The following is a 40,728-nucleotide window of genomic DNA, read 5'->3' as shown; positions in this document are numbered from 1 at the left end:
GAACTTAGAACTTAGAACTTAGAACTTAGAACTTAGAACTTAGAACTTAGAACTTAGAACTTAGAACTTAGAACTTAGAACTTAGAACTTAGAACTTAGAACTTAGAACTTAGAACTTAGAACCAGGAACTTATGGAACTCACCTTTCAACAAATACTTTTTTACGGTTTTTCAGCCTTGCTGATCACCAGTGCGTTAATGGTGATTTTAGTACGTAACAGCGTTAAAGCGGTGTTGTTCCTGGTGGTGTGTTTTGTTGCATCGGCTGGATTGTGGATGTTGCTAGAGGCCGAATTCTTGGCGGTGACATTGGTGTTGGTTTATGTCGGTGCGGTAATGGTGTTGTTTCTGTTTGTGGTGATGATGCTGGATATTAATTTCTCCGCTATGCGACAAGGGTTTACTCGCATTTTACCGTTGGCATTAATTGTTGCGGTTGGTTTTTTATGGATGTTGCACTGGATTGTGGGCGATCAACATTTTGGCTTAGCACAAATATCAGAGCCTGCCCGCCATAGTGCTGAATACAGTAATGTACGCGAGTTAGGTCTACTGCTGTATACCGATTATTTTTATCCGTTTGAATTAGCAGCGGTGTTACTGCTGGTCGCTATGATTGCTGCCATCAGTTTAACTTTCCGTGGCAAACGCAGCCGAAAAAGTCAGGACGTTGATAAGCAGGTTCAAGTAAGTAAATCCGATCGATTACGCATAATCAAAATGGATCCGGTTATCGATCATGTAAAAAGTGATGAGGAGACTGACGCATGATTGGCTTATCGGATTATTTACTGGTTGGTGCGGTGCTTTTCGCAATCAGTGTGGCCGGAATTATTATCAACCGGAAAAATGTGATCACTCTGATGATGTGCATCGAGTTAATGCTATTGGCGGTTAATATGAATTTTGTCGCATTCAGCCGATACCTTGATGACATTCAAGGACAAGTGTTTGTCTTTTTTATTCTTACTGTCGCCGCCGCAGAAGCGGCAATCGGTCTGGCCATTTTAGTCGCACTGTTTCGCAATCGCGCTACCATTGATGTTGAAGAATTGAATCAACTGAAAGGATAAGTTATGCAAAATACCTTGCTAACCATAGTACTGTTACCATTGCTGGGAGCGTTGGTTGCTGGGTTGTTGGGTTACAAAGTCGGCCGGCGTGGAGCGCATTGGGTGACTATTGTATGTGTTGGAGTTTCTTGCGTACTTTCTTTTCAATTGCTTTGGGGACTTGTACAAGGCAGCGTACCGGAAGTTAACCTAACCATTTACCAATGGGGGAAGTTAGGAGAGCTATCACTTGAGGTTGGCTTTCTGTTTGACTCATTATCGGCGGTGATGTTGTGCGTGGTGTCTTTTGTGTCGTTAATGGTTCACATCTATACCATTGGCTATATGAAAGACGATCCGGGTTATCAGCGTTTTTTCAGTTACATCAGTTTGTTTACGTTCTCTATGTTGATGCTGGTGTTATCGAATAACTTTTTGCAATTATTTTTCGGCTGGGAAGCGGTTGGACTCATGTCTTACTTGCTGATTGGTTTTTGGTTTAAAAGAGACTCCGCGGTTTTTGCAAACTTAAAGGCTTTTATCGTCAATCGTATTGGAGACTTTGGCTTTCTAATTGGTATAGCCGCAATTTTTTATTATTTTGGTTCGCTCGATTATCAAACCGTGTTTCAAAAGGCTCAGAGTGTCGCATTGTCGGAGCCAAAGTTAGACATAGGGTGGGGGGATTGGTCCGCACTTTCTTTTATATGCATTTGCTTGTTTATCGGCGCCATGGGTAAATCAGCACAAGTACCCTTACACGTATGGTTACCCGACTCGATGGAAGGCCCTACACCGATTTCCGCATTAATCCATGCCGCAACTATGGTGACCGCTGGTGTTTTTATGGTCGCGCGAATGTCTCCTTTGTTTGAACTCTCAACGACAGCATTGTCACTGGTCTTGGTGATTGGTGCCATTACTGCCTTTTTCATGGGCTTGCTTGGTATTGTGCAAAACGATATCAAACGCGTTGTTGCTTATTCGACTTTATCGCAACTGGGATACATGGTAGCTGCACTTGGCGCTTCAGCTTACGCAGCGGGTATTTTTCACTTAATGACGCACGCCTTTTTTAAAGCGTTACTGTTTCTTGCTGCAGGCTCAGTCATCATAGGTATGCATCATGTGCAAGATATTCGTCAAATGGGGAATATCAAAAAATACATGCCGATCACTTACCTTACTTCACTTGTGGGTACTTTAGCATTGATTGGTGTTCCATTTTTTTCCGGTTTTTATTCAAAAGACGCGATTATTGAAGCGGTTCACTTTTCACAGCTTCCCGGTAGTGATTTCGCCTATTACAGTTTGTTATTCGGTGTCTTTTTTACTGCGCTCTACAGTTTTCGAATGTTTTTTCTTGTGTTTCATGGCAAGGAGCGCATGAGCGACCATACACGGAAACATTTGCAAGAATCCCCTCGTGTTGTTTGGGTGCCGTTAGTTTTGTTGGCGATTCCTTCCGTTACAATTGCTTGGTGGACTACTGAGCCTATGTTATTCGGAGACTTTTTTGCGACCTCTATTGTTGTGATACCCGAGCACAATACACTGGCAATGTTGTCGCGTGAGTTTGTCGATGTGTGGTCGTTCGCCATTCACAGCTTTCAAACACTGCCATTTTGGTTAATGGTTGCAGGCGTTATTACCGCAATATATTGCTATTTAATCAATCCGTCGATGGCTAATCGATTGGCAACTCAATTTTCCGCAATTAAAAAAATACTCGATAACAAATATTATTTTGATGAGTTAAATCAGAAAATATTGGTGACTTTGGGCTTAGCCACCGGACGAGGGTTGTGGAAAGTTGGCGATCAAATCTTGATTGACGGTCTTGCGATCAACGGTAGTGCGAGTGCGGTGGGCGTGATTGCACAAATTATGCGAAAAATTCAAAGTGGTTATTTGTATCACTATGCATTGATGATGCTCGTCGGTCTGTTGGCGGTATTGATCTGGTTGTACTGGCCAAACCAATAAAAAGATACGCTAATTGAATGCGAATAATAAAGTTAATATTCAGGATTAAACCATGACGCAACAGGTACCCTGGCTCAGTTTATTAATATGGCTTCCAGTGATTGGTGGCTGTATTTTACTGTTAAATGTGGCAGAGCGTCGGGCCGAGTTGAATCGGTGGTTAGCACTTTTGGTGGCCGTGGCGACCTGCGCACTGACACTGCCTGTCTATTTAACCTTTGATATTCAAAACGCCGGTCTTCAGTTTATTGAAAAGGAAATCTGGTTCGAATCATTAGGGATTCACTATTATCTTGGTGTCGATGGATTTGCGTTACCATTGATCATGCTTACTTCGTTTATGACGTTAATTGTTGTGCTGGCCAGTTGGCGTTCTATAAAGTTTCGCAGCTCCATGTATCTGGCCGCTTTTCTTATTATGTGTGGGCTCATGAACGGTGTATTCGCTTCCGCTGATGCCATTTTGTTTTATGTATTTTGGGAAGCGATGCTGGTCCCGATGTTTTTAGTCATTGGAATTTGGGGTGGGCCAAATCGAGTCTATGCGACCATCAAATTTTTTCTGTATACCTTTGTCGGCTCCGTATTAATGCTGATTGGTCTAATTTATCTTGGCATTCAAGCAGACAGTTTCGACATCAGTGCGATGCACAAATTGCCTCTCGAACTTAATATACAAAACTATTTATTCTGGGCTTTTTTGTTGGCCTTTGCGGTAAAAATCCCTATGTGGCCAGTGCATACTTGGCTTCCTGATGCACATGTTGAAGCACCTACTGGCGGTTCAGTGATTTTAGCAGCAATTATGTTAAAAATGGGCGCTTACGGTTTTGTGCGCTTTTCTTTACCCATCACTCCCGATGCTTCATTACACTGGGCGGATTTATTAATTTTGTTATCTTTAATTGCTGTCGTATACATTGGATTTGTTGCTCTGGTTCAAAAAGACATGAAAAAGTTGATTGCTTATTCATCGATCGCGCACATGGGATTTGTGGTACTTGGCTTTTTTATTGTTTTCGCACTGGCTGCAAATTCGCGCACTGATGCGGCGGTAATGGGAATACAAGGTGGGTTGGTACAAATGATTTCGCATGGATTTATTTCCGGTGCGCTTTTCCTTTGTATCGGTGTGTTATACGACCGAGTACACAGTCGACAGATTATCGACTATGGCGGTGTGGCCAATCGTATGCCAAAGTTTGCAGCTCTCTTTATGGTTTTTGCCATGGCCAATGCTGGCTTACCGGGTACGTCTGGATTTGTTGGCGAATTTATGGTGATACTCTCTTCGTTTCAAGCCAATATTTGGTATGCGTTATTGGCCGCTACAACATTGGTATTAGGAGCAGCCTATACTTTATGGATGTATCGGCGCGTAATGTTTGGTGAAGTCGCTAATCCACAAGTGGAGTCGTTAGAAGATCTGGGTTTCCGCGAATTCGTTGTGCTCTTGTCATTGGCGTTACTGGTGTTGTTATTTGGTATTTGGCCAGCACCTCTGTTAGAGCTGATGAATGCTTCGGTAGAAAACTTGATCGATTGCGGAATACGATCGAAATTACTCGCGGAAGGAATGTGTCAATAATGACTTTGCTTGAATTAAAACCACTACTACCTGAAATTTTAACACTTATTTTAGGTTGCTTAATTTTACTGTTTGATTTGTACAGTAACGATCGTGAAAAGCAAAGTTGTTATCTACTGACACAAATGGGTTTAGCGGCTATTGTTGTTACCCTAATTGGTCAGCTCGGTATGACAAGGGAGCTTCATTACAACGCCACTTTTGTTACGGATAATTTGAGTCAACTGTTGAAAATTTCATTGGTGATCATCACTTCACTTGCTCTGGTGTACGCACGAGTTTTTATTCGTGGTCGGCGGTTTTTACGTGGTGAATATTACAGTCTTACTGTTTTTGCTTTACTCGGCATGATGGTGATGGTTTCGGCTTCTCATTTGTTAACTCTTTATCTGGGGCTCGAAACATTATCACTCACACTTTACGCCATGATCGCGATGGAGCGAGACAGTCGAACCGGTTCTGAAGCAGCCGTCAAATATTTTGTGACCGGTGCCATTGCTTCGGGATTTTTATTGTACGGTATGTCGTTGCTGTATGGTGTCACGGGACATCTGCAACTGGATGCCATAGCTGAAGCAATCGATGCTGAAACGTCTAGTTCAATGTTGTCGCGATTTGCAGTGGTTTTTGTGATTGCTGGGCTGGCTTTTAAACTAGGTTTGGTACCGTTTCATATGTGGTTACCGGATGTCTATCACGGAGCGCCAACATCCGTCACTGCTTTTATTGCTAGTGCACCCAAAATCGCGGCTTTCGGTTTTGCTATACGTTTATTACTGGATGGTCTTTACGGTTTGATAGCAGACTGGAGTTCTGTCTTGCTGGTCGCTGGGATGCTCTCGATCGCTTTAGGCAATTTGATTGCCATTGCACAAAGTAGTTTCAAACGATTGTTGGCCTATTCGGGTATTGCGCACATGGGCTATTTTATTCTTGGGTTTTATGCCGGGGAATTTGGTGGTTACGCAGCGGCGATGTTTTACATTGTTGTATACGCGGCCATGACACTGGGTGGATTTGGCATTCTTATTTTTATGAGCCGACTGGGCTTTGAATGTGAGTCGCTCGATGACTTTAAAGGGCTCGGTCGAAAAAATCCCTGGTATGCCCTAATGTTGACACTGGTGATGATTTCTATGGCAGGCATTCCGCCTTTAATTGGCTTTTGGCCCAAACTGGAAATTTTTCGAGCATTAGTTGCGGCCGGACACTGGAGTATTGCTGTCTACGCCGTCATCTTTTCTGTGATTGGACTTTACTATTATCTGCGAGTGATTAAGCTCGCTTATTTTGATGAGCCAGAACGCGACTTTGAATTCCTACCAAGTCGCAGTATCCGTTTTGCAATTACCTTTAATTGTGTTGGGTTATTAATTTTAGGATTAATGCCCGACAGTATTTATCAATATTGTCTGATGGCGTTTCGTTAATTATGGAATCACTGGAAACCGTTAATGGTTTGTTAAAAGCCTGGCTGCCAAACCCCTGGATACAGGCGACTTTATGGATTGTGATTGGTGCTGTCGCATCTTCATTTTCTGTATTTTTAATCGGTCGTCTGCATTGGTTTGGTTCCTCTCGAACAAAAAATAAATTCGACGATCTTTTGGTTACTAATTTAAAGTCGCCATTGCGTTGGAGTATTTTATTTATTGCGCTGTACTTTGCATTTCAGCAATTACCACTCACAAGCTCTTGGTTGGAAATTTTATTTTCGATTCAATTGTCTTTTATTGTTTTTTTGTGGGGGATATTTGCATATCGCATTATCCATTATGGGCTGAAGTTCAGTGCGCAGTCGGAAAAATCCAGTCGCTTTATTCAAAAACGAACCTTACCTTTATTTGAAAATCTGTTATTGATTGTATCCATTGCGACCGGTATCTATTTTATTTTGGTTGCTTGGGATATCAATGTCGGCCCCCTGATTGCTTCGGCTGGTATTCTTGGTTTGGCGATTTCATTGGCTGCTAAAGACACCATGGCAAACCTGTTTGCCGGTGTGTTTATCATGGCTGACGCGCCATATCAACTCGGTGATTACATTGTGCTTGACTCGGGCGAACGAGGTAAAGTGACTCACATAGGCATTCGTAGTACTCGAGTTCTGACGAGAGACGATGTAGAGATTACGGTACCCAATGCCATTATGGGGAATACCAAAATTATCAATGAATCTGCTGGACCGCATGAAAAGTTTCGAATTCGGATAAAAGTTGGGTTAGCTTATGGGTCGGATATCCCTCTGATCCGAAAAGTGTTAATGGGAGTGGCAGAGCAAAATACGGAAATTTGTAAGGATCCGGAACCCCGTGTTCGCTTTCGTAGTTTTGGCGATTCAGCATTGTTGTTTGAGTTGTTATGCTGGGTACCTAATCCTGAACTGCGTGGCAGAGTCAGCGACCAGTTAAACGAGGAGGTTTACAACGCATTAAATCAAAATAAATTGGTCATTCCCTTTCCTCAGCAAGATGTGCATTTACATTACCAAGGGATCCTCTTTCCTACCGGTGAGAAGTAAAGTATTTATAAAAAACACCAGCAACTCGTAATGAACGTACCTGTAAATATTCACATCGTTTTAGTGATAAAAATTACACTTAGTTCACACTTCTTATCCAAAACTCCGTAATTGTTAACAAATAAAATGGCATTATTTCACAACAAATAGGAGTTGATACAAAACGCTACATTGAGGCTACAAAAATACCAATGACGAGCCTTTTTTCACCTCTTATAGTGATACGTAACGGTAATTCAAAAGCGAGTGCGTATTAATGAGTAATGAGGTTAAAGTATTTGTACTGATACTATTTAAATTCATTTTTCTGGTTGTTGGTTGCAGTCAAAGCATTGCTGAAATCCATTACAGCAAATCCGATGTAAAACTCCAAAAATATTCATGGCAAGGAGACGTGCCGGAAAAGCACTTTGTTAAAGTGATTAATCACTTTGGAAATATTTCGACACGCACGACGAATCAAAACAATATTGAGTTGACTGGTGTGATTCAACAGGTGGGGAGTAATGCACCCAAACCGGAAGTTAAAGTGAGTAATCGAGAAGGTGTAACGGAAATCGAGGTTGTTTATCATGAAAATACTTATGACGAATTTAAAAATCGTATCGCTCGAATGGACATTGGTATTTATGTGCCATCAGGTATTACTTTGGAAATGGAAACTCAATTTGGCGACATTAAATCGAAAAAACACCAGTCTCATCTCATTGCGGCTTCTCAATCTGGAAATATTAAACTTGCAACCACTGGTACGTTTACGGCTAAAAGCGAAAGCGGAAAAATAACTGCATTCGTTTTGCCCTGGAAGCACACTCGATTTCAACCGGCTTCTAAACTCAGGCAATACCAGTTGTACTCAATTCATGGAGACATAGAGGTATATTTCGATATAGACAGCAAACTTGAGATCTCGGCAATAAGTGGTGAGCCATTGCGCTCACGAGATCCAGAGCTTCTTAAAAGCTTTCAATCGCAAAATGGAAAGGTATTTCAATATAAGACGGACCGAGGTGAAAGAAAGCTTTCGATTGAATCTAAATATGGAAACGTTCAAATCAGTCGGATCGGTCAGCCGATGGTAAATACCAGCAAGCCACAGTCCTTCGACGGTGATTTACGCGATATACCTTCCGTGGAAACTTGGAAGCCAGGTGATGCTGTTATTGAAATTGATGATGGTCGATCGAATTCGGATACGAAAATAAATCGCCAAAAAAATGGGACTTGATACGAGCAAGTCTTTAAACCTTACCCTTTAATCCATTAATCGTAAATACACAGGCTCGCAATGAGCGGGGTGGCACTCGTCTCTAAAAAGTCTGAATTGTTTAGGAGGCAAATATGCTGAAAGTGCAAAAAAACAAAATGTCGTTAACGGTATCCAAGCGGAAACATCCGCATCACATGTTACTAAAGTCAACAGTACTTGCGGTGACTTTAGGAATCAGTGGTCTGTCTTCAGTTAGTGCAGCAAAAGCAGAAAAAGGGCTACCTCAAAAGCAGAAGTCTATTTCTCTTGCAAAAGGTGAATTAGTAAAAGACAACAATGAAACGCACGTATTCAAAGGTGCACAACTTGTTGATGTCGCGTCACCAGCTAGCACTAACATTGATATTCGTGCATTACCAGCTGTTCGTGAATGGCAACCGGGTGATGCCGTCAAAGTCGCGAACCCTCGACGTATTGGAGATAAAGTGGACGGTAAGCGAGCCGTCAATCCGGTAACTAATACACAAATGGCATTGGTTCGAAAACAACAGTCGACCAAGCAAACACTAACCGATTTAGAAATTGGAACTAATTTTACCGGTTTTGAATTTAACGGTGTGAATCCTCCGGATCCTACCGGTGAAGTCGGAGAGAATTATTATATTCATGCCATTAATGCCAGTGGTGGTTCTTCGGTCAGCATATATAGAAAGGATACCGGTGAACAAGTCGGTAATACATTTACCATGAGTAGCTTGGCGAGTGCTGGAGATTGTCAGCAAGGGCTGGGAGATCCAATCATTGTTTATGACGAATACGCGAAACGTTGGTTACTTAGCGAATTTTCGCAAGAAGGTCCCAATAAGCTATGCGTGTACCTATCAAGAACATCGGATCCGATAAGTGGTGGTTGGTACGCTTATGAATTTGCTGCGCCCGAATTTCCAGATTACCCAAAATACAGTGTGTTTGGTGGAAATTATTTTGTTAGCGCAAATGAATCGGGCGGTGCTGTGTACGCGTTAGAGCGTGCAAAAATGTTAGCAGGTGAACCTGCTGCGATGGTTCGTAAAGCGGTTCCCTCTCTGGGTGGGTTTGGTTTTCAGTCGATTTCTCCAATAGATGCCGATGGCACCAATCCACCAGCCGATGGTACGCCAGGCCTTTTTATTCGTCATCGTGATGACGAGCTGCACAACTCTGGGAGCAACAACGGCGAAAAAGACTATTTGGAACTTTGGATGTTTACTCCTGATTTTGCCAATGCCGATAACAGTGTGTTGGAGGGCCCCTTTAATATCGAAATTAATGAGTTTGACTCGAACTTTACTTGCCCGGATGGGTTCGGTTGTTTAACACAAAAGCCCGAAGACGGTCAGACTGTTTCTACATTGGATCCATTAAAGGAAGTGGTGAACTACAAACCCCAATACCGCAACTTTAACAGTCATGAATCCATCGTCGGTAGCTTCGTCACGAAACAGGAAAATAATAATGCCGGACTGCGTTGGTTTGAATTGCGCAAAACCAATGGCACTTGGCAATTGCATCAAGAAGGTATTGTTCCAGCCTCGGACACGAACAGTCGTTATATGTCGGGGGCGGCAATAGATGGTGATGGTAATATGGCCTTGGCCTATATGATTACCGGAGCGGATCAGTTTCCAAGTTTACGAGTCACTGGACGACGCGTTAATGATGAAGCAGGAACCGTTTCTTCTGGCGAGCTAACAATCGTTGAAGCTGATGGATCCATTGCTACCGAGCGTGACGGTGACTACAGTCATATGTCGGTTGACCCCTTTGATCATTGCACATTTTGGTATACCGCTGAGCACGGTGGTCAGGGCGGTCAGTGGAAAACGCGAATTGCAAACTTTAAGTTTCCCGGGTGTACAGGTACCGGCTCTACCGAACCGGGTTTCAGCCTGAGTATCGATAACCGAAACCAATCCGTTTGTCGTGCAGGTGAACTGCAACCTATTGCCATTACTGTAAGCGGCTATAACCATTTTGATAAAAGCGTCACCTTAAGTTACGCCGAGTTGAGTCAAGGGTTAAGCGGTAGTTTTTCTGTCAATCCAGTCGCAACAGGTGCAACTTCTAATGCGAGTGTAATCGTAGCCAATGGCACAGCTGCTGGAGACTACACCATAAAAATTAATGGCGACAGTGAGGGTGTCGATCAGCGTTCGGTTGAAGCCAATGTTAAGGTGGTAGAAAGTGAAGCAACTTCAACACTGTTCTCTCCGGAAAATGGTGCAGATAAAATCGATTACAACACGACGCTGTCCTGGACGAACAGTGGTTATGTCAAAACGCATACCGTGGAAATTGCGACCGACGAACAATTTAGCAATATTATCGCTACGGGTACTGTATCGGGCGGTACCAACTACCGTCCTTCGCAAGCATTGCCTCAATCAACACAACTTTACTGGCGAGTTAAAGCCGCAAACGTTTGTGGAGAAACTACTTCCGAAGTATTCAGTTTCACAACGGGTTCAGACAAGGATAAAGCTGAACAATTGGAGCCGAACGTTGCTCGTAGTATTTCCGGAGCTGAAGGTGAATACGCAGACTATTACGTCGAGGTACCAGCAGGCGTTGAAACCTTAACCTTTAAAACTAATGGTGGAGAAGGGGATGTGGATATTTATATCGCATTCGATAAAATTCCAATGAGTGCTAGCGATTTGATTTGTCGCTCAGAAGAAGCGGGTAATGATGAAGTGTGTGAAATCAATGACGTTCAAGAAGGCGCCTACTTCGTAACGACTTCTGCTTATTCTGCTTTTAATGGAGCGGAGCTCATCGCCGAATTTGAAGTCCCTAACACAGCTCCCGTAACTCAAGCGGATAGTTTCACCGTACAACAGGACAGCAGAAGTAATTTGCTTGATGTACTTTCAAATGACTCCGATGCTGATGAAGGCGACAGCTTGACGATTGACAGTGTGAATTACACAGGTCAAGGAAACCTTGAAATTAATGGCGGTCAATTGAGTTATACGCCTGCTGCCGGATTTCATGGTGAAGAGAGCTTTACCTATGTGATAAAAGACAGTAAAGGTGCAACCGCAGAAGGTCGTGTCACCGTTACTGTTGAAAAAGCGCCTGAATCCAATTCTGGAGGCAGTGCTGGTTTTATCAGTGTGTTGCTCTTTGGCGTCATCGTTTTAAGAAGACGCTTCAATAAAGTTTAACGGCTTTCATACTCCTGAAGAAATAGCCTCTTTGCCAGTCACTTTGTGACTGGCTTTTTTTTAATGGGTGCTGAGTCGAAGTGATATTGATGGCGCAAAACATCTCAATTCAATCATTGACGACAATTTATTCAAAGCATAGTCTTTGGTCTGACCAGATAATAAAATCAAAAACACAGGACCCGTCTATGAAAACAAAACTGTTTTTACTTTCCTTTATCGTGTTTTTACTCAGCGCTTGCTACACCAAACACGAAGTGATCCGATTGCCAGAGGCGGAGAATTTGTATTTTACCGATAGCGGTCGTTTGTTTGTGTCTTCTGCTGATGGCTTTTTTGAGCTGAATAAACACGATGGTGAATTTCAATTAGAGCAACTAAACAAGGATATAACCTGTGCCTTTGGCGGGATCACACAAATTGGTCAAACGCTATACTCGGTGTGTAGCGAAGTAAAGCTGATTAACGCAGAAAAATATTTGTTCGCGCTGGATTTAAACGACAGCCGTAAAACGCTTTCGGCGATTGCGGATATCAGCCATTTACAGGTGCCAAACGGATTAACCAGTGATGGTGTTTCGACGCTTTATTTAGCGGATACGGCTTATCTAGGCGCAGGCTCTATTTTACGCATCCAGGTTGCCGGAAAAGAAATGCTCAATATAGAAGAAAACTGGTTGGCTGCAAATCAAAATGTGTATCATCCCAATGGCGTTAAGTTTCTCGATAATAGGTTATGGTTCAGTGACGGTGGTTCGATTAAGTCGATTGATCTTTCTGTAGCTGAAGATGCGTTAATGGCCCACTCGTTGATTGACCGTGTCACCATATACGATGACATTACGCCTTATTGCGGTGGTGTGTTAGCAAGCGATTATATCAACGGGCAGTTGTTGTATATTGATAAACACGGTGATATTAAATACAAAACCGGTTTTGCCAGTTTTCAAGGCGCTTCTTCGTTATTAGTCGGGCGCGCTCCTTTGTTTGCTAACAACCAATTGGTGGTGACAGAGAAGGGTATTATATTTGATAAAGAATCCACTATTGGTAATCGGGTAAGTACGGCGACTTTTCAGTTTAATTTGACCGAATGTCGTTAATTTGACTAGCCGATAGAGTCGATAATTTACTCCTGAAAAATTAAAAGGTTTTCCAGCCTGAGTATTCAGGAGTAAACTTTACGTGTTAAGAAAAAGAAAAATATTACCGCTATTCCATACATTAACAAACCACCAATCATTAATGCGTTGAGTCCGGTTTCTATAGCAATAAGCGCTGCAGTTAGTGCACCGAGCACGGAACAGAATCCATTGACTGCCCAGGCCCAGGCAACGCTTCCGCTGCCCAGTTTGCGAACGGCACTGAGCCCTTGTGGCAAAAACACACCCATTGGTATTGCCAATACAAACAACAATAGTGCTAAAAGAAAATGACGCAATTCGCTCGACCAGTTGAGTGACCAATAAAACAATTGTGTGAAAAGTTGCCGATAAAGCAGCAGTAATACCGCTACAAAACCTACGGCAAGACACACTTTTTTCCGATTGGCTTTGCCGGATCCCAACCAGATACTACCAACACCGGCGCCCAGTAACACAGCGAGTAATACTAGCGCGAATGATTGCGTTACTGAGTCGGTAAGTAATCGGATTTTGTCGATTAACGCAATTTCCACCCACATAAAGCCAAACCCGATTGCCGCAAAATAGCCGATGATTGAGTAACGAATTCGCGTTAGTTGTTGCTGTAATTGTTTTGCTTTTAATGGTGCAAAAATGAATACCAGTGCTGTGACAGACAGTGTGATCAAGGCAACCCAGTTTAACAAGTAACCCCAGCCCACATAGAGCAACCAGGGTTTACCCAAGCGTTCTTTCAGTTGTTGCCAATATTGCCAACGAAAAAAATGATAGAAATAAGGTCGGTCATCTGACGTTGTCGTTATCGAAAATGGATATTGCAAAATAAATTTCTCGGCGCTGGTCGATAGCAGTTGTTGCATTGTTGTGAAGTAGATGGCATCCGGTTTGTGATGGTATTGATTTGCTTCCTCGAAAGTGAGCTCTGGCATGACAACGCGATCAAACTGCCATTCGTTACACCATTTCGTTAATTGGTGCAGCGTTTCCTTTTTCCAGGGGCTGCGCTTTACCAGTACCAAAAGATTCTGCCAGTCACGCAGAATTACCAGGTGCTGTTCGGGATCCAGGTCCAGTTTTCGAAGCACTTGAATCAAAGTGTTCAACAACCGCAACGAGTCGCGAGGTAATGTCATGACTTCACCGCGTATCACCAACACTCCGTTCGCACTCAAGTGCTGAAACATCTGGCCTAGTGCTTCGTGAGTTAAAAGCAATTGCACGCGGTTAGCAGAAGAACCAATTGGACTGTTCTGCAAGTCGGTAACAATGAGATCAAACTGCTGATCAGTGAGTTGTAAAAATCGACGCGGATGAGTGCTTTGTACTCTGGCTTGCTCAGGCAAAAAACTTTTATTCAATGAGTGATGCTCAGTGAGCAGTTGGGCAAAGAATGGATCCGGCTCAATCAATGTTATTTGTCGAGCGCCATGCCAATAAGCGTTCCAGGCATTCCAACTGTGATCACCGGGCAAAAGTAAAACGGCTGGTTGTTCGGAGCTGCCAATAAATGCCGCATGATCAATCGATTGCTGAAACACCGGCTCGTTTGTTTTGTGTTCACCGTCGATTAATAAAGGCGACTCCTGGTCACCGTCGCGAAACAATAACCATTGTTCGGGAGCTAATGCATGACTGCTGATACTCAACCCGTGCGCAATGTGCTGTCCGCTGCTTTTAACCAGGCTGAGTCGTGCATGCGAAGAGTCGCGTTGCATAAGCAATTCGGCACTGCGTTCATTCAGTTGCATCGATAAGGATTTTGACGGCGATGGAGAAATGATTAATGATGAGTGAATAAAAAATAGGATGACGAATGCACAACTGGCAGTAACTAAAAACCGAAGCGATCGAAAGTGACCGACTAAAACCTGCGAGCATAAAGGTAACAGTGAACAAAAGAGAAAAGCAAAAAGTAAATGTGAGTTAAAGGGTATTTCCGTATCCAGAATGAACAGCACAATGAATACGCCCAAAGCACTGCCTGTTAAATCAGCGGCATAGCAGCGTCCAATTTCGGCTGACCATCGCATAAAGGTTAAGGTGATAAAGGTAGCGCCGAAAAAAAAAGGCATTAAAAAACACAATGCGTACAGCAGCAGATAAAATATTTGGTGCCCGTACCAGGGCAATGCAAGCATATTCAGCGGAACCTTTTGTGATAGCCAAAGGCTGATCGGCATACTCAGCGCAGTGAATAAGGCAGCGTAAGACATTAAAGCATTAAAATGTCGTTCAACAAATACACTGAAGGCTGAAGCAAAACTCGCAGCACAACCAAGCCCAAGCAAGGCTATTGCGATAACAACCGCGGTCAGGTGATGCCAATGTTGAATAGCGATTAAACGGGTAAGTAAAACCTCAAAGCCCAATAGCGATGCAGTAATCAATGCCAGTGCAATTAAGTGGGAATAACGGATCCTTTGCTCAGTTGCTTTCATACCCTGCACCGGTAAGCGGCACAAAACGAACCGGCAACAAAGAACGAGTACGCACTTTTCCGTCGAAATCTTTTAGCACCAACATCAGGGTTTGTGTTCCCCACTTAGGCCCGACCGGAATCACCATTCGGCCGCCAGGCTTTAATTGTTGCACGAGTGGTGGTGGAATATGTCGAGCCGCTGCCGTCACCACAATTCGATCAAAAGGCGCATGAGTGGCCCAACCAAAATAGCCATCGCCTTCGCGCGTATGAATTTTTGTCAGTCCTAATCGTTGAAAGTTTTTTTGCACGCGTTTCGCTAGTGGACTGATGATTTCCATCGTATAGACCTGCGGTGTTAACTCAAACAGAATGGCTGCCTGATAACCTGAGCCGGTCCCGATTTCTAGCACTTTCGTATCGGCTTCTACTTCGGCCAGTTGGGTCATTAACGCGACGATATAAGGCTGAGAGATGGTTTGGCCATAACCGATTTCTACGGGCGAATCGTGATAGGCGTATCTTTGCGCCGAGTTAGGTATAAATTGGTGTCGTGGGACATGCCTCATAGCAGCAAGTACTCGTTGATCCGATAAAGTTACACTGGCCCCCTGGTATTTTTGCAGGGTCATAACCATCTCGCTTCGCTCGTGCTGGCGATGCTGCAATTGAGGGTAATTGTGCTTTTGGATTGAAACGGGGTTTTCGCCCGACGCTGTTGGGAGTAGAAAATTGGCCAGTATAAAAACGAACCCGAACAATGCATAGGTTTGCATTTTCCAATCCTTAGTGGTGAACACCCTTCCTTAAAGTGTAGTGGATCTCAACGCGTTTGTTGCCAGACCAGCTTTCCTATTCGTCGCTATAACCATCTTTATAACTTGGATAGTGAAAACGATAGCCCAATGCTTTAATGCGGTCATTTCGACAACGCTTATTTTGGGAATCACCAGGCGACGTGACGCGTTTTGGTAATGGGTATCGGTATTTTTGGGCAAGCCAGCTGGCAACAACATCAATAGGTGCGGGATCATCATCGCTGCCGAGGTAAATATTGTCGAGCTGCTTTCCTAGCATTTTTTGTTGAGTTAAAAAGTGCAGTATTTCTACACAATCATCCTGATGAATTCGGTTGGTGAAATAGGGAGGTGAGGATTGAACTTCGATGCCATTGCGGATCCGACTTAGAAACTGGCGTCGATCGCGTCCGTAAATTCCCGAAAAACGGATCACCAGATTATTTGGGTGATGACGGTGAATCGACCGCTCAGTCGCCAACAATATATTTCCTTTGTTATCGGCAGGATAGGTTTCTGTGGTCTCATCGATCCATTCTCCGTGTGACTGACCATAAACTCGGGTAGACGACACGAAAAGAAATTCCGTTCTCGGACTGCAAGCTGAAAAGTGCTGCAGAAGATTGTCTACGCTTTGCTGATAAGTGTATTGATAATCTTCGTCGCTAAAGTTGTCGGGCGTTAAGGTCACTAACACATAATCCACCGAGGTGGGTAATTGCGCGGTTTGTGTGGTACTCCTTAAGTCGCAAGCCAAAATGTGTATTCCTTCCATACCATATGAACAACCACTCCGATTGAGCGCAGTTAATTGGTGACCCTCTGCAATGAGTTTCGGTGCGAGTTGTTTTGCCAGTTTGCCAAAACCGGCGAGAAGTATCTGTGCCATCAAGAGCCATGTGAAGGGTAAAGATTTCAATTATGCCATAGTAAAGCTTAACTCAGGACAAGTGAATTTAACCACTTATCAACCAGCGGAGGAATTATCCAGAATTAGGGTTTATCTTCAGAGTATAACCTGTGCACTAAAATGATGCTTTCACCATAGCCAAACAATCATTGCTGCACGCATTCGGTGCTGTATCCCAGATTTTGTGCATAACACCCGGCTACTTTCCGCATTTCTACTATTGGCATATTGCCTGCAATAAAGCCTGTCATTACAAATATCCAAACATTTAAAAGGGGACCTATATGAAACTGGTGACGGCGATCATCAAGCCATTCAAGCTCGATGATGTTCGCATTGCGCTAAACGATTCAGGCATTACCGGATTAACCGTTAGTGAGGTAAAAGGTTTTGGACGCCAACGCGGCCATACGGAATTATATCGCGGAGCTGAGTATACCGTGGACTTTTTGCCGAAAGTGAAAGTGGAAGTGGCTGTGCCGAATGAAAAGGTTGATGAAATAGTAGAGGCGATAATTGAGCATTCTCGAACCGGTAAAATTGGTGACGGTAAAGTCTTTGTTTACTCTTTAGAAAATGTTGTTCGAATAAGAACCGGTGAAATCGGCGAAGAAGCGATTTAAATTAGGGGAAAAAAATGAATGAAATAAAATACGCCTTGGATACGTTTTACTTTTTAGTTTCCGGTGCTCTGGTGATGTGGATGGCTGCCGGATTTGCTATGTTAGAAGCCGGATTAGTACGTGCAAAAAATACCACAGAAATATTGGCGAAAAACGTCGCTCTGTTTGCAGTGGCTTGTACCATGTATTTATTGTTTGGATACGCCATAATGTATGGCAGTACAGAAGGTGGCTGGTTACCCAGTTTTAACTTTTTGATTGGCTCCGAACACAGTGTTGAATCAGTGCAAGCAGGAAATGCGGATCATTCACTGTATTCCGATTTTTTCTTTCAAGTGGTGTTTGTCGCAACCGCTATGTCGATTGTTTCCGGTGCGGTAGCTGAACGAATGAAACTCACTTCGTTTTTAATTTTTGCCGTTGTGCTTACGGGTTTTATTTATCCAGTGGAAGGTTATTGGAAATGGGGTTCCGGCTGGCTGGATAGTTTTGGCTTTAACGATTTCGCCGGCTCCGGTATTGTGCATATGGCCGGTGCTTCCGCAGCGCTTGCTGGTGTCATATTGCTCGGCCCAAGAAAAGGTAAATACGATGGGCAGGGCAACGCGAAAGGTATTCCCGGTGCCAACTTACCGATGGCAACATTAGGGACATTCATTCTTTGGTTGGGATGGTTTGGTTTTAACGGCGGTTCGCAGCTCATGTTGTCCGATGTTGAAAACGCCAACGCCGTTGCGAAAATATTTGTGAACACCAACGCTGCAGCTACCGGTGGCGTGATTGCAGTATTTGTTTACACCAAACTGGTTTATAAAAAGGCTGACTTAACATTAATTTTAAACGGTGCATTGGCCGGCTTGGTAGCGATTACCGCAGAGCCGTTAACACCCAACCCGTTAAGCGCTACGTTGATTGGTGCCGCTGGTGGAATACTGGCCTCTTTATCCGTAGTGTTATTGGATAAGTTTCAACTGGATGACCCAGTAGGGGCTATTTCTGTGCATGGTACGGTGGGCATTTTTGGTGTGTTAGTTGTTCCCTTGACTAACACCAGCGTTTCGTTTCTACCACAAATTGTTGGTTTATTCAGTATATTCGCTTGGGTCTTTGTGACGTCCTTTGGTGTGTGGTTTTTACTGAAGAAAACTCTTGGCATTCGAGTCTCGGATGAAGAAGAGTATGTGGGATTGGACAAAGTCGACTGTGGTTTGGAGGCTTATCCTGAGTTTGCGACTGTAAACTCTTCGAATGGAAATAATTAAAGAATACTTGGGTGAGTTTCGCAGCCGTTTGGTACAGGCTTCTGTCAATTGCGTCCCTGACATCGAAACTCACTCAATGTATTTCTGAAGACAATGTTAATGATTCGTGTGCCTTTTCTGAAATGTCTTGGGTGTCATTCCCGTCCAGCGTTTAAACGCACGTGTAAATGAACTTTGTTCTGAGAAACCCAACAGTCCTGCAACGGAGGTCAAAGGTAATTGGTTGTCTGACAGTAACTCTTCAGCCAGCGCTTGCTTTGCTTGTTCCAACACTTGGCGAAAGGACAGGTTTTCGTCACTTAATCGTCGTTGTAGTGTTCGATTTGACATGCCCAGTTGAGCGGCAAGTTGGTGTAATTGGACATCGCCCTGAATCAGTTCGTTTTTAATTATGGATGTGAGCTTTTCGGAAAATTGAACCGGTTGGTGACTGATTTGTGCTACTGTTTTTTCGGCCTGTTGCAGAAGCGTTTTATATACCGATTGTTGAGATTGAGCCAAAGGTAAGTTAAACCACTTACGTTCAAATTCAATCGCATTTTTATTCGCATTAAATGAAAATTGGCATTGCCAAAGCTCTTCCAGTTGATGTTGTAATTGCGCAGAACTTGAGTGTTGCAAATGGATGCGATGAATGGGCACCTGCCAGCCGACAATTTTTCGACCATAACTGATCCAACCGGCAAAAACGGCATCAACAATATGATGACTGACGTTTTTACAGGATGGTACGGCTTGCCAAATAGCCAACGCGCGGTTGCCTTCAAACTCATATCGCGAGTGTCCCATATCGCTCACCAACGATTCATAGTGTTGCAGGGCTTCGGCGGCTTGTCCCAATGTTTCAGCCGCCATCGCTAGGTACCCGAGTAAATTAAAAGCCTGAGTACCTACCTGAGCACCAAAATGCCAGCCTAAAAGCGGATCATTGCAATGGTCAACGACCCATTGCACCATTTGCTGATAAATTGCTGCGTCGATTCGTTTGTCATTTTGATGTAAATCGTGCCGTTGGAGCCCGATATGGCTGAGTAATGCTTGCTCATTAATCGGGTACTGAGTTACCGCAAACTGTAAAAAGGACAGCGCATAACTGCAGGCTACGCTGGGTTGATGAGATGTCATTATGCGATATGGCGCCTTTTATCAATTAAGTTGTCGTTTTTTGACAAGCCAATAGGGGGGTTGCCGTTTAGGCTAAGCAGTATGGAAAAGTTTGCCAACGAATTCAATATGACGCACCGACACAGCATTCCTCCGACGATAGAAACTTATCGACAAGAGTATCGTAAAGAGCATCGCTCTCCCAACTACAATGGTTGGCTGCACATCAGCTTTACTTTAGGCAGTGCAAGTGCCATCGTGATTTATTGCGCCTTGCAATTGGAAAATGTATTGCCTTGGGAGTGGATAACGGTGTTGATTACGTTTATTTATGCCAACTTGGTAGAGTATGTGGCACATCGCCATCCGATGCATCGACCTTTTAAATGGATCAAAATTATTTACCGGCGACACGCATGCCAACATCACCGTTTTTTTACTCATGAAGCCATGCCGTTTGATGGCGCGAAAGATTTTTGTGTGGTGTTATTTCCACCCGCGTTAATACTTGGCTTTTTTGTGGTATTTGCTTTACCTGTGAATTTACTGCTGACATATCTGATCAGTCAAAACGTCGCATTTTTATTTATGATTACTGCATTTGCTTATTTCATCAATTATGAATTGCTGCATACGGCTTATCATATGCATGATGACGCTTGGATTTGGAAGTTGCCATTTATGAAGCGATTAAGACAGTTGCATTATTATCATCACGTGCCTGAGTTGATGCATCGCTATAATTTTAATATTACTTATCCCATTGGCGATTGGTTGTTTGGGACGTTCTATCGGCCAGAAAAAAAATCACAGGGATCAAGCGGGATGGCTAATGTCGTAGCTCGGGAAGAACGTAGCGTCTCCCGTGGTCAATAATTTAGGCTGTTGCGTTTAAAATGATTTAATCCTGGGAGGTGCTACGCTCTTCCCAGGTTAAGTTTCAAAACATCTAACCATTATCACTACGAAAAGAAAACACCCGAACTGGCGACACCGGACTTCCTGTGCAATACTCAGTGGGTCATTCACCAATCACAAGCCAACTTATGACTACTCCCATCCGAGCCAGCGATTCACCTTACGCATTCGAGGTGGAGAAAGATAAAATTTATTTCTGGTGTGCGTGTGGTCGCAGTAAAAATCAACCGTTTTGCGATGGTTCTCATGCAGGTACGGGTATTACACCCGTAAAATACGAAGCATCTCAAGACAAGAAGGTTTTCTTTTGCGGTTGTAAGGGAACAGGAAATGCGCCCCTATGCGATGGAACGCATAACAAACAATAGTTTTTAGAACTTAGAACTTAGAACTTAGAACTTAGAGCTTAGAACTTACACCCAATAAGTTGGCGTCGTCTCATTTTGCAATGTTCCTAATTGTTCTTTCAGGTTCAATAATTGATCTTCCCAATAGCGTCGAGTATTAAACCAGGGAAAGTTGTGCTTAAAGCTGGGGTCGTCCCAGCGTTTGGCCAGCCATGCCATATAATGCATCATGCGCATGGCGCGTAATGCTTCCACTAAAAACCACTCACGATCATCAAATTCACGAAACTCTTCGTAACCGTCGAGTAAGGCATTGCGTTGATTTATTTTGTCTTGCTCGTCGCCGGTGATCAGCATCCATAAATCTTGTACAGCGGGTCCGGTTCGGCTGTCATCGAGATCCACAAAATGAGGGCCATCGGGAGTCCACATGACGTTTGACGGATGGCAGTCGCCATGAATTCGAAAGGAGTCGATGTCTTTAAACCGGTTGAAGCGTTGATTGCAAAAATCAATAAGCGGTAAACACACGCTGTCCATCGATTCGCGCAACTCGGTTGGAATAAAATGATTATCGGTTAAAAAGCGATAACTCTGCTCAGCATAATCTTCTGAGGTTATGGTCAGTCGATGATGGTATTGAGTTACTACTCCTACAGAATGAATACGAGCGATAAAACGACCGAGCCAGGTTAGCGTATCTTTGTCATCCAAATTGGGGTGACGTCCACCGCGATTTTCAAATACAGCAAAGCGAAACTCTTTAAAGTAATGCAGTGTGGCGTCGTTAATGTTCAATGGAGCGACCACTGGAATTTCAGCGTTTTCCAGTTGTTGTGAAAATTGATGTTCTTCGAGAATTTGATCGTCACTCCATCGCGCCGGGCGATAAAACTTGGCGACAAATTTCACATTGTCTTCGTTGCGAAATTGGTAAACACGATTTTCATAACTGTTCAAAGGTAATAAGGCAGCTTCGGCAAAAATACCGATGCTTTCTAGCGCATCGAGAATGGTATCGGGGTCGAGCTGATAAAAACTGTTAGGATCGATTGTTGTCATAGATGTTTTTACATTAAACCTTAATAGTGGTCCAGTTACGATTATTCCATAGCCAGACATAAATGGCCGCTTGAATACCGCGATACACCAATTGCATTAACCAGATAGCGGTAAGCCCTAAACCCATTATAGGGCCCATCCAATAGGCGATGGGGAGAAACAGCAACCACTGCATCACCAAAGAGACTTTTAATGTTGATTGAGTGGCTCCTGCTCCTTGCAGCGAATTCATTAATACAATAGCGAGCGCATCAATCAATATAGCGCCACTGACCAGTCGTAACGGTGTGATCCCGACTTCCAGTGCTTGCGGATCACGTAAAAAGGCGCCAAGTAAAATATCTGGAACAAACAACATCGGCAGTCCAATAAAAAAGACAACCGCCAACGCAATGCGAACCGTTTCCCAGGCCCAGCGATGTGCGTCTTCCGGTTCACCGCGACCGAGTGCTTGGCCAACCAATGTTGCTGAGGAAATTCCAAATGCGATGCAAGGTAGTATGGCAACCAGGGTAATGTTGGTGAGTACATTCGCCGCGGCTAATTCGTAAGTGCCAACTTGACCGACGATCCAAAACAGTACGGTAAAACCGAGCGCGAAAAACAGTTGTTGAAGGGATGAAGGTACTGAAATTTTTACAACGGTGATCAGAGTTTCGCGTTTCGGAAGATGCAAACCAAAACCGAAATCGCGTGTGTGTTTAAGCGCCAAATAGGTATAAATAAGCGTTCCGCCAAACATGGATAGGGCAGTGCCTAATGCTGCGCCTTGCACACCCAACTCTGGAAAGCCCAGTTTGCCGAATATCAAAACGTAATTCAGAAAAATATTCAAGCTGTGCATAATTAACAAAGTACGCAAGTAGTAGCCGGTTTTTTTAATGGCACTCCAATAGCCACGGTAGCAAAAATTCATGCCCACAAACATTATCGCGGCTAATCGAACTTGCAAGTATTCGGTTCCGTACGCGACCACTTCGGGATCGTCATTGAGCCAGCGGAATATATTCTCTGCATGTAATACCAGAAATATGGCAACCGGAGTGGCGACACATAGAATGGTCAACAAAGCGCCGTTCAGAGGATTGGCCGCTTCGTTATCACGTCCTTCTCCCATGCGTCGCGCAACCATGGCCTGAACACCTGCAGACATGCCCATAAAAGCGGCCGCTGCAACAAAGTTGATAAAGCTGGCCAAACCTACAGCTGCGAGTTGTGCCGTACCTAAATAACCGACCATTGCGGCATCGACCAGATTGAGAATGTTTTGCGACATCATGCCGCCAATAATGGGCAGCGAAAGGGCGAGGATGTGTTTATAGCGTTCGGACTGCTGCACTCAGAGCTCTCACTTATCAAAAGTGCGTCTATGGTAACAGGGATTGGTAAGGGCGATCATCTTCGGGAATGTTTCTTGATGTTTTTCAGGATGACGGCGAATTAATCCAATGGTGCATGTGCCACAACCCAGCCTTCAACGCGTGCACAACCACTTTGCTTCAGTGTCTTGGCCAATTCGTTTAACGTACTGCCCGTAGTGAAAACGTCGTCTACCAGAGCGATATTTTGTGGCAGGTTGGAAATGACTTGAAAAGCACTGCGAATATTACGTTGCCGTTCTTTCAGAGTTAGGCCGGATTGCGCCTGAGTAATTTTAGTTCTTATTACTCGATCGGTTAGTAGAGGAATATTTAATCGATGAGACAAGTTGCGAGCAATCAGCATCGATTGATTGTAACCGCGCTGTCGCATACGTTTAGTGTGCAGAGGCACAGCGATGATGGCGTCTGGCCGATCGTCGGATTTCGTACGAATTTGGTTGGCTAATTGTTCCGCGAACCACTCTGCGAGTGCAAACTGTCCTCGAAATTTGAAGGCGGGTAGCCAATGATTGATGGGATATTGGTAATCAAATTGAGCGATCAAACGATCGATCGCTGGAGGATGTTGCAGGCATTGGCCACAGGTCGATAATCCTTGTGACGGTAGAGTTGTTGCGCAACGAACACAGCCAGGTGGCGTTTTCGGGAGTTGGGACTCGCAGTCTGAACAAATCCAGAGTCCGTTTTTATCAATGTCCAATTGGCATAATTGGCAATGTGAAGTCAGTCCGTTGCGTAGCATGCTAGCCAGTGACATAAACCATCCTTGTACACATAAAATAGCTATAGGTTATTTTGTGACCATCTGTTAACCCGATTTCGGCCAGTAAATTGACAGGACGTCATCTCTCGGTAAACTTTGCGATCATTAATCTATTAAACGGAAATCTTCACAATGAGTCAATTCTCGCATCTGGTAACCGGAGAGATTCGGCACGACTGGACTCAAGAACAGGTAAAACGTTTATTTAACTTGCCCTTTAATGACCTGCTGTTTTATGCGCAAAGCATTCATCGTCAACACTTCGATCCCAACCAGGTACAAACCTCCACCTTGCTCAGTATTAAAACCGGTGCTTGTCCAGAAGATTGTGCCTACTGCCCGCAAAGTGGTCACTACAATACCGGTTTGTCGAAAGAACAACTGATGGCGATTGAGGAAGTGTTAGACAATGCGCGAAAAGCACGTGAAACCGGTGCAACCCGTTTTTGTATGGGCGCTGCCTGGCGCTCTCCGCGAAGTAAAGACTTTCCGGTGGTCTTGGAAATGATCAAAGGCGTTAAGGCGCTCGGTTTGGAAACCTGTGTGACTCTTGGCATGCTCAACGATGATCAGGCGCAACAATTGAAAGACGCAGGCCTCGATTACTACAACCACAACTTGGATACATCCCAAGAATATTACGATCAAATCATTACTACGCGCACCTTCCAAGATCGACTCGATACCTTAAAACACGTACGAGATGCCGGTATTAACGTGTGCAGTGGCGGTATTATCGGTATGGGTGAAGAACAAAACGATCGCTATGGACTGTTGATGGAACTGGCCAACCTGCCGGAACATCCGCAAAGTGTGCCGATTAATATGCTGGTTGCCGTTGCCGGAACGCCATTGGAAAATGTTGAAAAACTGGATCCTATCGAGTTTGTGCGAACCATCGCGACAGCACGTATTATGATGCCGAAATCGTACGTACGCCTCTCTGCTGGCCGTGAAGATATGACCGAAGAAACACAGGCATTGTGTTTTTACGCGGGTGCTAACTCCATTTTTTATGGAGAGAAATTATTGACAACACCGAACCCGAAACAAAACAGTGACCAAGCATTGTTTGATAAGTTGGGAATAAAGCCAGAATCGCGAGAAGTGGAAAGTACGGAAGAGCCGGTGTTGCCGAGCAGCGAGCAAATTGGCGGTGTTCGATTTACCAATGCGGCTGTGTGAATTAACTTGTATTTTGCACTCTCTGTTTTGTTTACCGATGGGTTACGCTTTGCTCCACCACATCCTACGGGTTCGAATGATTCTTTGAGTTTGTGGGATGGGAGATAACCCATCGTTTAAGTTTACTGATGGGTTACGCTTTGCTTCACCACATCCTACGGGTTCGAATGATTGTTTGAGTTTGTGGGATGGGAGATAACCCATCGTTTAAGTTTACCGATGGGTTACGCTTTGCTCCACCACATCCTACGGGTTCGAATGTTTCTTTGAGTTTGTAGGAAGGGTGATAACCCATCTTTTTAGAGATCATCATGCACACATGCTACAACGACTGGCTTAATCAACGGTTACAGCAACAGCGCGAAAACAATCTTTGGCGCTCGGTAAAAACCATTGATGGCGCGCAAGGTGCGAATATCCTTTGCAACAGCGAGTCGCTGATTAATTTCAGTAGCAACGATTACCTTTCGTTGGCTAATCATCCCGAAGTAATCGAAGCTTTAAAGCAAGGAGCCGATCGATTTGGTTGTGGCAGCGGGGCGTCACACTTAATTTCTGGCCACAGTGAAGCTCATCAACAATTACAACACGCCCTGGCGGACTGGTTGGGGTACGAAGCGGTTACATTGTTTTCCAGTGGCTACATGGCGAACCTGGCCATGTTGCAGTGTTTATTTGATAAAAGTGATTTGATTGTGCAAGACAAACTCAATCACGCATCGTTAATCGATGCGGCACAATTCAGTCGTGCCACACATAAGCGATTTGTGCATACGAGTTCCGATTCACTTGCCAGGCAATTAACGGGTGACTATCGTTTTAAAGCAATTGTGACCGATGGTGTTTTCAGTATGGATGGCGACCTCGCACCGCTTAATGAGTATGCTGCCATGGTTGAACAAGAGCGTACGCACCTTCTGGTGGACGACGCGCATGGTATAGGTGTGATTGGCACAAACGGAGCCGGTAGTCGAGAACACTTCGGTTTAACAACCGAACAAGTGCCAGTGGTTATGGGAACGCTGGGTAAAGCACTGGGAACATCCGGTGCATTTATCGCAAGCAGTCAACCAATCGCTGAAAATTTAACGCAGTTTGCGCGTCCTTATATTTATACTACGGCCATGTCGCCTGCTATAGCATGGGCAACAATAAAGAGCGTTGAACTGGCACAACAAGCCGACAGCTTGCGTACACAATTGCAAAAAAATATTCGTGTTTTTAAAACATTGGCAAAAACGTATCAGCTACCTTTAATGCCATCCATTACCGCCATTCAACCACTGGTGCTTGGTGATGATAAAAAATGTATGGATTGTGCAAGTTATTTAAAAACACAAGGCTTTTGGGTGGGCGCTATTCGCCCACCCACGGTACCAAAAGGTACAGCACGATTGCGTATTACCCTGAATGCCAAACATCAACAGAAAGAGATTGAGCAACTGGTTGAGTGTTTGGTGAATTGGTTACAAAGAGTTGATTAAATGACATTAACACCGTTTTATGAACAAGTGGGTGAAGGTCCAGACCTGGTATTGTTACACGGCTGGGGAGTTCACGGTGGTATCTTTCAGAACTTGTACGAGTCGTTGACAAAAGAGTTTCGCATCACCAATATCGACTTGCCTGGCTTCGGTCGCAGCCCAATACCCAATGACGAGTACACGATTGAATTACTGGCAGAACAAGTGCTAAAAGTCGCACCTGCCAATGCGCATTATATTGGTTGGTCATTGGGCGGCTTGCTGGCGAGTTACATTGCGATTCATTATCCAGAACGGGTCAACAAGTTGGTTACGGTCGGCAGTAATCCGCATTTTTTAGTGCAAGATGATTGGCCCTACGCGATGCAAACCAAAGTGATGGAGTCTTTTGTCTCTTTATTGGAAGAAGATTACGAATCGACATTAATTCGCTTTTTGGTGATTCAAACCATGGGCAGTGAAACCCAAAAAGCCGATGTGCAACGCTTGAAAGATACGGTATTTTTGCATGGTCAGCCGGCACCCAAAGCACTGCGTGGCGGTTTGAATATTTTAAAGCAGGTTGATCTGCGTAATCTGTTGAAAGATCTGAAGCATGAAACGCTGCGTATTTATGGCCGGCTCGATTCTTTGGTTCCTGTGAAAGCTGTTGATAAAATTGCCGCGCTGTTGCCGAACAGTCAGCAGGTTATTTTTCAAAAGGCGAGTCATGCGCCCTTTTTGTCGCATCAACAAGCGTTTTGTGATGTGGTAACGAACTTTTTAATAACGGGCAAGGCGTGAGTATGTCATCTGTTGCTGTATTTAATAAAGCCGACGTTGCAGAAAGCTTTTCAAGAGCGTCTGTTCATTACGACGATTTTGCCTTTACTCAACGTGAAATCGGTGATCGGCTGTTTGAGCGGTTGCAATATATGAACCTTGCGCCCAAAAACATTTTGGATATTGGATGCGGTACCGGTGTTTATACACGTAAGTTGAAAAAACGATTTGGTAAAGCCAAAGTAACCGGCGTTGATTTGGCTTCCGGCATGATTGAGCAAGCAAAGAAGCAAAATCCTTTATTTAAAAAGTGCAACTACCTATGTGCCGATATGGATCAATTACCTTTCGATAATAATTCCATTGATCTTATTTTCTCTAATCTGGCGCTGCAGTGGAGTATCAACCCACCTAACACATTTAAAGAGCTGGCGAGAGTACTTAAGCCAGGAGGATTGCTAATTTACTCCAGTCTTGGACCCGATACTTTGTGTGAGCTCCGACAGGCATGGCAACAAGCCGATCAAAGTACACATGTTAATGAATTTGTCGACATGCATAATTTGGGCGATGATATGTTGAAAGCCGGAATTGCAGAGCCGGTGATGGATATGGAGAAAATTACATTTGGATACCAAACACTTAAAGGATTGTTTTCCGATTTAAAAGGCATCGGTGCGCATAATATGAATGCAGGTCGGCCGCATAGCTTAATGAGTAAAGGGCGATGGCAGGCAATGACACAAGCTTACGAATCAATGCGAAATGCTGAACGAAAATTACCGGTCACATACGAAGTGATTTATGGGCATGGATGGGGTCGTGACTTACCTAACGCAACGAACGTTGATGACAATAATGTGTACAAGGTGACATTATCGTGAAACATTATTTTGTTACCGGAACCGATACCGAAGTTGGAAAAACCTATGTCACTTGTTTGCTTGCAAACTACTTTGTTACGCAGGAAAAACAAGTTGCTTGTATTAAGCCAGTGGCAGCTGGTGCAGAGTCAGTCGACGGTGAAATGAAAAATGATGATGCCCTTAAACTCCAGCAAGCTGGCAACATAAAGTTGGAGTATTCCGATGTTAATCCTTTTTGTTTTAAAGAAGCGATTGCACCTCATATTGCAGCAGAGAAAAATAAAAGGCTTGTGACGCTTAGCGATTTAAAAGATCATTTCATGGCATTGAAACTTGATTGTGATATTTGTTTGACCGAGGGCGCCGGAGGATTTTTGGTTCCTTTAAATGCGAAAGAGTCTTTTGCGGACATTCCCGTCTCAATGAATTGTGAAGTCATATTGGTCGTGGGCATGAAGTTAGGATGTATCAATCACGCATTACTATCCGTTGCAGCCATTCGGTCGCGAGGGTTGAAGCTTGCTGGGTGGATAGCGAATCAAGTTCAACCCGATATGAGTGTTTATCAAGAAAATATACAGACTTTACAGCACTGTATTGATGCACCAATGATTACCGAAGTAAAGTGGAGTACTACGAAGTTACAAAATATAAAGTTCATTTAACCCTGTTTAAAAATGTTAGCCGTTTATTTCCTGTGAATGGCAGTCTGTGGGAGGGAATATGAAGTATCTTATTTCTATTGCTTTGATGCTTGTTTCATCAAGCGTTTGGTCGCATGTGGAGTACAAAGATCAAAGCGGATTTATAGTGAGTGGAACCGTATCTAAGGAAGGTACTGCCATTGAAACATGGAACAGCTTATTGGATATTGGCGCGTGGTGGGTTGCTAGTCATTCCTTTTCCGGCAGTTCTAAAAATTTGTATTTAGATTTGGACAGTGAAAAATGCTTTTGTGAACGATGGCCTGATGGTTGGGTTCGTCATTTATCTGTCATTCATTACCAGTTACAAAAAGAGCTCACACTTGAAGGTGGTTTGGGTCCCTTACAGTCTGCCGGAATTCAAGGTGTACTTTCAATCCAGCTGAAACAGGACATTATGTCAACTAAGTTTAAGTGGCGATATGCCGTTCACGGTATTTCTAAGGAAGGCGTTGATAAATGGTCTGAACCGGTAAACCGAGTGCTGGAACGTCAATTTGGTAACTTAAAAAAGCTCATTGCGAAATGAAAGGGTAGACGTACCTAACTGGTTAGAAGGGTTAATTTCGATATTTTTGATCCGAATCAAAAATTTCAACGTATAACTTCATCATACTAACTGTTCGCTCGTTTAACTCAGGTTAGCTCCTTTAGCTTGTATGAAAGCTCAGGCAATTCTTTCGCTTAAAAAGGAAGATACCCTATACTTGATTAAAAGAAGGTCTATTGCATCAGTGCACCGGGAATATTTATGTCGTGAACTGGTGTTCTATCGCCAAATCAAAAAGGAACAACGATGCGCCTAGCGATTTTTGTCGTATTGACGTTGATATCTCAAGTTTTTGCTCAACAAGTTCAAACAGTGAGTTTGACAACGAACTATATTTCTGATGGATTTAGTCAAACGGATAATGAACCAGCGGCTCAGTATAGTTGGTTTCGAGAAAGCTCTGAGGTTTACTATCAACTTTTTTTATCGAACTTAAGATCACCAAAGGATGCTGGTATGGAATTGGATTTAGGGTTGGGCACTTTTATTGATACAACTATCGGTAAAGTAGATTTAGGGTTGTTGAATAATTTCAATTTGGACTTATTAGAAACAGATACTTATTTTCTAGAGCTTTATGTTGGATTAATTTGGGGAGAAAATACAAATTTATATGTTACATTCAGTAATGATCACAAAACTTTTGACGGCGGTAAAAATGCTAAGATTTCTTTCGCGCAGTCTTGGCAAATCAGTCCTAAAATCAGCTGGGGATATACGTTTGGCTTTGCTGACATGTACCGAAGTCGAATTGCTGACAGTGAGTACTTGTGGGCACATACTCAATTCACCTTCGTCGAAGACACATGGGCATTTGAAATTGGCTATTCCAATACGGATGTTGAACGAGCGCGCGATCCTGATAAGTTAGCTCAAGCCCACCTTTATTTAACCGCATCCAAATCGTTTTAGGTTGCGTGTATAAACAATCTCACTATATTTAACACAGCGAGTAACTTAAGAGTTGGCCCTAGCGATAGATGGCTTCTCCTTCGTTGAATAATCTTTTGCAGAAGGAAAGTGACTCAACTTTCAACATTTTCGAAGCCGATGGGATACGCTTCACTTCACCCTTCCTACAAAATCTATTCAGTTTCTGCTTTAGCTTGGGTGACCATGGCGCGAACATCGGCCAATAGTTGTTGCGCATCAAATAAAACGCCGTCTTTGATCGTATAACGAATACCTTGAGTACGAATCGGAACATTGTTTTCATCCAATTTGAAATGCCCGGTGCCGTAAAGCACTTTAAAATTTTGCAGCGGATTTTCTTTGACGATCACCAAATCGGCCAATTTACCGACTTCAATGCTGCCAATTTTATCTTGCATGGCTAACACTTCGGCGCCATTTAACGTGGCTGACTTAATTACCTCTAACGGATGAAAGCCGGCTTCTTGTAACAGTTCCAGTTCGCGAATGTATCCGAAACCATAAATCTTATAGATATAACCCGAGTCGGACCCGGTAGTAACGCGGCCACCGTGATTTTTATAATCATTAACAAACGTCATCCAGCGTTGAAAGTTTTTCTTCCAGTTAATTTCATCTTGCGTGGTCCAATCAAACCAGTAAGAGCCATGCGCATAGCGACTGGGCTCAAAAAATTGCCACAACTTGGGCAAAGTGTAGTCTTGGTGCCAAACGGCTTGGCGTTCACGCATTAAATCGCGACTGGCTTCGTAGATGGTAAACGTAGGATCCAGCGTGAAATCGAGGCTGATCAACTCATCGCGTACCGCATTCCATTTTTCAGAGCCGGGCTCGGCCGTTTGTAGCCAAAGTTTTCCAGCTTCGCCAAAACGATGTTGTTCGTTTTGGTAGTTATAGTCGTGCCGATAATTCTGGATCATTTTGTCGGTAAACATGGCTTCCGGAAGGCCATACCAGTGCTCCATACTGGTGAGGCCCATACGCGCACTGATTAATGCGTTCATGCGTACCACATCGATTTGCGCGTGATGCATAGTGGTGCCCATTTTGTGTTTTTTTGCTTGAAAAATGGCTGCTTTTATAAATTCTGGTTTGGCACCAAAAAACTTGATACCGCGAGCACCTTTTTCAGCCACTTCATTCACCCAACGACGTACATCTTTTTCATTTACAAACGGCTTGCTGCGTCCCATACCAAAGCCGACATAGGGAACGATACGCGGTGATGTAATTTCATTTTGTTCGCTTAACTTTTGATGCCTAACGGTCCACTCTAGCCCGTTGAAACTTCCGGGCTCACGTACGGTGGTAATGCCATGAGCCAACCAAAGTTTGAGTACGTATTCGGTTGGAATGCCATCGGTACTGCCGCCCATGTGTCCGTGCATGTCCACAAAGCCGGGTAAAACATAATATCCTGTTAAGTCCAGCTCTCTACCACCGGATTTTATTTGTGGTCGCTGTTTTATAATCGGGACACCAGGGTTGCCTACAACGGCGACTTGTACAATTTTATTTTGTTCGATTACTAAATCGACCGGCCCTATGGGAGGTGCACCGTGGCCCGCAATAACGGTTACACCACGAAGGATCAATTGCTTAAACGGACCTTCACCGCGTTCGCGTTGCGGTGCATCTTGTGGTGTTGCATTAAGTAAGGCAGAAAAGAGAAGTGTAAATAAGAATGTGATGTTTTTCATTTCGGCGTTCCGAGTCACTGGAACGCTAAAGGTACGGTATAAATTAATTGAACTCAACCCGACATCACCGTACTTCTTACCAAGGTGCAGTGATGTCGGGTTGAATAAACGAAAGTTTATTCGAAATCCGGATGCTCGCGGGTGTGGCGTTTGCTATAACGCGCAAACTTTTTGTACAGCTTTTTCAACTTTGCTGCTTGCTCTGCATTAAGTTGCTCGGCCAACAGTTTTTGAGTATTAGCATGCAGAATCATAAGATCGGCTTTCTTTTCCGCTACTTGCGTTGAAAGCGAGCGAATCGATGTTTCATTGATGGGATCCGATTGCATGGCTTCGTGCATGGATTCCTTCAATTCATGAATGGACTCACGAATACCTTGCGATTGTTCATGCGCATTCATCACAATGGCTTTAACCGCTTCGGTTTGTGCCTCCGTTAAATTCAGCTCTTTTTGCATGATTTGTACTCGGTGTTCCGGATGATGCGGACCAGCAATGGTTACACTGGAGATCGACATCATGGTTATCGCAGCAGCAAGCAGCAAAGTGTTTTTGAATGGAGATTTCATTGTCTTATCCTCGTGGTTAGGTCATTTTCAAACGCCGAGTTCAGTGTATGCTGCGCAATGAAAAGTTGGGTATTGTCTGTGTAAAGGATTTGTAAAGACCCGCAAGCTTTCTTTACAAAAGAGACTTGAGATATGAGGTATACTTGGTTCAAGCACTAAGCACTAAGCACTAAGCACTAAGCACTAAGCACTAAGCACTAAGTTGAGAAGGTGTTGGTTAGAGACTTCTTTCTTAGAATTTAGAACTTCACAAAGGTACGAATATGCATCGAATATTAATCGTAGATGATGATATTGAATTATGTGAGTTGCTCACCGACTATTTGTCGCAGGAAGGCTTTGAGATTGATACGGTACACGATGGTGAAGCCGCTGCACAAACGGTCAAAAGTCAGCAGTACGACTTGATGGTACTGGATGTGATGCTGCCTAAGAAAAACGGTTTTGAAGTGTTAAGAGAAGTCAGCTATTCGCGCAAAACACCAGTGCTTATGCTTACCGCGAAGGGCGACGAGGTAGACCGCATACTCGGCCTGGAAATGGGCGCCGATGATTATCTGGCCAAGCCTTGTAATCCGCGTGAATTAACAGCGCGGATACGCAGTATCATTCGTCGCACTCAATCGCTGCCACCGGATTTGCAATCACAGTCGAAAGGACAAGATATCGCTATCGCCGATTTAACCATTCAATTGGCGCGACGAGAGGCGTTAGTCGATCAAAAGCAGGTGGAACTTACCGCAACGGAATTTGAAATTCTGGTTCTTCTGGCAGAGCATGCGGGAGAACTGGTCACACGTGAAAACATCAGTGAGCAGTGTCTCGGACGTCGACTGATGGCTTTCGACCGCAGTATCGATATGCACATCAGTCATCTGAGAAAAAAGTTGGGACCGTCACAACAGGAGCAAGATCGCATCAAAACGGTCCGAGGTGTGGGATATCAATATGTGGCCCTTTAATCGGCTCAGTTTATTCTGGAAAATATTTTTCTGGTTTTGGTTTGCCATGTTGTTAATGGTGAGTGTCACAGCCATCAGTTGGATTCTTTATCGCGATTCAATTAACTTTAACAAAGCCGATCGCAATATGCAGGCGGTGGTCAGTAAGTTGGCGTACATATTAAGCAGTGATATGTCGGAACGTAAACAAAAACGCGCCATGCATCACTTGCTCCGAAGTTTTGCTCCGCCGGCTTTTCGTTCACCTCCTGAAAACGAACGTGTTAGACCGCCTTTTTATTTATTAAATAGCAACGGTGAAGAGCGCAGCGGTTTACGCATTCCGGAAGCGGTTTTCGCTTTATCGAGACTGAACTCCGATACACTTCACGTAGCAGCCCATCGCGATTATATTTACATTGGCCCCAAAGCAGTAACAATTGACGGTATCGAATATCGTCTGTTTGTTTCTCAATATATTGGGCGCTTTAAACTGAAAATGTTAGGCCATTTGTTGCATGGTGTATCACCCTGGCAAATTGCGGCTTACTTTTTTGTCAGTAGTGTGCTGTGCTTTTTGCTTGCATGGTCGATTACGCGTCCTATTCGAAGTTTGCAATCGGTATCTCGCCGTATCGCGAAAGGTGAAAAAGTGTCAGCGGTAAACGAACTCGGCAGTCGTCGCGATGAGTTTCATTCACTGGCGTTAGACTTCGATCATATGGCCGAAAAAATCATGGAAACGGTCAGTACTCAAAAGCAATTATTAAGCGATGTATCGCACGAATTGCGTTCACCTCTAACCCGAATGCAAATCGCAGTCGGCTTATTGGATAAAGATTTAAAAAATGGAGAAAACAAACACTTACAGCGTATCGAAAAAGAGTGTATGCGCATGGATGAGATGATCGGTCAATTGTTAAGTATTGCTGCGCTGGAAAGAGGTCAGCTCTATGAAGAAGAGCAAGCCATTGAGCTGAAGCTTTTAGTTGCTGATGTATTAACTGATGCCGAATTTGAAGCCGCACAAAAACAAATTCAACTTAAAGCGACTTTACATAATGGATTTCATTTACAGGGTTATTACGGTTTACTGCGTAGTTCTATCGAAAATATTATTCGCAATGCCATACGTTATTCCCCTCTTGGCGGGATAATCGAGATCCAGTTAACACACGACTCTTTGCAAGCACGGCTCTCCATTGCCGATCAAGGACCGGGTGTGGAACAAGAAAGTTTAGGCAAAATATTCGATCCTTTTTATCGAACTGATGAAGCGCGGAGTCGGGAACAAGGTGGTGCAGGATTAGGGCTGGCCATTGCTTCGCGCTCAGTGGCAGTGCACCATGGCCGAATTTATGCCGAGCATAATGAACCGCATGGATTAAAAGTGGTGATTGAGTTACCTATCAAGTAAATGAAAAGTCAGGAGAAATCCAAACACTGTTAGTTGCTTGGCAGTCAATAGCATCCAACAACATGTGAATGACCAAACCAATACCAATATATCGCGTTTTGGGGAAGAAGCAAGCCAGTACATACAGCAAGATCAATGCTGGGTGGTGCAAGGGGTGAAAACCAATGCTACATCGATTGGGATCGTAAATGGGTGTTGCCATTAAATGATCGAGATCGACTAACATGGTTGCCATCATTACGACATAAACCATCAGGAATTTTTTTCTAAAGAAAACTGCCGCTACAAAAGCGGGTACCAAAAAGTGCAAAAGTATATGGAGCATGACACGTCAATTAACTTATGATCGGAACCAGTCCTTTAGCCGATAATCATTGTTTGAAGTATGCAATCATACGCGATTGATCAATGTCTTGCACTTCAGAGACGATAAAGACAGGTTTAAAGCTAAACAAAAGCGTGACTTTCAAGACGTTTTATTCTGTAAGCAGATTTTACCCACGGATTGAATTTTAGTCACAAACTGATATCGTTCATCCCTTATTCAACATTTAAAGAGAACCTTGAATGAGCGGAATGATCAAACATACCAGTGACTGATATTTATCTTATTACTAACTTCCTGCGGTTCGTTGATGAAAAATGAGCAAATCATTCAACGGGAAAATTACTTTCCCTGGGAAAACGATGTTGGCTATTCTCAGGTTGCTCAAGTTGGCCATAAGCTGTATGTTTCGGGCATTACCAGCAACAAAAGTGCATTTTATGATCAAGTTGATGAGATCTATTTTATCTTGACGCGTGTTCTAAAAGACAATGGAGTAGGTAGCGAAGCGATAGTAAAAGAGGTTATCTATACTACCGATATGAATGCGATACAGAACGCCATTCCAGTACGTAAGAAATATTTTAATGAGGGGAAATACCCAACTTCGCGTTGGGTTCAGGTCGACCGACTCTTTATAGAAGGGCAGTTTGTAGAAGTGGAAATCGAGGCGATTATTGCTAATCATTAACCTACTGGAAATCATTAGTTAACAATGAAAAAAGAAAATTTAACGGCTTCCATTCCACAGGAACTATCCGAAGAAATTTTTGAAGTGATACTTGCTTCGGGTAAAGTTCGCATAGAACGAATTATTTCTAAAGGGCATACCTCGCCAAAAGAGGGTTGGTACGATCAAGAGGAAAACGAATGGGTTTTGGTAGTAGAGGGTAGTGGTAGCATAGAGTTTGATGATGGAACTAAAATAACGCTAAAGCAGGCTGATTATTTAAACATACCTGCTCATACTCGGCATAAGGTCGTCTGGACAGACCCGGAGAAAACTACCGTTTGGTTGGCTATTTTTTACAGTTAAATTAGCTATCAATCAAAAACGAGATAAATTATGAAATATGTTTGTGTGTACTGTGGTTCCAGTAGTGGAGCGAAACCGGATTATACAAATGCCGCCAAGGCATTAGGTCAAACTCTGGTTAAACGAAATATCGGGCTTGTTTACGGAGGCGCCCATGTTGGCCTAATGGGAACCATTGCCGATGCTGTATTGGAACAAGGTGGCAAGGTGATTGGCGTTATACCGCAAGGGTTGGTTGATCTGGAAGTTGCGCATTACGGTTTAACCGAGCTGAAAATCGTAAAGTCGATGCACGAACGCAAAATGACCATGGCGGAATTGTCCGATGGTTTTATTGCCATGCCGGGTGGTTTTGGGACGTTAGAAGAATTGTTTGAAATTTTAACTTGGGCGCAGCTTGGCTTGCACGGAAAACCTTGTGGTGTGTTGAATGTGAATCGCTACTACGATGGCTTGTTACAGCATTTGAATACTATGAAAAATGAAGCTTTCCTCAAAAGCGAGCATCGGCAAATGTTACTGGTTGATCAGAGTCCTGATGCGTTACTTTCTCAATTGATTGCTTATAAACCGCTTGAGCGGCAGAAGTGGATTAGTCGTGATGAGACTTGAGTGTTTATTGACTCTTGGACTGTTTGATTTTGAGGTTTGTGTATAACTTTGAACTTGAAATAATAAATTGAGATATGTAAGCCGGTCATCTTTGATAATTGTGTTTGCAGCCGCATATCTCTGAAACAGACATCTTATTGTAGCTAATATTGCTTCGATTGGTTTTATTGTAACCAAGGAATAATGAATAAATCTAAAGGGCTAACTTTGAGCAAAAAACAATTTTTAGATGCAGCAAAGCCACTTTGGGTTATGCTTGCTAATAGCGAAATCAGCGGATTCAATCATCTGTTTTTTTAAGTATTCATGTAACTTTTTGATTTTATGGCGCTTAATTTTTAAATTATCGGAACGTACGATTTGAAATAGTAAGATGTTGTCTTCTTTTTAACTAAAGTGCAGCCGCGGTTCTTATGCAATTTATTGATATTTAGAAAGAAATACGGTTGAATGAGCAGACTATGATTTTAAATAAGACGATTGATGGCTGTATAGGACAGTTGAAACAATCGTTAGAATAAAACTGTTAGTGCAAAAGAAAGGTGAGCATTTGGAGAGCTTAGCTGCAATAATCTGGTTGTTGATAATATTTGTTGTTATTTGGAATTTTATTAACACACTTAACAAGCGACAAGAATATAAGCCATCTTCTGAACTAAATAAAGATGACGTACATCCTAGCCTTCGTCAGGAAGTTAATTGTCAAGTCAAAGATGGCTATAAGCTAATTTTAATTGAAAAACACAGAGTGAAAATGGTTAAGAAAAAAAGGTATTGGTTTCCGATTTGGCTTTTCTTTCCAATGCCAAACGCACTCAATATTATTTTTAATTCATCTTTTTTATGTAATTACTACGGTATTGAACTAAAGCTAGTCGGGAATGAAGTTGAAATTTCAACATTTTAATATTATAAAATGGGCACTAACAATAAACTGTTGCGCGACTTTGAACCGCTCATTTCATTCGCTAATCAAAGCCGCAAAGTAAAACGTTATGCATAAAAGAATCTGGCTATGTCCATAGAAATAGTTAAGTCACAAATACAAGAGTTTCTTTCTAATGATAAGCCAGAAGTGCTTGCTATTAAGGGGGCATGGGGTGTAGGGAAAACTTATAGTTGGAACAAATTCTTACTGAAAGCAAAGAACTCAAATAACATTGCACTCGAACGATATTCATATGTCTCTCTATTTGGAATAAATTCACTCGATGCGTTCAAATACACGATATTCGAGCATGTGATAAAACAAGAAATGATTGGCACAGAGGCCAACATTGAGACATTCAAGAATAATACAACTGGGCTTTTAGAAGTCCTTGGTCGAAAATCATTAGGCTGGTTTAAAGGCGCGTCGCTATTGAAAAGCTTTACACCAGCAATTGAATCAATATCGTTTCTCTCACTAAACAACTCTCTGATATGCATCGATGATTTGGAGCGCAGAGGTTCAAGCTTGTCGATGAAAGATGCGCTTGGTTTAGTGTCACAGCTAAAGGAGCAAAAGAAGTGCAAGATTGTATTGCTTTTGAACGACAAGGAGGAAGGTTTAGAAGATTATACAAAGTACAGAGAAAAGGTAATCGATGTTGAGTTAAGGTTTGAGCCTACTTCCTTTGAAAGTGCTGAAATAGCATTTAATAATGATACCGAGAGCGGAGAAAAACTCTCAGAGCTTACTCAGAAGCTAGACATAAAAAATATTCGAGTTCTGAAGAAAATTGAACGGCTTGTTAATATCGTTCTTCCGTTGGCTGCAGGTTACGAGCCTGAAATCGAACATCAGGTTCGTCATTCACTGATTCTTTTTTCTTGGTGCTACTACTGCGCTAATGATGGAGCGCCTCCATTAGAATTTGTAACAAATCTTGGTTACGACATGTGGGGACTAGGTGAAGAAGAGGAAAACGATGAAGAGAAAAAGCTATGGAAAAATTTGGTTAGTAGCTATGAGTATCAGCACACTGATGAGCTAGATCTCGTTCTTGCCGAAGCTGTCAGAACTGGATATATCGAAGAAGATAAGTTTAAAAATGAAGCCTCAAAGAAAAACGAGCAAATACGGGCATCAAAGTCTGAAGGTTCATTTAGCGAAACCTGGAGGTTATACCATGATAGCTTTGATGACAACGAAGAAGAACTAATTTTAAAGCTATATGAAAGCTTCAAGAAAAATGTCAAAAATATAACGCCAACTAACCTTAATGGAACGGTGAGGCTGTTTAGGGAGCTCGGTGAAGAGGGTAAAGCTTCAGAAATTATTGATTTCTATATACAGCAACGTAAAGCCGAAAAGGAGATTTTTAATATGAGGGAAAATAACTTTTTCGGTGATATCAGAGATGAAGAGATTATTAACAAGTTTAACAGTGAGTATCAAGCGTCTGTGACAGTGGAAAGTGCTGCTGATGTATTGAAAAGAATAGCAGGCAACAACGGATGGAACCAAGAAGATGAAGTGGTGCTTGCCAATACGTCAATTGATGATTACTACCAGTTGTTCAAAAATGAAAAAGGCCAACATCTTTCGTCATATGTCAATACTTGTTTGAAATTTGGCCAATTTGGCAACGCTAGTGATCAGCAGAAAGAAATCGCAAATAGAGTAACTAAAGCACTTAAGAAAATTGCATCAGAAAGTGAACTTAATAAGCGCAGGGTGAAGAAGTTTGGAGTCGAGATAGATGCATAACAATCGCATACACTCGGACAGCAAAAAGCGTCGCTCGTTCCTCGCTCTGCTTTTTACAGCCGGTGATGCGTGGCGTTAGACTTTTGTGTGCCAACTAGGAATGAGCAATGTATAAAATATGAATAAAGAGCTTGAGAAACTAGTCAACCCTCCTTGGATGAAGTCTATTCAAAGACTTCAAATGCAGACTAATATCGCTGCGTTGGCCTTCCAAGAATCTGAAGCTATGCGTTCAATCAGAAAGCTAAGTGAGTCTACTAAGTTAGCTTTTTTAGCATTTAGTGAGTCAGATGCCATGAGATCAATTAGAGAGCTAACTGAATCAAGTCGCTTTGCTGCACTGGCATTGCAAGAATCAGAAGCATTGAAATCACTTAGATCTATTGCAGAATCGACTCGATTATCAGCTATTGCATTCCAGCAATCTGAAACGGCTAAGAAACTACAAAGCCTAGCTGAATCAAGTCAATTAGCATCAATTGCTTTAAAGCAATCGGAAGCGTTTAAACATATATCACAGCTGAGCAATCTCGCAGAGGGCGTTCAGAATTCTGTGTCAGCCTAAAAATTAAAGTTCTAGTTCACCATCTAATCGACCTTCAAAGTGGATGGCCAGTTGTGACAATGTCAGGTTCCAGTTTTGAACTGGCATTGTCC

General features: G+C 43.1%; 38 protein-coding genes. 28 read left to right on the top strand and 10 right to left on the bottom strand.

Annotation, left to right across the window (positions count from 1 at the left end):
* The first annotated feature begins 132 nt into the window (after positions 1-132).
* From ACTUJY_RS19495 to ACTUJY_RS19455, 9 genes are all read left to right on the top strand, one after another.
* Entirely contained in the window at positions 133-771 is a 639-nt protein-coding gene (locus ACTUJY_RS19495) for an NADH-quinone oxidoreductase subunit J (protein WP_463617812.1), read from the top strand.
* Positions 768-1,073: an NADH-quinone oxidoreductase subunit NuoK gene (gene nuoK, locus ACTUJY_RS19490; protein ID WP_463617811.1), complete on the top strand. Its 306-nt coding sequence runs from the start codon at positions 768-770 to the stop codon at positions 1,071-1,073. The genes ACTUJY_RS19495 and nuoK overlap by 4 nt, the downstream gene beginning before the upstream one ends.
* 3 nt (positions 1,074-1,076) lie before the next feature.
* A complete protein-coding gene (gene nuoL / locus ACTUJY_RS19485; protein WP_463617810.1) occupies positions 1,077-3,038 on the top strand; it encodes an NADH-quinone oxidoreductase subunit L in 1,962 nt (653 codons plus the stop codon).
* 52 nt (positions 3,039-3,090) lie between these two features.
* Complete coding sequence (locus ACTUJY_RS19480) at positions 3,091-4,626, top strand: NADH-quinone oxidoreductase subunit M (RefSeq protein WP_463617809.1); 1,536 nt, start codon at positions 3,091-3,093, stop codon at positions 4,624-4,626.
* Complete coding sequence (gene nuoN, locus ACTUJY_RS19475) at positions 4,626-6,056, top strand: NADH-quinone oxidoreductase subunit NuoN (protein ID WP_463617808.1); 1,431 nt, start codon at positions 4,626-4,628, stop codon at positions 6,054-6,056. Before ACTUJY_RS19480 ends, nuoN begins: the two co-directional genes overlap by 1 nt.
* Before the next feature lie 2 nt (positions 6,057-6,058).
* Positions 6,059-7,147: a mechanosensitive ion channel family protein gene (locus ACTUJY_RS19470; RefSeq protein ID WP_463617807.1), complete on the top strand. Its 1,089-nt coding sequence runs from the start codon at positions 6,059-6,061 to the stop codon at positions 7,145-7,147.
* Positions 7,148-7,403: 256 nt separating this feature from the next.
* The gene (locus tag ACTUJY_RS19465; protein WP_463617806.1) at positions 7,404-8,375 is read left to right on the top strand and encodes a DUF4097 family beta strand repeat-containing protein; all 972 of its coding nucleotides are present in this window, start codon (positions 7,404-7,406) and stop codon (positions 8,373-8,375) included.
* A 113-nt stretch (positions 8,376-8,488) separates the two neighbouring features.
* The gene (locus ACTUJY_RS19460) at positions 8,489-11,563 is read left to right on the top strand and encodes an Ig-like domain-containing protein (RefSeq protein WP_463617805.1); all 3,075 of its coding nucleotides are present in this window, start codon (positions 8,489-8,491) and stop codon (positions 11,561-11,563) included.
* A 188-nt stretch (positions 11,564-11,751) separates the two neighbouring features.
* Positions 11,752-12,666, top strand: coding sequence for a hypothetical protein (locus ACTUJY_RS19455; RefSeq protein ID WP_463617804.1), 915 nt, complete (start codon positions 11,752-11,754; stop codon positions 12,664-12,666).
* Between the two features lie 65 nt (positions 12,667-12,731).
* On the opposite strand, the gene ACTUJY_RS19450 is transcribed toward ACTUJY_RS19455, so the two are convergent.
* The 3 genes from ACTUJY_RS19450 to ACTUJY_RS19440 form a co-directional block, all read right to left on the bottom strand.
* Positions 12,732-15,146: a spermidine synthase family protein gene (locus ACTUJY_RS19450; RefSeq protein ID WP_463617803.1), complete on the bottom strand. Its 2,415-nt coding sequence runs from the start codon at positions 15,144-15,146 to the stop codon at positions 12,732-12,734.
* Positions 15,133-15,903, bottom strand: coding sequence for a protein-L-isoaspartate(D-aspartate) O-methyltransferase (locus tag ACTUJY_RS19445; protein ID WP_463617802.1), 771 nt, complete (start codon positions 15,901-15,903; stop codon positions 15,133-15,135). Before ACTUJY_RS19445 ends, ACTUJY_RS19450 begins: the two co-directional genes overlap by 14 nt.
* Before the next feature lie 76 nt (positions 15,904-15,979).
* Entirely contained in the window at positions 15,980-16,813 is an 834-nt protein-coding gene (locus ACTUJY_RS19440) for an NAD-dependent epimerase/dehydratase family protein (protein ID WP_463617801.1), read from the bottom strand.
* Positions 16,814-17,118: 305 nt separating this feature from the next.
* Between ACTUJY_RS19440 and ACTUJY_RS19435 the strand changes: the two genes are divergently transcribed.
* Positions 17,119-17,457 (top strand): P-II family nitrogen regulator, encoded by a 339-nt coding sequence (locus ACTUJY_RS19435; protein ID WP_463617800.1) that lies wholly within the window; start codon positions 17,119-17,121, stop codon positions 17,455-17,457.
* 14 nt (positions 17,458-17,471) lie between these two features.
* Complete coding sequence (locus ACTUJY_RS19430; RefSeq protein ID WP_463617799.1) at positions 17,472-18,719, top strand: ammonium transporter; 1,248 nt, start codon at positions 17,472-17,474, stop codon at positions 18,717-18,719.
* 96 nt (positions 18,720-18,815) lie between these two features.
* Here the strand turns inward: ACTUJY_RS19430 and ACTUJY_RS19425 are convergent, their stop codons facing one another.
* Positions 18,816-19,844 carry an AraC family transcriptional regulator gene (locus ACTUJY_RS19425; RefSeq protein WP_463617798.1) on the bottom strand — a complete coding sequence of 343 codons (1,029 nt, stop codon included), beginning with the start codon at positions 19,842-19,844 and terminating at the stop codon, positions 18,816-18,818.
* 81 nt (positions 19,845-19,925) lie between these two features.
* Here ACTUJY_RS19425 and ACTUJY_RS19420 point away from each other — a divergent pair, with 81 nt between their 5' ends.
* The gene (locus tag ACTUJY_RS19420) at positions 19,926-20,699 is read left to right on the top strand and encodes a sterol desaturase family protein (RefSeq protein ID WP_463617797.1); all 774 of its coding nucleotides are present in this window, start codon (positions 19,926-19,928) and stop codon (positions 20,697-20,699) included.
* A 170-nt stretch (positions 20,700-20,869) separates the two neighbouring features.
* On the top strand, positions 20,870-21,109 hold the full coding sequence (locus tag ACTUJY_RS19415) for a CDGSH iron-sulfur domain-containing protein (protein WP_463617796.1): 240 nt from the start codon (positions 20,870-20,872) through the stop codon (positions 21,107-21,109).
* Positions 21,110-21,154: 45 nt separating this feature from the next.
* Here the strand turns inward: ACTUJY_RS19415 and ACTUJY_RS19410 are convergent, their stop codons facing one another.
* The 3 genes from ACTUJY_RS19410 to ACTUJY_RS19400 form a co-directional block, all read right to left on the bottom strand.
* Positions 21,155-22,150 (bottom strand): serine/threonine protein kinase, encoded by a 996-nt coding sequence (locus tag ACTUJY_RS19410; RefSeq protein WP_463617795.1) that lies wholly within the window; start codon positions 22,148-22,150, stop codon positions 21,155-21,157.
* A gap of 13 nt (positions 22,151-22,163) precedes the next feature.
* Positions 22,164-23,489, bottom strand: a complete 1,326-nt coding sequence (locus ACTUJY_RS19405) for an MATE family efflux transporter (RefSeq protein ID WP_463617794.1) — start codon at positions 23,487-23,489, stop codon at positions 22,164-22,166.
* Positions 23,490-23,590: 101 nt separating this feature from the next.
* Complete coding sequence (locus tag ACTUJY_RS19400) at positions 23,591-24,289, bottom strand: hypothetical protein (protein ID WP_463617793.1); 699 nt, start codon at positions 24,287-24,289, stop codon at positions 23,591-23,593.
* 138 nt (positions 24,290-24,427) lie between these two features.
* Here ACTUJY_RS19400 and bioB point away from each other — a divergent pair, with 138 nt between their 5' ends.
* The 7 genes from bioB to ACTUJY_RS19365 all read left to right on the top strand — a co-directional run bounded on the left by bioB (position 24,428) and on the right by ACTUJY_RS19365 (position 30,758).
* Entirely contained in the window at positions 24,428-25,480 is a 1,053-nt protein-coding gene (bioB, locus tag ACTUJY_RS19395; protein ID WP_463617792.1) for a biotin synthase BioB, read from the top strand.
* 311 nt (positions 25,481-25,791) lie between these two features.
* Positions 25,792-26,964, top strand: a complete 1,173-nt coding sequence (bioF, locus tag ACTUJY_RS19390) for an 8-amino-7-oxononanoate synthase (RefSeq protein WP_463617791.1) — start codon at positions 25,792-25,794, stop codon at positions 26,962-26,964.
* Positions 26,965-27,747 carry a pimeloyl-ACP methyl ester esterase BioH gene (gene bioH / locus ACTUJY_RS19385; RefSeq protein ID WP_463617790.1) on the top strand — a complete coding sequence of 261 codons (783 nt, stop codon included), beginning with the start codon at positions 26,965-26,967 and terminating at the stop codon, positions 27,745-27,747.
* 2 nt (positions 27,748-27,749) lie between these two features.
* Positions 27,750-28,610: a malonyl-ACP O-methyltransferase BioC gene (gene bioC / locus ACTUJY_RS19380; RefSeq protein WP_463617789.1), complete on the top strand. Its 861-nt coding sequence runs from the start codon at positions 27,750-27,752 to the stop codon at positions 28,608-28,610.
* Entirely contained in the window at positions 28,607-29,257 is a 651-nt protein-coding gene (bioD, locus tag ACTUJY_RS19375; RefSeq protein ID WP_463617788.1) for a dethiobiotin synthase, read from the top strand. Before bioC ends, bioD begins: the two co-directional genes overlap by 4 nt.
* 58 nt (positions 29,258-29,315) lie before the next feature.
* Positions 29,316-29,825 carry a hypothetical protein gene (locus ACTUJY_RS19370; protein ID WP_463617787.1) on the top strand — a complete coding sequence of 170 codons (510 nt, stop codon included), beginning with the start codon at positions 29,316-29,318 and terminating at the stop codon, positions 29,823-29,825.
* Between the two features lie 267 nt (positions 29,826-30,092).
* Positions 30,093-30,758: a TorF family putative porin gene (locus ACTUJY_RS19365; protein WP_463617786.1), complete on the top strand. Its 666-nt coding sequence runs from the start codon at positions 30,093-30,095 to the stop codon at positions 30,756-30,758.
* Between the two features lie 173 nt (positions 30,759-30,931).
* Here the strand turns inward: ACTUJY_RS19365 and ACTUJY_RS19360 are convergent, their stop codons facing one another.
* Positions 30,932-32,479, bottom strand: a complete 1,548-nt coding sequence (locus ACTUJY_RS19360; protein ID WP_463617785.1) for an amidohydrolase family protein — start codon at positions 32,477-32,479, stop codon at positions 30,932-30,934.
* A 116-nt stretch (positions 32,480-32,595) separates the two neighbouring features.
* The gene (locus ACTUJY_RS19355) at positions 32,596-33,048 is read right to left on the bottom strand and encodes a Spy/CpxP family protein refolding chaperone (RefSeq protein ID WP_463617784.1); all 453 of its coding nucleotides are present in this window, start codon (positions 33,046-33,048) and stop codon (positions 32,596-32,598) included.
* A gap of 263 nt (positions 33,049-33,311) precedes the next feature.
* Between ACTUJY_RS19355 and ACTUJY_RS19350 the strand changes: the two genes are divergently transcribed.
* Together ACTUJY_RS19350 and ACTUJY_RS19345 are read left to right on the top strand one after the other, a co-directional pair.
* Positions 33,312-34,010, top strand: a complete 699-nt coding sequence (locus ACTUJY_RS19350; RefSeq protein ID WP_463617783.1) for a response regulator — start codon at positions 33,312-33,314, stop codon at positions 34,008-34,010.
* Positions 33,997-35,406: an ATP-binding protein gene (locus ACTUJY_RS19345; RefSeq protein WP_463617782.1), complete on the top strand. Its 1,410-nt coding sequence runs from the start codon at positions 33,997-33,999 to the stop codon at positions 35,404-35,406. Before ACTUJY_RS19350 ends, ACTUJY_RS19345 begins: the two co-directional genes overlap by 14 nt.
* Here the strand turns inward: ACTUJY_RS19345 and ACTUJY_RS19340 are convergent.
* Positions 35,399-35,731, bottom strand: coding sequence for a DUF6122 family protein (locus ACTUJY_RS19340; RefSeq protein WP_463617781.1), 333 nt, complete (start codon positions 35,729-35,731; stop codon positions 35,399-35,401). The genes ACTUJY_RS19345 and ACTUJY_RS19340 overlap by 8 nt on opposite strands.
* Positions 35,732-36,041: 310 nt before the next feature.
* Between ACTUJY_RS19340 and ACTUJY_RS19335 the strand changes: the two genes are divergently transcribed.
* The 6 genes from ACTUJY_RS19335 (at position 36,042) to ACTUJY_RS19310 (ending at position 40,636) form a co-directional block, all read left to right on the top strand.
* The gene (locus ACTUJY_RS19335) at positions 36,042-36,422 is read left to right on the top strand and encodes a RidA family protein (RefSeq protein WP_463617780.1); all 381 of its coding nucleotides are present in this window, start codon (positions 36,042-36,044) and stop codon (positions 36,420-36,422) included.
* A 24-nt stretch (positions 36,423-36,446) separates the two neighbouring features.
* Positions 36,447-36,767 (top strand): cupin domain-containing protein, encoded by a 321-nt coding sequence (locus tag ACTUJY_RS19330; protein WP_463617779.1) that lies wholly within the window; start codon positions 36,447-36,449, stop codon positions 36,765-36,767.
* Between the two features lie 30 nt (positions 36,768-36,797).
* Complete coding sequence (locus tag ACTUJY_RS19325) at positions 36,798-37,379, top strand: LOG family protein (protein ID WP_463617778.1); 582 nt, start codon at positions 36,798-36,800, stop codon at positions 37,377-37,379.
* 529 nt (positions 37,380-37,908) lie between these two features.
* Positions 37,909-38,286: a hypothetical protein gene (locus tag ACTUJY_RS19320; protein ID WP_463617777.1), complete on the top strand. Its 378-nt coding sequence runs from the start codon at positions 37,909-37,911 to the stop codon at positions 38,284-38,286.
* Positions 38,287-38,394: 108 nt separating this feature from the next.
* Entirely contained in the window at positions 38,395-40,071 is a 1,677-nt protein-coding gene (locus ACTUJY_RS19315; RefSeq protein ID WP_463617776.1) for a hypothetical protein, read from the top strand.
* A 118-nt stretch (positions 40,072-40,189) separates the two neighbouring features.
* Positions 40,190-40,636, top strand: coding sequence for a hypothetical protein (locus ACTUJY_RS19310; RefSeq protein ID WP_463617775.1), 447 nt, complete (start codon positions 40,190-40,192; stop codon positions 40,634-40,636).
* The last annotated feature ends 92 nt before the right edge of the window (positions 40,637-40,728 follow it).

This window comes from Pleionea sp. WD8-19 (assembly GCF_055326765.1).
This window is presented reverse-complemented; position numbering and strand designations above follow the sequence as displayed.

Bases quoted from the DNA above. Each gene is read 5' to 3' on its own strand.
- ACTUJY_RS19495 (WP_463617812.1), top strand. From the start codon at position 133: ATGGAACTCACCTTTCAACAAATACTTTTTTACGGTTTTTCAGCCTTG.
- nuoK (WP_463617811.1), top strand. From the start codon at position 768: ATGATTGGCTTATCGGATTATTTACTGGTTGGTGCGGTGCTTTTCGCA.
- nuoL (WP_463617810.1), top strand. From the start codon at position 1,077: ATGCAAAATACCTTGCTAACCATAGTACTGTTACCATTGCTGGGAGCG.
- ACTUJY_RS19480 (WP_463617809.1), top strand. From the start codon at position 3,091: ATGACGCAACAGGTACCCTGGCTCAGTTTATTAATATGGCTTCCAGTG.
- nuoN (WP_463617808.1), top strand. From the start codon at position 4,626: ATGACTTTGCTTGAATTAAAACCACTACTACCTGAAATTTTAACACTT.
- ACTUJY_RS19470 (WP_463617807.1), top strand. From the start codon at position 6,059: ATGGAATCACTGGAAACCGTTAATGGTTTGTTAAAAGCCTGGCTGCCA.
- ACTUJY_RS19465 (WP_463617806.1), top strand. From the start codon at position 7,404: ATGAGTAATGAGGTTAAAGTATTTGTACTGATACTATTTAAATTCATT.
- ACTUJY_RS19460 (WP_463617805.1), top strand. From the start codon at position 8,489: ATGCTGAAAGTGCAAAAAAACAAAATGTCGTTAACGGTATCCAAGCGG.
- ACTUJY_RS19455 (WP_463617804.1), top strand. From the start codon at position 11,752: ATGAAAACAAAACTGTTTTTACTTTCCTTTATCGTGTTTTTACTCAGC.
- ACTUJY_RS19450 (WP_463617803.1), bottom strand. From the start codon at position 15,146: ATGAAAGCAACTGAGCAAAGGATCCGTTATTCCCACTTAATTGCACTG.
- ACTUJY_RS19445 (WP_463617802.1), bottom strand. From the start codon at position 15,903: ATGCAAACCTATGCATTGTTCGGGTTCGTTTTTATACTGGCCAATTTT.
- ACTUJY_RS19440 (WP_463617801.1), bottom strand. From the start codon at position 16,813: ATGGCACAGATACTTCTCGCCGGTTTTGGCAAACTGGCAAAACAACTC.
- ACTUJY_RS19435 (WP_463617800.1), top strand. From the start codon at position 17,119: ATGAAACTGGTGACGGCGATCATCAAGCCATTCAAGCTCGATGATGTT.
- ACTUJY_RS19430 (WP_463617799.1), top strand. From the start codon at position 17,472: ATGAATGAAATAAAATACGCCTTGGATACGTTTTACTTTTTAGTTTCC.
- ACTUJY_RS19425 (WP_463617798.1), bottom strand. From the start codon at position 19,844: ATGACATCTCATCAACCCAGCGTAGCCTGCAGTTATGCGCTGTCCTTT.
- ACTUJY_RS19420 (WP_463617797.1), top strand. From the start codon at position 19,926: ATGGAAAAGTTTGCCAACGAATTCAATATGACGCACCGACACAGCATT.
- ACTUJY_RS19415 (WP_463617796.1), top strand. From the start codon at position 20,870: ATGACTACTCCCATCCGAGCCAGCGATTCACCTTACGCATTCGAGGTG.
- ACTUJY_RS19410 (WP_463617795.1), bottom strand. From the start codon at position 22,150: ATGACAACAATCGATCCTAACAGTTTTTATCAGCTCGACCCCGATACC.
- ACTUJY_RS19400 (WP_463617793.1), bottom strand. From the start codon at position 24,289: ATGTCACTGGCTAGCATGCTACGCAACGGACTGACTTCACATTGCCAA.
- bioB (WP_463617792.1), top strand. From the start codon at position 24,428: ATGAGTCAATTCTCGCATCTGGTAACCGGAGAGATTCGGCACGACTGG.
- bioF (WP_463617791.1), top strand. From the start codon at position 25,792: ATGCACACATGCTACAACGACTGGCTTAATCAACGGTTACAGCAACAG.
- bioH (WP_463617790.1), top strand. From the start codon at position 26,965: ATGACATTAACACCGTTTTATGAACAAGTGGGTGAAGGTCCAGACCTG.
- bioC (WP_463617789.1), top strand. From the start codon at position 27,750: ATGTCATCTGTTGCTGTATTTAATAAAGCCGACGTTGCAGAAAGCTTT.
- ACTUJY_RS19370 (WP_463617787.1), top strand. From the start codon at position 29,316: ATGAAGTATCTTATTTCTATTGCTTTGATGCTTGTTTCATCAAGCGTT.
- ACTUJY_RS19365 (WP_463617786.1), top strand. From the start codon at position 30,093: ATGCGCCTAGCGATTTTTGTCGTATTGACGTTGATATCTCAAGTTTTT.
- ACTUJY_RS19360 (WP_463617785.1), bottom strand. From the start codon at position 32,479: ATGAAAAACATCACATTCTTATTTACACTTCTCTTTTCTGCCTTACTT.
- ACTUJY_RS19355 (WP_463617784.1), bottom strand. From the start codon at position 33,048: ATGAAATCTCCATTCAAAAACACTTTGCTGCTTGCTGCTGCGATAACC.
- ACTUJY_RS19350 (WP_463617783.1), top strand. From the start codon at position 33,312: ATGCATCGAATATTAATCGTAGATGATGATATTGAATTATGTGAGTTG.
- ACTUJY_RS19345 (WP_463617782.1), top strand. From the start codon at position 33,997: ATGTGGCCCTTTAATCGGCTCAGTTTATTCTGGAAAATATTTTTCTGG.
- ACTUJY_RS19340 (WP_463617781.1), bottom strand. From the start codon at position 35,731: ATGCTCCATATACTTTTGCACTTTTTGGTACCCGCTTTTGTAGCGGCA.
- ACTUJY_RS19335 (WP_463617780.1), top strand. From the start codon at position 36,042: ATGAAAAATGAGCAAATCATTCAACGGGAAAATTACTTTCCCTGGGAA.
- ACTUJY_RS19330 (WP_463617779.1), top strand. From the start codon at position 36,447: ATGAAAAAAGAAAATTTAACGGCTTCCATTCCACAGGAACTATCCGAA.
- ACTUJY_RS19325 (WP_463617778.1), top strand. From the start codon at position 36,798: ATGAAATATGTTTGTGTGTACTGTGGTTCCAGTAGTGGAGCGAAACCG.
- ACTUJY_RS19315 (WP_463617776.1), top strand. From the start codon at position 38,395: ATGTCCATAGAAATAGTTAAGTCACAAATACAAGAGTTTCTTTCTAAT.
- ACTUJY_RS19310 (WP_463617775.1), top strand. From the start codon at position 40,190: ATGAATAAAGAGCTTGAGAAACTAGTCAACCCTCCTTGGATGAAGTCT.